The organism is Castellaniella denitrificans (assembly GCF_027214045.1).
Lineage (GTDB): Bacteria > Pseudomonadota > Gammaproteobacteria > Burkholderiales > Burkholderiaceae_B > Castellaniella > Castellaniella denitrificans_A.
Map to the genome: position 1 here is coordinate 1 of NZ_JAPWHE010000013.1, position 53,349 is coordinate 53,349.

Genomic DNA, 53,349 nt, shown 5'->3' on the forward strand with positions numbered 1-53,349 from the left:
CGTCCGAGCCCTCGCGCACTTCGCCCAGGGCGCCGCGCAGGTTGCGGGTCATGGTGGCCAGGGCGTTCAGCAACTGACCGATTTCATTGTGCGAGTCCACGCGGATGACGTGGCTGAGATCCCGGCGCGCAATGGCTTCAGCGGCCGCGACCGCGTGTCGCAGAGGCTGCGTGATGGCGCGCATGACGCGCCAGGCGAACAGCGGCCCCAGGATCAGGGCCAGGATCGCGGCCAGCGCCAGGATGCGTTCGCTCAGCACGGCCTGGTCCGTTGCTTGCCGCTGGGCCAGGTCGATCTGTTCCTGCTGGTAGGCGCGCAGCGCCTCGATGCTGGCGAGGTAGGTCTTGTTGATCGCAGGCAACTGCTCGTGCACGATATCGGTGGCGACCGTGGTCTGGCGGTTGGCCAGCGCTTTATGAATGGCGTCGAGGATGGTCAGATAGTTCGCGCGCTCTTCCATGATGCGCTGAAAGAGGCGCCGGGATTCGGGCACGGTAAACAAGGCATCGGCCTGATCCGCGTAGTTCTTGATCCTGACGGCCGCGCCGCTGATTTCTTCCTTGAAATATTCGACCAGCGCGGGGTCGGAGATCAGCGCGTAGGCCATGACCTGGTTGGCTCGGACATCGATGGCCCGGGTCCATTGGTCCATCAACTGACCGGCCTGGCGGCGCTGGCCGATTTCCGCGGCGATCGACTGGGCGGTGATGGCGTTCCAGATGCCGATCAGCGCCAGGATCAGCGCCAGGGACAGGATGAAGCCGAAAGCCGCGGCGAGCCGCGTGCTGATCTTGAGGTTTTTCATGAGGGTTCGGCGCCCTGCGCCGCGCGTGGGAAGAATGCCCTCAATCTTAGGGATAACCCTGGATTTCTGATCGGTCCAGCAGTGGGCAATAAGAGCCCCAATATTTGGCTTATCTGTGCATAACCTCTTTGTTCGTAAGGGAATTTCGTGAAAAACGGCGCTTCGTCACGGTCCGTGCGCAGGCCTGGGGCAGGAGGGTATTGCGCGGCTCAGGAGGCCGTCAGGCGGAAGACGCTGGTCTGCATGCGGGACACGCCGCGCGCGGCGAATCTGGGTTCCTGATCGAGAATGTCGCGGGTCTCCAGCCGCTCGATGTGCCATCGGTCCCCGTAGAGCGTCTGGATTTCGGGCTCCGGCACGGAAAAAGGCGGACCGTCCATTTCCGCCTGAGGATAGTCCAGGGTCAGCAGCAGCGTACGGCAGCCGGCGGGCAGCTGCCCGTAGATGTGACGCACATAGCGTCCACGCAGCACGGGCGGCAGGGCGATCAGGGCCGCGCGGTCGTAGCAGGCCGCGCAGCCCGCCAGGGTCTCGGCGTCCAGGCCGAAGATGTCGCCGCACAGGAACTCGATCGGTCCGGCGCGGTACAGGGTGCCCAGGGGAGTGGACCGGATCTCGGGCCTCAGGGCGTGTTCCTCGAAGAATTGCCCGACGGCGATCGGGGACAGCTCCACGGCCAGCACGGCGTGGCCCTGTTGCGCCAACCAAGTCACGTCCAGTGTCTTGCCGGCCAGGGGCACCAGCACCCGGCTGCCGGGTGCCAGACCGAGTCCGGACCAGTGTTTTTGCAGCAAGGGCATGACGCGGGATTGATGGAAGCCGGTCTGTCCCTGCTCCCAGCGCTGCAGCCAGAAATCCGTATCCATGTTTTGCACCCATCCAGAAACCGCAAGGCCCCAGTGTAGCGGCTCCTGGATGGCTTGCCGGCCAGCGGCTGTTCTTGCATGGTGTCTCCAGTATTGTTGTCGAGAGAGGCGGCGGCGTGTGATGCGCGATGCCCCGCGCCTGGCAAGGCGCCCCGCTAACGTAACGAAGTGTTGGCCTCATGGGCATCGCGGAACCCTGATAGTTTGGATAGGGGTTTTGCGATGAAGCCCGGTGGTCGCGGTCTGGCGGCGAGGGAGGGGAGGGAAATCCCGGTGTCATGGCGACACAGGCTCATACATCGGGAAACTTGAAACGCGCCACCTTCGTCGCGATGATGAAATGGTCGATCACACCACGCAGGAGTACAGGATGAATCAGGTGATGAAGGGTTTTTTAGCCGCGTCCGTCATCGCGTTGGGTCTGGCGGGCCCTCTGGCGCCCGTCCGGACAGTGGATGCACAGACGGCCTACGAGGCCGTGGACCGGCCGACCGACGAGCAATTGCAGCGCTACGCGGCCGCCGTGCGCAAGGTCAGTGCCGTGGCGGCGGAATACCAGCCCAGGCTGGAGGCGGCTCAGGACGCGCAGGCCAAGCAGGCGGTGCGCGTCGAGGCCGATCAGAAAATGGTGGATCAGGTCGAGGCGGGCGGCATGAGCGTCGCCGAATACAACGGCATCAGTCGCGCCGTGCGCGAGAACCCCGAATTGCGTCAGAAGGTCGAACGCCTGGTCGGCCAGTAGCGGCGATCGCGGCGGCCCGTTCGTGGGCGCCCCGGCACGGCCCGCGCGACGCGCGGGTATTGCCGCCCGAGGGCCTCAGCCCTTTTCGGACCAGAAAACGCCGCCCGTGGCCCATCGGTCCTTGCTGATTTCCGTCAGGATGATGTCCACCGAGTCCGGCGGACAGCCCAGAACCTCGCACGTGCGCTCGGTCAGTGCGCGGACGAGTTCGCGTTTCTTTTCGGGGGAGCGGCCCTCGAACAATTCAATATGCATGGTCGGCATGGCGGGATTCCTGTGAGTGTGGGCAAAGGAGCCTAGCATATCCTGCATGTTTCGCGCGGGCTCCGCCCCCGGGGTCCGGCATGATGAACCCACGTTGACGACATTGGTATTTACCCTCGATATGTTGTAAATATATTTATTGGATATTAGACTGTCTGCATCGCGCGTGTTTTCCGATCGTCGCGTATTCCAATTTCAAGGGGGAGACCATGAAAAAGATTTTCCGTACCCTGGCCGTGGCGGCCTTCACGCTGTGCGCGGCTGGCGCCGCGACGGCGGCCGATGTGACCTGGCGCGTGCCGACTTCGGTGCCCGAAGGCTCGCCCTTTTATCAGAATTTCCTGGAACGCTTCGCCTCCAACGTCAAGACCATCACATCCGGGCGGGTCGAGATCCAGCCCTTTGGCGCCGGTGTGATCGTGCCGGCCCTGAAAGTGTTCGACGCGGTGCGCGACGGCGTGGTCGAGGCCGGCCATTCCACGTCCAGCTATCTGGTCAATCAGAACCCTGAAAACGCCATTTTCTCAGGCTTTCCGGGCGGCATGGGACCCGACGCCTACAAGTCCTGGCTGTATCAGGGTGGCGGCAAGGAAAAGCTGGAAAAGCTGCGCGCCGGCCAGGGCCTGAAGACCATGATCGTCGGCATCGGGTCTTCCGAAATCATGGCGCATGCCAACAAGCCCATCCGCAGCGCGGAAGACCTGAAGGGCCTGAAGTACCGCACATCCGGTCCCTGGGCCGAAGTGATGCGCGACTATTTCGGCGCCGTGCCGACCGTGGTGCCGCCGGGCGAGATCTATACGCTGCTGCAGCGCAAGGGCGTGGACGCCGTGGAGTGGGCCCCGCCGTCGGCCAATATGCCCGAAGGCTTCCATCAGGCCGCCAAGTACATCGTCGTGCCGGGCGTGCACCAGCCGACCTTCATGTGGGAAGTGGTCGTCAAGCAGGAAACCTGGGACAAGGTGCCGGCGGACCTGAAGCCGCTGATCGAGGCCGCCGCCCAGCTGACCACCGAGCAGAGCCTGGATTATTTCTATGACGCGGACATGAAGGCAATGGAAAAATATCGCAGTGGCCGCAACGAGATCATCACGCTCAGCCCCGAATTCGTGAAGCAGCTGTCCGACGCGGGCTATGACTGGATGCACAAGACGGCCGAGGCGCAGAAGGCCGCCGGCAAGCCGGAGATGGCCGAGGTGCTCGCCGACTACGAGGCCTACCACAAGCGCTGGAAAGCCGAAAGCAACTACCTGATGCGCGACTGATCCACGATCGCACACAGCGAGGCCGAGATGCTCAAAGCCCTGACCCGATTCGCAAACGGCGTGTCCTGGTGCGCTTCCCAGCTGGCCAGCGTGGCGGCGGCCGTCCTGACCGTGTCCATGGTCTACGAGGTTTTTGCCCGCTACGTGTTCGATGCGCCGACGGTCTGGGCCTTCGACGTCGCCTACATGGCCAACGGCGCCGTCTTCCTGCTGGGCGTGGCCTACGTCCTGCGGGAGGATGCGCACATCCGCATCGACGTGCTGCGCAACCGCCTGCCCGCCCGCTTCGGCCGTGGGGTCCAGGGCGTCGCCTATCTGCTGGTCCTGGCGCCGTTCTTCGGCATGCTGTCCTGGATCGCGGCGTCGCATACCTGGCGGGCCTGGGTACGGCATGAAGTCGAGACGGTCAGCCCATGGGCGCCGCTGATGTGGCCGTTCTATCTGTGCTTCGCGATCGGGCTGACCGCCCTGACCCTGCAATTGGCGGTGGAAGGCCTGCGTGCCTTCCGCGGCCTGGATTCCGACGCCAAGAAGGACCACTGATGAATCCGACCGTCGCCGCCCTGATGTTCCCGGGGATGTTCCTGCTGGTGTTCCTGGGCATCCCCGTTTCCCTGTCCCTGATCATTCCCGCTTTGATCGGGGGCTGGTTCGCCTTTGGCGACCAGGTGTTCAATCAACTCTACGGCGGCCTGTACTCGGCGGCCACCAACTATATTCTCTCGGCCATTCCCATGTTCGTGCTGATGGGCGCGATCCTGGAGCGCTCCGGGATCGCCGCGCGCCTGTTCCGCACCATGCAGCTGTGGCTGGGGCGTCTGCCCGGCGGCCTGGCCGTGGCGACCGTCGCCATGGGCGCCACGTTCGCAGCCGCCGCCGGTGTGGTGGGCGCGGTCGAGGTCATGGTGGGCCTGATGGCCATCCCCGCCATGCAGCGCTTTCGCTACGACAATTCGCTGATCGCCGGCACCATTTGCGCGGGCGGTTCGCTGGGCACCATGATTCCGCCTTCGGTGGTGGCCGTGGTGTACGCCTCGCTGGCGCAGATCTCGGTGGGCGAGCTGTTCGCCGCCATGCTGTTCCCGGGCCTGATGATGGTGGGGCTGTTCGTCCTGTACATCGTCTTCGTCTGCGTCCTGGACCCGAAGAAAGGCCCGCGCGCAGACGATCCGGACATGCGCCTGCCGGTGATGGAAAAGCTGAAGATCACCTTCAGCGGACTGGTGCCGACCATGCTGCTGATCGTGGCCGTGCTGGGCTCGTTGATGGCCGGCATCGCCTCGCCCACCGAGGCTGCGGCCGTCGGCGCGATCGGCGCGCTGATCCTGTGCATCAGCTACGGCAAGTTCAGCGTGCCCATGATGCGGGAAGCATTGGCGATCACGGTGCGGATCTCCGCCATGATTCTGCTGATCGTGGCCGGCGGTATCATGTTCACGGGGATTTTCGCCGCCAACGGGGGTTCGCGTCTGATCCAGGGGCTGATCTCCGACATGGGCCTCGGGGTGTCGGGCACGCTGGTGCTGTTCCTGTTCATCGTGTTCCTGCTGGGCTTCGTGCTGGACTGGACCGCCAACGTGCTGATCTGCGTGCCGCTGTTCCTGCCCGTCCTGACGGCCGCGGGCGTGGATCCGATCTGGTTCGGCACGCTGATGATCATCGTCATCCAGACCAGCTACCTGACTCCGCCCATGGCGTCCTCGATTTTCTATCTCTTGTCGATCGCGCCGCCGGACATGAAATACGGTCAGGTCTGCAAGGGCGTGGTGCCCTTCATCCTGGTCCAGTTCGCGACCCTGGCGCTGGTGGCGCTGTTCCCGGCCCTGGCGACTTGGCTGCCCCAGCGCGTCGTGGGATTCTGATGTCGATTCCGGGGCTTCGCGCCCCGTCCTGGCCCGGCCGTCCGGGCCGTCTTTCTTGCTTTTAGGAATGCATATGAAAACCGAAGGAGTCCTGGTTCCCATCGTCACCCCGTTCGCGGCGGATGGCGGCGTCGATGTGGACGCATTGCGCACGCTGGTGAATCGCTTCATCGAGGCGGGCGTCGCCGGTATCGTGGCCTGCGGCACCACGGGCGAATACTATGCGCTGGAAGACGACGAGCGCGAACGGGTGTTGCGCACGGTGGCCGAAGCCACCCGGGGCCGCGTGACGGCGATCGCCGGCATCAACGCCCTGTCCACGACCCAGGCCATCCGCAACGCCCATCAGGCCGAGGCCCTGGGCTACGACGGCCTGATGCTGTCCACGCCGCCCTACAGCCTGCCGGAGCAGGCCGGGATCGCGCAGCACTTCCGTACGGTCGCGCAGGCCACCAGGCTGCCCATCATCATGTACGACTTCCCGGCACGGGTGGGCGTGCAGATCGCCGTGGACACGGTGATCGAACTGGCGCGCATCCCCAACATCGTCGGCATCAAGGAAAGCAGCGGCAGCTTCAACCGCGCCCTGGCCCTGATCCAGGCCGGCATCCCGGATTTCCAGATCATCAGCGGTTCCGACGACATGGCGGCCGATTTCCTGTTCTGGGGCGTGCGCAGCTGGATCAGCGGCGGCGCCAATGTCTTCCCGGCCGAGCAGGCCGCCATGGTCAAGGCCGCCGGCGAGGGCAGGTGGGACGATGTCCGCAGCCTGATGAGCGGCATGTATCCGGTGATCCAGGCGATGGAGTCCGGCGACTACAACCAGAAGGCCAAGCTGGGCTGCCGCCGCCACGGCGTCGAGGCCGGCCCGGTTCGCCTGCCCTTGGCCCCGTTGTCGGAACAGGACGAACGCGCTTTCCTGGCGCTGCTGAACGCCTACCAGGGCTGAGGAGACCACCATGCCACAGACCAAGGAACAGATTTTCGCCCAGGCCCGTGCAGGCAGCCTGTGGGCCGGCCACCTGATTCCCGGACATGACGTGCCGGGCGCCCGGATGGACAACACCACGCCGATCGACAACAGCGTGATCGGCGCCATCGAGTCGGGCACAGCCGCCGACATCGACTTGGCCGTGCGCGTGGCGCGCGCCAGCTTCAAGTCCGGCGAATGGTCGCAATTGGCGCCTGCGGAACGCAAGCGCATCATGCTGGCCTGGGCGGACCTGATGACGGCCCACGCCGAGGAACTGGCGGCGCTGGACTGCATCGACGCCGGCAAGCCGATCACCGAATGCCTGAACACGGACCTGCCGGCCACATTGGACACCTTCCGCTGGTACGCGGAAGCCGTCGACAAGTGCTTCGGCCGTATCGCGCCGACCGGGCCGGCCGCCACGGGGTTGATCGTCAAGGAACCCATCGGCGTGGTGGGGGCCGTGCTGCCCTGGAATTTCCCGGCCCAGATGTACGCCTGGAAGGTCGCGCCCGCGCTGGCGGCCGGCAATTCGGTCATCGTCAAGCCGGCCGAACTCACGTCGCTGAGCGCCTATCGCATGACCCAGCTGGCCCACGAAGCCGGGGTGCCGGCGGCGGCGCTGCAACTGGTGACCGGCCTGGGCGAGTCGGTCGGCGAGGCGCTCGGCCGCCACATGGACGTGGACATGGTGTCCTTCACCGGCTCCACCGAGGTCGGCCGCTATTTCCTGAAATACGCCGCCGAAAGCAACCTGAAGGAAATCGTCCTGGAATGCGGCGGCAAGAGCCCCCAGGTGATCTTCGACGACGCGGACGTGGACGGCCTGGTGGACCACGTGCTGGCCGCCGCCTTCTGGAACATGGGCGAAAATTGCAGCTGCGGCTCGCGCCTGATCGTCCAGGCCGGCGTCAAGGACGCTGTGCTGGATCGACTGCGCGCCCGCCTGTCGAACTGGAAGGTCGGCCTGCCCACGGACGAGTCCGTGCAGATCGGTCCCATGGTCGAGCGCGCGCATTTCGACAAGGTGCGCGGTTTCCTGGAAGGCGCGGCGGCCGAGGGCGCGCGTCTGGCGCACGGCGGTCGCATCCATTCGGATCTGGGCAGCGGCTGGTACGTCGAACCCACCATCTTCGACGGGGTCGCGCGTGAGTCGCGCCTGTTCCGCGAAGAGGTCTTCGGCCCCATCCTGGCCGTGACCACCTTCGAGACCGAAGCCGAGGCGATCGAACTGGCCAACGACAGCCAGTACGGGCTGGCGGCGTCCCTGTACACACGCGACGTGGGCCGCGCCCAGCGCGTGGCGCGCGCCATCCAGGCGGGCACGGTGTCGGTCAACGGGTTTTCCGAGGGCGACATCACCACCCCGTTCGGCGGCTACAAGCAGTCCGGCTTCGGCGGACGGGACAATGGCCTGGAGGCCCTGGACCAGTACCAGCAGATCAAGACGATCTGGTATGTGAACTGAGGATGAAAAAAGGCGCCGTCGGGCGCCTTTTTTCATCCCTCTATCACGGTGTGGGTGAATTCCATCAGGTAGTCCATCAGCGCGTCGGCGCCGGCGACGGCCTGATCGGGGTCGTTGGCGTGAATGCCTTCGGCCAGCATGAGGTGGCAGCGGGCGCCGCGTTCCAGGTCGCCCTCGTGCTGGTAGGCGTACCAGAAGCGCCGGCACTGGATGATCATCGGGATGATCGCCTGCACGGCATAGGGGTTGCGGCTGGCTTCGTGCGTGACGCGGTCCAGTGCCTGGTCGGCGCGCATGTAGCCCGCCAGGTCGCCCCGGCGCGCGGCTTCCGTCATGTCGTGCGCGCATTGCAGCAGGGCGGACCGCTGCCCCGCCGTGGCCCGACGGGCGGCCGATCCCGCGATCAAGCGTTCCAGCACCCGACGCGTCTCGATCAGGATCAGGTGTTCCGCGATGCGGATTTCGCTGACACGCAGCCCGCGCCGGGGCTGCTGTTCGATCAGGCCGCTGGCGATCAGGCGCATCAGGGCTTCGCGGATGGGCGTGCGGCCCAGGCCGGTCATCTGGATCAGGTCGCTTTCCACGATGGGCTGGTTGGGTTCCAGCTGCAGCGTGGCGATCATCTGTTCGATGCGATCGTAGGCCGCCTCGGTGGCGCGGATTTTGACGGTGGGGGTTGCGGAAGTCATGGCGCGGAAATTCAGGGGCGGGACTCGATGCCCCATCGGAAGGGGTCGTCGTCCTGCAGGATCAGGGTGGTTTCGCCGCTGATGTGGGCGCGCCCGCGCAGGGTCGGAATGACCTCGCCATGCTCGCCCGGCTCGTAGCTGGCCTGGAACTGGCTGCCAATGATACTGGACTGGCGCCAGATCTGTCCCGGAGCGAGCTTGCCGTCGGCGGCCAGGCAGGCCAGCTTGGCGCTGGTGCCGGTACCGCAGGGCGAACGGTCGTAGGCTTTGCCGGGGCACAGTACGAAGTTGCGGCTGTCGGCGTCCTCATCGGCGCCGAACAGTTCGATGTGATCGATGCGCGCGTCGCCGCGGCCCCGGATGCCCTGGGCTTCCAGGGCCTGGCAGATGGCCCAGGTGTATTCCGTCAGTGCGGCCCTGTCCGCCCCGGGAACGACCCGGTCGGGCGCGTCTACCAGGAAGAACCAGTTGCCACCCCAGGCGATGTCGCCGTGCACGACACCATGGCCGGGGACGTCCACGGCGACCGCCTTGCGGTGGCGATAGGCGGGCACGTTGCGCACACTGACCGAACCGTCTTCGTGCAATGTGGCGGTGACGGTGCCCACCGGGGTTTCGATGCGGTGTTCGCCCGGTTCGATGCGGCCCAGCCAGGCCAGCGAGGCCAGCAGGCCGATGGTGCCATGGCCGCACATGCCCAGGTAACCGGTGTTGTTGAAGAAGATGACGCCGGCTGTGGCGGCCGGGTCCACGGGGGCGCACAGCAAGGCGCCGACCAGCACATCGTTGCCGCGCGGTTCCAGGATGACGGTCTTGCGCCACTCATCGTGCCGTTCGGCCAGCCGTTGCCGGCGCTCGGCCATGGAGCCCGCGCCCAGGTCGGGAAACCCGTCGAGCACCAGCCGGGTCGGCTCTCCGCCCGTGTGGGAATCCAGGATGGCGATGCGATGCATGATGTGTCCTCAGAAGAAACGTTCCGGCCGGTAGGGCGCGAGATCGATGGCGGGTGTCTGGCCGCCGACCAGGTCCCGGATCAGGCGGGCGGTGGCGGCCGACTGGGTCAGGCCCAGGTGGCCGTGGCCGAAGGCGTAGAAGATGTCCGGGTGGCGACGGGCGCGGCCAATGACCGGCAGCGAATCGGGCAGGCTGGGCCGGAAGCCCATCCACTGTTCGCCTCCCTCGGTGCGCAGCGCAGGCAGGAAGGCCTTGGCCTTGTCCAGCATGGCCTGGGCCCGGCGGTAGTCGGGCGGGCGTTTCAGGCCGGCGAGTTCGACGGCGCCGCCCACGCGGATGCCGCAGGTGAGGGGCGAGATCACGAAGCCGTGATCGGAGAATGTGATCTGGCGGCGCAGATCCAGGGCGTCCGGTGGCAGCGTCGTGTTGTAACCGCGCTCGGTTTCCAGGGGGATGGGATCCCCGAGTGGGCCACTCAACTGGTGCGACCAGGCGCCGGCGGCGATCACGATCCGGCGCGCCCGCAGCGCGGTGCCATCGTCCAGCATCAGGCGCCCGCCGTCCGCGGCGGGTTCGACGGTGCGGACTTCGCGGCGGAGCAGCCGGGCGCCGAGCGCCTGCGCCCGCAGACCGATGTCCACGGCCAGGGCCTGGGGATCGTCGACGTTGCGCCAGCTGGGCACCAGCATGCCATGGGTGAAACGGGACGAAAGGCCGGGCTGGAGGTCGGCCAGTTCGGCACCTTGGACGGGCTGGCTTTCGATGCCGTAGGCCAACCGCTGACGGGCGGTTTCCCGGGCAGCGGCGAAGCGCTCGGCGCCCTCGTAGACTTCCAGCACGCCTTCTGTGTGCAAGTGGCGGTCCAGCCCCGTGCGGTCCAGCATGGCCAGCATTTCCTCCTGGGCCAGTCCGATCAGGGCGACTTGCGCCTGGATGTTGGCCTGATAATTCGAGGGCCAGCTGGCCCGCCAGAGCCGCAGCAGCCAGGGGGCGATGCGGGGCAGGTAGGCGGGAGGCAGGCTGAGTGGGCCCAGCGGGTCGAACAGCCAGCGCGCCGCCTTGCGGAGGATGCGCGGCGAGGCCAGCGGCAGGATTTCGGCGAAGGCCAGGGCGCCCGCGTTGCCCCGGCTGGCGCCGCTGGCCGGGTCGTTGCGCTCGATGATGACGACGTCGTGCCCGGCTTCGCGCAGGTACAGGGCGCAGCTCAGGCCGATGATGCCGCCGCCCACGATGGCGACGTCACAGGAGGAAGCGTTCATGGATGGATGCCGTTCAGGATCGCGGATGGATCCGATACGGGGATGATTTCACAGGCGCGGTAAATATTCAATCAATATATTTACCGAGCGGGCTTCCCCGGCCCCTTGTCTTATTCGATGCCCCAGCGGCGGGCGAGGACGGCGCGTTCGAGGGCGCCGATATATTGCTGGATGGTGATCTGGCGGTTGTCCGGCAGGTTGAAATAGCGGCAGGCGAGCTGGTGCTGGGGCTTGCCGTTGTCCTGGGTCAGGTGGGTGGAGCGCAGCACGCGCAGCGCGACATCCAGTTCGCCGGCGTCGGGCAGTTCCAGCGTGCATTCCTCGAAGATCGTGCCCACGGCGGCGTCGGTGAGCAGGTCGTCGTGGTCCACCAGTTGCAGACCGCCCGCGCTGATGTCGGCGATGCGGAAACGGGCCTTGCCCGAGGGCAGGGATTCGTGCTCGATCAGGCAATGGGCGGGGTTGCTGGCCGGGATGTCGACGCGGAAGAACTCGCGCCGCTGGATGCGCCGCAATTGGGTGGGCCAGGCCATCGAAAGCGCCGGCTTGCCCTCGTGCATCGCGGGGCGCAGCGGCCCCGAGAATTCGATCATCACGCGGTCCAGCGTGCCTTGGAGACGGACGGCGGTGGCGCGCAGCAACTGGTTGTTGATCTGGTCCTCGGAGGCGTTGTCGAGCAGCAGCGTGCCGGCCTTCGCATCGACCTCGAGCAGCGTGGAAATGATCGAGACGGCCTTGCCGGGGATGTCCAGACGCACCAGGACCCGCTGGCTGAGCAGGCCTTGCAGGATGGAGCTGATTTCGAGCGATTGCGATACCAGACAGGGATCGTCTTCCTGGAAGGCCATGGTCTTGGGCTGCGTGCCGAGATGCGACGCGTGAGTGCGACAAGGACGGATTTTAAACGATCCCGCCCGGAAACCGGTGTTTTCGGACTGGGGGAAAGCCCGCATATGCGGGCTTTCCCGGGCATGGCGGGCGGGGGCCTATTCCAGGGCTTTGACCATGTCCTCCAGGACCTTCTTGGCGTCGCCGAACACCATCATGGTCTTGTCCATGTAGAACAGCTCGTTGTCCAGTCCGGCGTAGCCCGCCGCCATCGAGCGCTTGTTGACGATCACGGTGCGAGCCTTGTAGGCCTCGAGGATCGGCATCCCGGCGATGGGCGAGTTCGGGTCGTTCTTGGCCGCCGGATTGACCACGTCGTTGGCGCCCAGCACCAGCACCACGTCGGTCTGGCCGAATTCGCCGTTGATGTCCTCCATTTCGAACACTTGGTCGTAGGGGACCTCGGCTTCGGCCAGCAGCACGTTCATGTGCCCCGGCATGCGACCGGCCACCGGGTGGATGGCGTATTTCACCGTCACGCCCTGCGCGGCCAGTTTCTCGGCCAGTTCCTTCAGCGCGTGCTGGGCGCGCGCCACGGCCAGGCCGTAGCCCGGGACGATGGTGACGGTCTCGGCGTTGCTCATGAGGAAGGCGGCGTCGTCCGGGCTGCCGGACCTGACGCTGCGCTGCGCGCCGTCGCCCGCCGCGCCCGCCGCGGACGGCTCGGCCCCGAAGCCGCCCAGGATCACGTTGAAGAACGACCGGTTCATCGCCTTGCACATGATGTAGGACAGGATCGCGCCGGAAGAGCCCACCAGCGAGCCCGCGATGATCAGCATCGGATTGTTCAGCGAGAAGCCGATTCCCGCCGCCGCCCAGCCCGAGTAGCTGTTCAGCATGGAAATCACTACTGGCATGTCGGCGCCGCCGATCGGGATGATGATCAGCACGCCCAGCAGGAAGGCGATGGACGTCATGGCGATGAAGGGCAGCCAGGACTGCGTCGCCATGAACCAGAAGCCGCAGGCCAGCATCAGCACCGCCAGAAGCAGATTCAACAGGTGCTGGCCCGGGAAGACCACCGGCGCGCCCTGGAACAGGCGGAACTTGTATTTGCCCGAGAGCTTGCCGAAGGCGATCACCGAACCGGAGAACGTAATGGCGCCCACGAACGTGCCGATGAACAGTTCCAGCCTGTTGCCCACCGGGATCGGCGCGCCGGGCATCGCGATGCCGAAGGCGTGCGGCTCGGCGACGACGGCGATGGCGATGGCGACGGCCGCCAGGCCGATCATACTGTGCATGAAGGCGATCAGCTCCGGCATCTTGGTCATCTGGACTTTGCGCGCCAGCAGGGTGCCGATACCGCCGCCGACCACCAGGCCGGCGAGCACACGCCCCAGCCCCGCGACGGTCGCGCCTTCGCGCGCCAGGCCGACGATGAGCGCCGCCGTGGTCAGGATGGCGATCGCCATGCCGATCATGCCGAAGGCATTGCCCCGGCGCGAAGTGGTGGGATGGGACAGGCCCTTGAGCGCCTGGATGAAGCAGACCGAAGCGACCAGGTAGAGCAGGATGGCGAGGTTGGCCGAGATCATGCCTGGCCTCCCTTGCGTTCCTTTTTCTTGAACATTTCCAGCATGCGCTGGGTGACCAGGAAGCCGCCGAAGACGTTCACCGCCGCCAGAGCCACGGCGAACACGCCCATGGACTGCGCCAGGCCGCCGTCGGTCAGGCCGGTCGCCAGCATGGCGCCGACGATGACGATGGCCGAGATGGCGTTGGTCACGGCCATCAGCGGGGTGTGCAGGGCCGGGGTTACGTTCCAGACCACGTGGAAGCCCACGTAGACGGCGAGCACGAAGATGATGATGTTGATCAGGGTGGGGTTGACGGCTTCCATCAGGCGCTCCTCAGGACCTGGCCGTCCTTGCAGACCAGGCAGGCGTTGACGATGTCGTCGTCGGCCGGCGGGGCGTAGCGGCCCTCGGCGTCGATGACGAGTTTCAGGAAATCGAGCACGTTGCGCGCATAGAGCGCGGAAGCGTCGGTCGCCAGCAGCGCGGGCAGGTTGGTCAGCCCCACCAGGGTGACGCCGTCGCGCTCGATGACTTCGCCCGGCACCGACAGCGGGCAGTTGCCGCCGCGCTCCACGGCCAGGTCGACGATGACCGAGCCGGGCCTCATGGCGGCGACCGTGTCCGGCTGGATCAGAGTGGGCGCGGGACGGCCGGGGATCAGGGCCGTGGTGATGACGATGTCGGCCTGTCTGCAGCGTTCGGCCACCAGGGCGGCCTGGCGCGCCATCCACGTGGCCGGCATGGGCCGGGCATAGCCGCCCACGCCTTCGGCGATCTCGCGCTCTTCGTCGGTCTCGTAGGGCACGTCGATGAACTTGCCGCCCAGTGATTCGACCTGCTCGCGCGCGGCGGGCCGCACGTCGGAGGCCTCGACCACGGCGCCCAGGCGGCGCGCGGTGGCGATGGCCTGGAGGCCGGCCACGCCGGCGCCCAGGATGACCACGCGGGCCGCCTTCAGGGTGCCGGCCGCGGTCATCATCATCGGAAACATGCGGCCGTAATACTGGGTGGCCAGCAACACGGCCTTGTAGCCGGCCAGATTGGCCTGGGACGACAGCACATCCAGGCTCTGGGCGCGGGTCGTGCGTGGCGCGGCCTCCAGGGCGAAGGCCGTCAGGCCGGCGCCGGCCAGGGCCGCGAGGCCGTCGGAATCGAAGGGATCCAGCATGCCAAGCAGCACGGCGCCCGGTTTCATGCGGGCCAGTTCGGCCGCATCCGGCCGACGGACTTTCAGGACCAGCTCGCTGTCCAGGGCGGCCTGGGCATCGGTCAGTTCGGCGCCCGCCCGCTCGTAGTCGGCGTCGGGGTATCGGGCGGCCGTGCCGGCGCCTCGTTCGACTCTCACCCGATGGCCCGCCTGGACCAGCTTCTTGACGGTTTCGGGGGTGGCGGCGACCCGGGTCTCGCCCGGCAGGGTTTCGCGGGGGATGCCTACCTGCATGGCGGCCTCCCGGCGGGGATGCGTCGGTGTTGCTGCATGGAGTTTCCTTGATGTCTTGGGGGGGCGGGCCGGGGTCAGCGGCTGGCGTCCAGCGCCTGGCGCAGATCGTCGAGGATGTCGTCGATGTGCTCGATGCCGATGGACAGGCGGATCATGTCTTCGCCGACACCGGCACGAGCGAGTTCTTCGGGGCTGAGCTGGCGGTGCGTGGTCGAGGCCGGATGGCAGGCCAGGGACTTCGCGTCGCCGATGTTCACCAGCCGCAGGATCAATTGCAGGGCATCGATGAATCGGGCGCCTGCGGCGAGACCGCCCTGGATGCCGAAGGACAGGATGCTGGCGGGCAACCCGCCCATGTATTTTTCCGCCAGGGCGTGTTCCGGATGGTCCGGCAAGCCGGCGTAGTTCACCCAGGCGACCTGGGGATGGTCCTTGAGGAAGCGGGCCACGGCCAGGGCGTTGGCGCAGTGGCGTTCCATGCGCAGGGCCAGGGTCTCGATGCCTTGCAGCACCAGGAAGGAATTGAAGGGCGAAATCGCGCCGCCGGTGTTGCGCAGGGGGACGACGCGGCAGCGGCCGATGAAGGCGGCCGGCCCGAAGGCTTCGGTGTAGACCACGCCGTGGTAGGACGGGTCCGGTTCGTTCAGCATGGGGAAACGGTCGCGGTGCTCGGCCCAGGGGAATTTGCCGCTGTCCACGATGGCCCCGGCGATGCTGGTACCGTGCCCGCCCATGTACTTGGTCAGCGCGTGCACCACGATGTCGGCCCCCCACTCGATGGGTCGGCACAGGGCGGGCGAGGCGACCGTGTTGTCCACGATCAGCGGCACGCCGTGGCGGTGAGCGGCTTCGGCCAGCGCCTGGATGTCGATGATGTTGCCCGCCGGGTTGCCGACGGACTCGCAGAACACCGCGCGGGTGCGTTCGTCGATCAGGGCCTCCAGTGCGGCCACGTCGTCGTGGGGCGCGAAGCGGACTTCCAGGCCCTGGCGCGGGAAGGTGTGGGCGAACAGGTTGTAAGTGCCGCCGTAGAGTTTGCTGGTGGAGACGATGTTGTCGCCCGCCTGCGCCAGCGTCTGGATGGCGTAGGTGATGGCCGTCATCCCGGAGGCCACGGCCAGGGCGGCCACCCCGCCTTCCAGGGCGGCGACGCGCTCTTCCAGGACGGCGGTGGTCGGGTTCATGATGCGGGTGTAGATGTTGCCCGCGACCTTCAGGTCGAACAGGTCCGCGCCGTGCTGGGTGTCGTCGAACGCGTACGAGGTGGTCTGATAGATGGGCACGGCGACCGATTTGGTGGTGGGGTCGGGGGCGTAGCCCGCGTGAATGGCCAGGGTCTCGAAACGGCGGGTCATGAAAAGTCTCCTGTGCGGCGTCTGTATGGGGCGGCTTGGCGCAATCGGTCATCGTACCGGCGGTTGCGGTCTCAATATAAGGTCTGCGCCAGATGGATGAATGCATTTCCATATCACTTTTAATAATATGGAGCTCATCGCATTCTTCTACGAAATGCAATGCGGTGCAATAGAATGCGGCCGGACGCTGCAAAAGGCCGTGCCGGGCGCGGGCATGGGTTAGCATTCCGGTTGTTGTCCGGCCGGTGGCGGACTGCCGATCGAGGGTGTGGGTTAAAAAATGAATGTCTGGTTGAAGCGGGTGCTGTTCAGCCTGGTCGTGGCGCTGCTGCTGGCGGTGGTCGGTCTGGCGATCTTCCTGCTGACTTTCAATCCGAACGCCTACAAGGCCAGGCTGGAATCCCTGGTGTTCGAACGCACCGCGCGTACGCTGACCATCGATGGCGACATCGGCCTGTCGCTGTTCCCCCGCATCGGCCTGTCCGTCAGCGACGTGGCCTTGTCCAACCGGGACGCCAAGGACACCTTCGTGTCCATCGACAGCGCCCGCTTCGCGGTGGCGATCTGGCCCTTGCTGTCCAATCGGCTGGTGGTGGATCACGTGGCCGTCACGGGCCTGAAGGCCTATGTCGTGCGGGATGCGCGGGGCCGCTTCAATTTCAGCGACCTGCTGGGGGCTGACGGGGCGTCCGCGCCGGTGGCCGCGCCCCTGGCGGCCGCCACGGCGGCGCCAGGCGCCCGGTCGGAGTTCAACATCGACATTGCCGGCCTGGAACTGAAGTCGGGCCGGGTCCAGTATGTCGACCAGCGCGATGGCCTGGCCACGACTTTCGACCAGATCGAAGCGAGCACCGGCAGGGTCACCTACGACCAGCCCTTCGATGTGTCCCTGAAGTCCGTGATCACGGGCAACGATCCAGTGCAGAACGCCCAGCTCCAGGCCCAGGCGCTGCTGCGCCTGAACCCGGGGGGGCGCGGCTATTCCGCGCAGAAGATCAACGTGCAACTGAACGGGCGCCTGGGCAACCTGGACCAGTCCCAGGCCACGTTGCGTGGCAATCTGGCCTACGACGGCCAGGCCCGGCGCTTTTCCGCCGACAATCTGGAACTGGCCCTGAGCGGCAATATCGTCGGCGCCCATCCGGTCCAGGGACTGAAGGCCAGCCTGACCGCCGCGCAATTGCGCCTGGACCAGCGCAACACCGCGCTCAAGGTCGACAAACTGGCCCTGCGCGCCGTGGGCCAGGATGGCAAGCGCGCCCTGGATCTGGCCCTGGACGCGCCCGCCCTGGCGATCTCGCCCGATTCCGCCCAGGCCGATCCCGTGACCGGCACCCTGAAATGGGCCGGCGACGACACCTTGGCCGTGTCGCTCGGTCTCGAGGGCCTGTCGGGCAACGCCGGCGAATGGCAGTTTCGCGCGGTCAGTCTGGACGGAGGGCTCACCCAGGGAGAACGCTTGTTGCGCCTCAAGCTGACCTCGCCGCTGGCCTGGAACACGACCCTGCGCAAGGGCTCCCTGGGCGCCATCAAAGGCGACATGGGGGTGCGCGACCAGGCGCTGCCATCCGGCGGTTATGAGTTCCCCATGATCGGCAGCGTGCACCTGGATCTGGTGCAGGACCTGCTGTCGGCGGATCTGAACGCCGTGATCGACGGCGGGCAGGCGGCCTTCAAGTCCCAGACGACGAAGTTGTCCACGCCCCAGCCCCGAACGCATTTCACCCTGAACGCGGAAAAGCTCGACTTGAACCGCTGGCTGCCGGCATCGCCCGCCCGCGCCGCCGGCAAGCCCGCCGGCGCGGGCCAGGCCACCGATCAGACAACCGACAAAGGCGGGAACGCGGGTCGGGACAAGGGCCGGGACACCGCGCCCGCGGCGCCCGAGCCGATCGATCTGTCGTTCTTGCGGGGTCTGGACGTCGAGGGCGACGTGCGGATCGGGGATCTGCGGGTGCGCGACGTGCAACTGACGGGCGTGAGCGTCCAGGCCCGCATCCAGAAGGATGCGCTGACCATACCCAAACTGGCGGCCGGTTTGTACGAAGGCACGCTGTCGGGCCAGTTCAGCGCGGCGTCGGACCGGACGTTCGGATTGAAGCTGAATCTCGACAAGGTCGCCGTGGCGCCTTTGATCCAGGCCTCGATGGGCCGGAATCTGTTGTCGGGTCGGGGCGCGGCGCAGATCGATTTGCGCGCCCAGGGCGACACGACGGATGCCCTGCAGCGCGCGCTGCAGGGCCGTGTGTCCGTCCAGGTGCGGGAGGGTGCCGTACAGGGCGTGGACGCCGCGCGGACCTTGACGGATGTGGCGGCCGCGTTGGGCAACGTCCTGAAAGGCCGTCTGGACGCCCTGGCTTCGCCGTTCGAGAGCCGCAGCAGCACCGCATTCAGCAGTCTGGACGCCCGCCTCGATCTCAAGGACGGCCAGGGAACCTTGTCCAGGCTGTCCGTGGTGTCCGACCTGGTGCGGCTGTCCGAAGGCAAGCCGGCGCGCATCGATGTGCCCGGGCGCAGCCTGGATCTGGTGCTGCAGGCCCAGGTGGCGTCGCGTTTGCCCAAGGGACTGGATGTCGCGCTGACGCCGTTGTTGGGTGCGACCATCCCGATCCGCATCAGCGGCGCATGGAGCCACCCGGAATACGAGGTGAACTGGTCGAGCATCCGCAATCCTTCCATCCAGCGCGCCCTCAAGTCGGGGCTGATGGAACTGCTCAAGGGCAAGGATCTGATCGACCAGGCCTTGCCGTCGCCGGAATCCGACACACCCGGCACCGCTTCGAAGAACCCCTTGTCGCCGGCATCCGGCGCCGACCCGGTGGAACGGATCGGCAAGGCCATCAAGGGCCTGCTGGGACAATGATCACGATGGAAACCACACGATGACGACCGAATCCGTTTTTCAGCCGATCGCCGGGGCGACCGCCCTGGCCGATGAGGCCGCCAGGCCCTACGACCGCCGCTGGCTGGCGGTCGACGACCGGGACCATTGGCTGGATGCGGGCCGGGCGCCCGGCCTGGCGGCGCTGGAGGTCAGCCTGCGTTTCGGCTATCTGGTGATCCGCGCGGAAGGCATGTTGCGCCTGGATGTGCCGCTGGACGTGATCGAGGACGACGACAGCGTCGAGCGCAGCGCGCGGATCGGCGGGCGTGATGTGCGGGTCGTGGACGAGGGCGAACTGGCCTCGGCCTGGTTTTCCCAATGGCTGGGCCAGCCCTGCCGGCTGGTGAAAGTGCATCCCGACGCCGGGCCCGTGAACTGGCCCGGCTAGGCGCTATTGGCCGTTTGCCGCTTCCTGCGCTTCCCGCAGGGCCTTGGCCTTGGCGTGCAGCCAGCGTTCCACGGACGGGAACACGAATTTGCTGACGTCGCCGCCCAGGATGGCGATTTCCCGCACGATGGTGCCGGAGATGAACTGGTACTGGTCCGACGGGGTCATGAACAAGGTCTCGACCTCGGGCAGCAGGTGACGGTTCATGCCGGCCATCTGGAATTCGTATTCGAAATCCGACACGGCGCGCAAGCCGCGCACGATGACGCGGGCGTCCTGCTCGCGCACGAAATCCTTCAGCAGGCCGCCGAAGCTGCGCACCCGCACGTTGGGGTAGTGCCCCAGGACCTCCTCGGCGATTTCCAGGCGTTCCTGGAGCGTGAAGAACGGCCGCTTGTTCTGGCTGTGGGCCACGCCCACGACGACCTGGTCGAACAGGCTGGCCGCCCGTCGCACGAGATCCTCGTGTCCTCGGGTGAGCGGGTCGAAAGTGCCCGGATAGACGGCGGTGATCATGCGGTCTCCGAATAGGTTGACTGGCTATTATTCATACTTTTTTGCGTTGCAGCAAACCGGATCAACCCGTAGTGGACCTGGCCGGCCCGTCCCTGGCGCAGCAGTTCCCATCCCGGCGGCAGTGCGTCCAGGGCGGCCTCCGATTCCAGGTACAGCAGGCCGCCCGGCAGCAAGGCCCGGTCCAGCAGGGGCCGCAGCCGCGGCAGCCAGCCCGCGCCAAAGGGTGGGTCGAGCATCACCAGGTCGTAGGACGGGGCCGGTTGGGCGCGCAGGAAAGCGCAGGCCTCGCCCGGGTGGATGCGGATGGCGGGCGCCTTCAGGCGCGCCTGGACGGCCCGCAGGCCGGCCAGTGCGGCCGGGGCCTGCTCGACCAACTGGGCGGTTTCGACCCCCCGGGAAGCGGCCTCGAAGCCCAGCGCCCCGGTTCCGGCGAACAGGTCCAGCACCCGACGGCCGGCGAACACGCCATCCCAGAAATGCGCCAGCCAGTTGAACAGGGTTTCCCGCACCCGGTCGGGCGTCGGGCGCAGGTGGTCGCCTTCCGGGACGGCGATGGGTGTGCGGCGGTAGGCACCGCCTACAATACGGATCTGGTGTTTTTTCATGCGCGGTCGACGGGTCGTGAATCTCACGGCACTCGGTCCGTGCCGGGCCTTGGCCGGATCGTTTTCAGTGTAAAGCCTATGTTCAGTTTCTTTAAACGCAAGAAGGCGCCCGCGCCTCAGGAATCGGTGCCCGCACAGAGCGGCATCCCCGGCGCGCCGGAGGTTCAGGACGCGCCCGAAGTGGCGCCGGTCGCGCCGACCGAGTTGCCGCCGGGCGCCACCGCGTCCGGTGCCGTCGTCCCCGATGCGGTCCCGCCCGAGATGCCGCTCCGGGCGGCGGAACCCGTATCCGAATTCACCGATGGCGCCGGACCCGCGCCGGCCGGGGTGCTCACGCAGCCCCCCGATGCCTGGTCGGACCGGCCGGACGAGACGTCGGATCCCCTGGCCAGGCTGGACCGGTCGGCCAAGGAACCGGCGTCCCCCGAGTCCGCGTCCACCGGATCCTGGCTTGGCCGGCTGCGGCGCGGCCTGTCGCGCACGGGCCAGAGCCTGGGCGGCCTGTTTTCCGGGGTCAAGGTTGACGAGACCCTGTTCGAGGAACTGGAAACCGCGCTCATCATGGCCGACGCCGGGGTCGAGGCCACGGAAAAACTGCTGGCGGAACTGCGCGCGCGCGTACGGCGTCAGCGCATCGAGCAGCCCGAGGCCGTGCGCGCCGCGCTGCGCGACATCCTGACCGAGCACCTGAAGGTTTTGGAAAAGCCCTTCGTCGTCGGCGAGGCCGCGCCCATGGTGGTCATGATCGCGGGAGTCAACGGGGCGGGCAAGACCACCTCCATCGGCAAGCTGGCCCATGCGCTGCGGGAACGCCGGGCCTCGGTGCTGCTGGCGGCCGGCGACACCTTCCGCGCGGCGGCCCGCGAGCAACTGGTGGCCTGGGGCGCGCGCAACGGCGTCACCGTCATCGCCCAGGAAGGCGGCGACCCGGCGGCCGTGGCGTTCGACGCGGTCAACGCCGGGCGCGCGCGGTCGGCGGACGTGGTCCTGGTCGATACGGCGGGCCGGCTGCCGACCCAGCTGCACCTGATGGAAGAACTCAAGAAGATCAAACGCGTCATCGGCAAGGCCGAGGCGTCGGCGCCTCACGAGGTCCTGCTGGTGGTGGATGGCAACACCGGCCAGAATGCGCTGGCGCAGATCCGCGCCTTTGACGCCGCGCTGGGCCTGACCGGCCTGGTCGTCACCAAGCTCGACGGCACGGCCAAGGGCGGGACGCTGGCGGCGGTGGCGGCCGGCAGCCAGGGGGTGCGGCCCGTGCCCGTGTACTGGATCGGCGTGGGCGAGGGCATGCAGGATCTGCAGCCTTTCGTCGCGGCGGAATTCGCCGATGCCCTGTTGGGCGGGCCGGAGGCCGCCAAGGGCTAAAATGACGGTATTCACTTCCAATTTGGCAGGCATGGCATGAACATGGCATCCGGCGCGGCTTCGATCGAGCCGTCCTTCGACATTTCCCCCGTCCAGGAGATCGTGAACGAGCTGCGGGCCGGGCGCATGGTCATCCTGGTGGACGAAGAGGACCGCGAGAACGAGGGCGACCTGGTGCTGGCGGCCGATTTCGTCACACCCGACGCGATCAATTTCATGGTGACCCATGCGCGCGGACTGGTCTGTCTGACGTTGACGCAGGAACGCTGCGAACAACTGCAGTTGCCGATGATGTCCAATCAGAACGGCACCCGCTACGGCACGAATTTCACCGTCTCCATCGAGGCCGCCGAAGGCGTGGGGACGGGCATCTCCGCCGCCGACCGCGCCCGCACCATTCAGGCGGCCGTGGCGCGCGACGCCCGGCCGGCCGACCTGGTCCAGCCCGGGCACATCTTTCCCGTGCGCGCCGTCCAGGGCGGCGTGCTGGTGCGCGCCGGCCATACCGAGGCCGGCTGCGACCTGACCGCCATGGCGGGCCTGACCCCGGCCGCCGTGATCTGCGAGATCCTCAAGCCGGACGGCACCATGGCGCGTCTGCCGGATCTGGCGGTCTTCGCCCGTGAACACGGGCTGAAGATCGGCACCATCGCCGACCTGATCCAGTACCGCAGCGAACACGAATCCATGATCGAGCGCCTGGTCGAGCGTCCGGTGGCGACGCCCTGGGGATCGTTTCATGCGGTGGCCTACCGGGACCGCGCTTCCAATGCGCCGCATCTGGCGCTGGTGCATGGCGACATCCGCCCCGACCAGGAAACCCTGGTGCGCGTGCACGAGCCCGCCAGCGTGCTGGACCTGCTCTGCGAGGGTGCCACCCGCCACAGCTGGACCATCCCCCAGGCGCTGCAGGCCATCGCGCAGGCGCCCAGCGGCGTGCTGGTGCTGTTGAACTGCCATGGCGGCGCCGATCTGCTGTTCGCGCAGTTCGACGCCTGGGCCCGCGGCGGCGACCCCCGGGCCGGGTGGCCGGCCGGCGACGGCGAACGCCACGGTCTGCGCACGTTCGGTATCGGCGCACAGATCCTGCGCGACCTCGGCGTGGGCCAGGCCCGGCTGCTGGCGCGACCGCGCAAAATGCCCAGCATGGCAGGGTTCTCCCTGACGATTACGGGTTACCATAACGAACCCGGCGTATCCGACGCCGCGATCTGATCAAGGAATCGCGACTATGAACCCCTACGTGATGACCCCCGACATGAACGGGGAAGGCCTGCATATCGGCATCGTGCGTGCTCGGTTCAACGAGGAAATCGGCACGGCCGAACTGCAGACCTGCCTGGACGAACTGGCCGCGCTGGGCGTGGACGAGCGCGACGTCATGGTGGTGTCCGTGCCCGGCGCGCTGGAGCTGGGCGTGACGCTGGCCCAGATGGCCGAGACCTTCGAATTCGACGCCCTGATCGCTCTGGGCGCGGTGATCCGCGGCGAAACCTATCACTTCGAGATCGTCAGCAACGAATCGGCGTCGGCCATCAGCCGCATCGCGCTGGAAACCGGCATCCCGGTCGCCAATGGCGTGCTGACCACCGACACCGACGAGCAGGCCCAGGCCCGCGCGGCCGACAAGGGCCGCGACTGCGCCCGCGCCGCGGTCGAAATGGCCAATCTGGTGGCGGCCCTGGAGCCGGAATCGGAAGACGACGAAGACGAGGACGAAGACTTCGACGACGAAGAGGACGTGGATGACTGAATCCAAGCCCGCGCGCGCCGGCCGCGCCAATGCCCGTAGCGCGCGCCGCCTGGCGCGCGAATTCGCTCTGCAGGGCGTGTACGCCTGGCTGCTGCGCGGCGGCACCGACCTGGCCGAACTTGGCGAGATCGATGCCCATGTGCGCGACGGCGAGGACTTCGATCAGGCTGACGCCCAGTGGTACCAGACGCTGCTGCAAGGGGCGGCCACCCAGGCCGTCGAACTGCGTGAACGGTTCGTGCCCTACATCGACCGGCCGCTGGGGGAGCTTTCCCCGATCGAACATGCCGTGCTGCTGATCGGCAGCTTCGAGCTCGTCCGGCACGTCGAGGTTCCCTATCGCGTGGCCATCAACGAAGCCGTCGAACTCGCCAAGTCCTTCGGCGGCACGGATGGCTATCGATTCGTCAACGGGGTGCTCGACAAGCTCGCGGCCGAAGTCCGCGCCCCCGAGGTCCAGGCGACGGCGCGCCGCTGATGCGGCACGGGGCGGATTTATGCAGTCGAATGGCGAATTCGACCTGATCGCGCGTTATTTCAAACGGCCGCCTCCGGATCGCATGCTGGGTGTGGGCGACGACTGCGCCCTGATGCCCCTGTCGCCGGGTTGCGAACTGGCCGTCAGCACCGACATGCTGGTCGAGGGCCGGCATTTCCTGCCCGGTACCGATCCCGGATCCCTGGGCCACAAGGCCCTGGCCGTCAATCTGTCCGATCTGGCCGCCATGGGTGCCCGGCCCCTGGCCTGCACGCTGGCCCTGTCGCTGCCCGCCGTGGACCATGCCTGGCTGGCGGCCTTCTCCGAAGGCTTCCATGCCCTGGCCCGCGAAGCCCGCTGCCCGCTGGTGGGGGGGGACACTACACGCGGCGACGCGGTGGTGCTCAGCATCACCGTGCTGGGCGAGGTCCGGCGTTCGCACGCCCTGCGCCGCGACGCGGCCCGCGTTGGCGACGACGTCTGGGTCTCCGGCACGCTGGGCGCGGCCGATCTGGCCTTGCGCCTGGTGCTCGGCCACTTGCCTCCCGATCCGGAACGCCTGCGGGCCACGCGGTCCGCGCTGGACCGTCCCGTTCCCCGTCTGAAGCTGGGCAGATACCTGGCCGGTGTGGCCCATGCCGCCATCGACGTGTCCGACGGCCTGTTGCAGGACTTCGGCCATATTCTCCAGGCCAGCCATTGCGGCGCCGAACTGTGGCTGGACGCCTTGCCGGCGCATCCGGCGCTGGCCGGCCTGGACGAGTCCCTGCGCCGCGAAGCCATGCTGTCCGGGGGGGACGCCTATGAATTGTGCTTCACTGCCCGGCCGCTGTGGCGCGAGCAGATCGAAGTGCTGGGTCGCCAGTTGGGCGTGCCGGTGGCCCGGGTGGGCACGCTGGTGCGCGGCCAGGGCGTGCGCGTGCTGGATGGCGCGGGGCGGACCGTACCGGTGGCACGCCGGGGCTTCGATCATTTCAGCGGACCGTCCGAGGATATTGCATGATGGGTACCGACCTTCCGAAAGACTCCGGCCCGGCCCGGCCCATCCTCAGGCCGTCCGCCGCCTGGGTCTTCTCACGCCCCGAGCGGATCCTGGCCTTTGGCCTGGGTTCGGGTCTGATCTATCCGGCTCCGGGCACCTGGGGTACGTTGGCCGGATGGCTGCTGTGGGCCGTTCTGCTGCGTGATCTTTCCGACGGCTGGATGATTCTGGTGCTGCTGCTGTCCTTCGGGATCGGCTGCTGGGCCGCCCAGCGCTGCGGCGATGACCTGGGCGTGCCGGATCATGGCGGGATCAACTGGGACGAGATCGTCGCCATCTGGCTGGTGCTGTGGCTGATGCCGCACGATTTCTGGTCCCAGGCCGTTTCGGTGGCGCTGTTCCGCTTCTTCGATATCGTCAAACCGCCGCCGGTGAGCCTGTTCGACCGGCGCTTCAAGAACGGCTTCGGGGTCATGATCGACGACATCGTCGCAGCCCTGTATGCCTTGCTGGCGGGGGCGCTGCTCGTCCGCCTGGGGATGTTGTCATGAACGAACGCGAAACGCGCGCCCTGGCGGGCGAGGTGGGCGCCGCGCTGCGCGCCGCCGGCTGGCTGTGCGCCACGGCTGAATCCTGCACCGGCGGGCTGCTGGCAGGCGCCATCACGTCCTGCCCTGGCTCCAGTCTGTGGTTCGAACGAGGCTTCGTCACTTATAGCAATGCCGCCAAGGTTGAACAGCTGCGGGTGTCGTCCGACACCCTGGAACGCTTCGGTGCCGTCAGCGAGGAAACCGCCATGGAAATGGCCGGCGGTGTGTTGGCAGCGGTGCCCCAGGCCCAACTGGCGCTGTCCACCACCGGTATCGCGGGGCCGGGCGGCGCCACGCCCGGCAAGCCGGTCGGCATGGTGTGTTTCGGCATTGCGCGTCGCGCCGGATCCGGAATCGTGACCCGGGCCGTCACCCAGGTTTTCGAGGGCGACCGCGATGCGGTGCGCGCCGCGGCGGTGCGCCGCGCTCTCCAGGCGGCGCTGGTGGAGCTGGGCAAGGCCTGAGAACCGGCCTGCATTTCGCCGCCGGGCGGTCCCGCGAGCGTGGGGGTGCGGCCTCAGAACGCCGGATTGATGCTCAGGGCCATCAGGGCCGACAGCTGGCACAGCGGCCGGCCCGAGTCCTCCCGCAATGTGTTGAAGGCATCCTGCACGGCCCGAAGATCGCGCTGGCTCGTGGGTTCGCGTTCGATGACGCCCCCCGCCACCAGGCGCGCGATCACGTCGCTGGTCAGCAGGAACGTGTCCTTTCCGGCCAGGCGCAGGAATCCGGCGGCGGAACGCCCGCCCAGGCGGGCACCCCGCTTGGCCAGCAGGCGCCACAGGCCGATGGTGTCGGTATCCGGCCAGTCCGCCAGGAACGCGCCGAAGCCGGCGCCCCGTTCCTGGCGGATGTCCAGGATGAACCGGGCATTTTCCGGGATGCTTTTGATCTTGGCGCGATCGCGGATGAGCCGCTCGTTTTGCATGTGCGCTTCGATCTGTTCCGGGCCGAGCCATGCCATGGCCTCGGGGTCGAACCTCTGGAAGGCTTGCTCGAACTCTGGCCATTTGGCGTCGACCATCGCGTGCTGCACGCCCGCATGGAAGATCCGCCGGGTCATGGCGGACAGATAGCGGTCGTCGCCCTGGCGCTTCAATGCATCGGACGTCAGCGGCCGGGGCAGGAAGGCCTCCAGGGCCGCATCGGATTCGAATCGTGCGCGGACCGTGTCGTGGAGGCGGCGATAGTCGAGCGTCACGCGCCGTCCCGCAAGGCTTCGCGGATGGCGTCGCGCGTGGCAAGCGCGGTCCTGGCGGCCGCCTGTTCCCAGTCCTCATCGGCGCTGGCGTACAGGATGGCGCGTGACGAGTTGATCATCATGCCCGTGCCCGCCGCCGTGCGGCCCGCCTGCGCCGTGGCCCGGATGTCGCCGCCTTGCGCGCCGATGCCGGGAATCAGCAAGGGCATGTCGCCCACCCGGCGGCGGACCTGGGTGATTTCCTCGGGGAACGTGGCGCCCACCACCAGGGCGCATTGCCCGTTGGTGTTCCAGACGCGGGCCACCTGATCGGCGACATGCAGGTACAGCGGCGTGCCGTTGGCCAGCCGCATGTCCTGAAGATCGGCACCGCCGGCGTTGGATGTGCGGCACAGGATGATGACGCCGCGTTCACCGTAATCGATGTACGGCTGTACGGAATCGCGTCCCATGTAGGGATTGACCGTGACGGCGTCGGCGCCGTAGCGTTCGAACGCCTCGCGGGCGTATTGCTCGGCGGTGCTGCCGATGTCGCCGCGCTTGGCGTCCAGCACGATGGGCAGGTCCGGATGCCGCTCGCGGATCGTCCGGCAGATGTCCTGCAACTGGTCTTCGGCCCCCAGCGCGGCGAAATACGCGATCTGAGGCTTGAAGCCGCAGGCGTAGGGCGCGGTGGCCTCGACGATGCGCAGGCAGAACTCGGTGACCGCGTCCGAGCGGCCCGCCAGTTCCCTGGGGAAACGCCGTGGATCAGGGTCCAGGCCCACCATCAGCAGGGAATCCTGGGCGACCCAGGCGCGGTTCAGCTTGTCGGTGAAGTTCATGAGCGGATCGGACGGTCTGTCCAGTTGCGTGGTTGTCGGGGTCGCGCAGCGGTGGCGGCCTGCGGGCCGGGCGTGCGCTTGTGCTCAGGAAGGCCACCAGCGCGGCGCCAGCACCGCCGCCCAGGTGGCGCCAGCCAGCAGCAGCGTCAGCAGCACGGCGGCGCTGCCGATGTCCTTGGCGCGCCCCAGCAGGGGGTGATGTTCCGTGCTGATCGCGTCGGCCAGCGTTTCGATCGCGGAATTGATCAGTTCCACCGTCATCACCAGCACCGGCGCCCCGGCCAGCAGCAGCCGTTCGATGGCGGTGTCGCCCAGCCACAGGCCCAGCGGGATCACGATCGCGGCCAGCGCGGTTTCCTGGCGGAACGCGGCCTCCTGGCGCCATGCCGCGCCCAGTCCCTGCAGCGAATAGCCGATGGCGCGCGCGATGCGCAGCAGTCCGCCGGTGCTTTTATAGGGGGAGGGCTGGGTCATGGGTCGGCAAGTCCGGATGATGTGGGCATTGTAATGGAAGGAATCAGCCCGGTGCCGCGCGCATGGAGGCGGGAACGCCATCATGAAAAATCCCCGCCACGGCAAACCGCGACGGGGATGAGGCAGGACACGAAATAGTCCTTTCGGACTATTTTGTGCCTGACGAATCCGAGCAGCATGCAGGCTGCGAGGTGGGACAGGCCCGGCCGGCGCCGGAGCGCCGGACCGGGAAGGGCAGGGGCTTAGAAGCCGCCCATGCCGCCCATGCCACCCATGCCGCCCATGTCGGGCATCGGGGCCGCAGGCTTGTCCTCGACGATTTCGGCCACGGCGGCTTCGGTGGTCAGCAGCAGGCTGGCGACCGAGGCGGCGTTCTGCAGCGCGGTACGGGTGACCTTGGTCGGGTCGATCACGCCCTGTTCGACCAGGTCGCCGTATTCGCCGGTGGCGGCGTTGTAGCCGTAGTTGCCTTCGCCCTTTTCAACGGCGTTGACGATCACGCTGGCTTCGTCGCCGGCATTGCTGACGATGGTGCGCAGCGGGGATTCGATGGCGCGCAGGACCAGCTTGATGCCGGCTTCCTGGTCGGTATTGTCGCCCTTGACCTTGGCCACGGCGGCCTTGGCGCGGATCAGAGCGACGCCGCCGCCCGGAACGATGCCTTCCTCGACGGCCGCACGCGTGGCGTGCAGGGCGTCTTCGACGCGGGCCTTCTTTTCCTTCATTTCGACTTCGGTGGCCGCACCCACGCGGATCACCGCGACGCCGCCGGCCAGCTTGGCCACGCGTTCCTGCAGTTTTTCACGGTCGTAGTCCGAGGTGGCTTCCTCGATCTGCGCGCGGATCTGCTTGACGCGGGCTTCGATGTTCTTGGCATCGCCGGCGCCGTCGATGATCGTGGTGTTTTCCTTGGCCACTTCGATGCGCTTGGCCTGGCCCAGTTCGGCCAGGGTCGCCTTTTCCAGCGACAGGCCGGTTTCCTCGGAGATCACCGTGCCGCCCGTCAGGATGGCGATGTCTTCCAGCATGGCCTTGCGACGGTCGCCGAAGCCCGGGGCCTTGACGGCGGTGGTCTTCAGGATGCCGCGGATGTTGTTCACGACCAGGGTGGCCAGGGCTTCGCCCTCGACGTCCTCGGCCACGATCAGCAGCGGACGGCTGGACTTGGCAACCTGTTCCAGCACCGGCAGCAGGTCGCGGATGTTGCTGATCTTCTTGTCGAAGATCAGGATGAACGGGTCGTCCAGGACGGCGACTTGCTTGTCGGGGTTGTTGATGAAGTAGGGCGACAGGTAGCCGCGGTCGAATTGCATGCCTTCGACGACGTCCAGCTCGTTGTCCAGCGACTTGCCGTCTTCGACGGTGATGACGCCTTCCTTGCCGACCTTGTCCATCGCGTTGGCGATGATTTCACCGACCGAGGTGTCGCTGTTGGCCGAGATCGAGCCGACCTGGGCGATGGCCTTGCTGGTGGTGCAGGGCTTGGACAGTTTGTGCAGCTCGGTCACGGCGGCGGCCACGGCTTTGTCGATGCCGCGCTTCAGGTCCATCGGGCTGATGCCGGCGGCCACGTACTTCAGGCCTTCCTCGACGATGGACTGGGCCAGCACGGTGGCGGTGGTGGTGCCGTCACCGGCGTTGTCGGAGGTCTTGGAGGCGACTTCCTTGACCAGTTGGGCGCCGATGTTCTCGAACTTGTCCTTCAGTTCGATTTCCTTGGCGACGGAGACGCCGTCCTTGGTGACGGTGGGGGCGCCGAAGGAGCGGTCCAGCACCACGTTGCGGCCCTTGGGACCCATGGTGGTCTTGACGGCGTTGGCGAGGATGTTGACGCCGCGGACGATGCGGGTGCGGGCATCGTCACCGAAATAAACTTGCTTTGCAGCCATGTTGAAATTCCTTGGGAGTGAACGGTGAGGTGGCTTACTGGATCACGGCGAGGACTTCTTCCTCGCGGATGACGAGCACTTCCTCGCCATCGACCTTGACGGACTGGCCGGCGTACTTGCCGAACAGCACTTTGTCGCCGACCTTCAGGTCGACCGGGATCACTTTGCCGTCCTCGGTCTTCTTGCCGGGGCCGACGGCCAGGACTTCGCCCTGGTCGGGCTTTTCAGCCGCGCTGTCAGGGATGACGATACCCGAGGCGGTGGTGCGCTCGTTGTCCAGACGCTTGACGATCACGCGATCGTGCAAAGGACGCAGTGCCATGGAGGAACTCCTGTACGTAGAAATTGAAGGTGCGGGGGCGAGGCGTTGTTAGCACTCAGCCCCATCGAGTGCTAATTATAAGGACGATTCTTTGGGTTTCAAGAGGCGGGTGGGTCTTGTTACAAGTCTGGTGTCGAACGCCACTGAGGGTTCAACATCCGCCGCTCGGTTCTGAGCTTCGAAACATGGCTATTCGTAGTGCTGGTGCGGGTGTCCCGCCGAAATTGGCGCTGAGGAGAGGGGCTATGGGCAGGGTGGTTTCTTGCGGCAGAATGGCCACCCAACATGGCCTACGCTACGGGCATTGTTGCAACAATGCTTGGCACAAGCCGAGCGTTGAGCAAAAAGATCGACCTTTGTGCATCGCTGCGGCCTCCACAAGCCGGGCGGGCTCCATCAGCGCGAATGCCGAGCGCATTTCGCGTGCTTCCTCGCCGGGGCTGCGGCCGAATAAGCGCTTGAATTCGCGGTTGAACTGCGAGTGGCTTTCATCGCCCACGCGCACGGTGGCGCCGGCCATTGCCTACGCGATCGCGCAACCCGATGGCGTGGACGTGAGCGAAATCATCGTCCGCCCCACGGCCAGCCCGTATCGATCCCGAAATCCATCCCTACCCAGGTTTTTCATGCCACAAGCTAACATGCCCTTATCGGTGCACGAGCCCGTCCAGTACCGTTGTTGGCTATTTCGACGCGACCACCTGCCCAAGAACAATCCGCCCTTCTTGCAGATTTCTACCCTGGTTCTGAGCCATCAATTGAAAATCCGTCCCCATCAGGACGTGGAACCCTAGGGGAGGGAAACCCTCTTTGCGAATCTTGTCGGCCAAGGCAACAAACCAAGAGCGGGCGGCGTCAGTCGTGTCGGACCAGTCAGAAATAGTGAATCCAGCTTCTTCCAGCAGGGTCCGTAACTCGCTGGGCCGAACAAGAAAACTGCTTTCAGGAGTGCGCGCCCACGGAACGGGAAACAGTACCGGTCCCGAGGGGCCGGCCAGCACATCGTAAATGGCGAGCGTCCCGCCAGGCTTGAGAACCCGGTACATCTCCTTGTACAACCGAGGTTTGTCAGGGATGTTCATGGCCACATGCTCTGTCCAGACAACATCAAATGCTCCGTCGTCGAACGGCAAGTTAGTCGCATCACCCTGCTGGTAGTCAATGAACTCGGAGAGGCCGACCTTGTCTGTGAGCAAAGTCGCGGCGCGACAATATTCCTCTGTAAGGTCTATACCCGTGACGTGGCAGCCGAATTCTTTGGCAAGACACCTGGAAGTCCCGCCCACGCCACTTCCGACATCAAGAACGCGCATGCTCGCATCAAGTCCGGCTGCGCGAGCCAATTCCAGGGTGGCGACCCGGCCGCGAATGTGAAAGTGGTCGATGGGTACCAAGTCCTCAGGCGTAAGGCGGTTCAGGTCCTTGCCCGCCTTTTCCAAGGCCCCCAATATCACACTGCCAATATCCGGACGGGAATAGTGCGTCTGGATGACTTCGTTGACTGTATCCGACATGACCACACCCCTGCGCGTGCATGCATACGCTTCGTACCACCTATACCGCTCAGTCTAGCTATTTGGGTGTTAGATGCAAAGCGGAATCGGCCCGGGTTTTCCAGGCGGCCCCGGTCTTCAACAGTGCGGATGCTCAAACCATGCCGGTGAGAGATCGCCGGCATGGCTATGACGCCGTTTCGGGTTGTAGGGCATCTCGATGCAGTCGAAGACATCAGCCATTCAAAATCGCGGGGCGGCAAGCCCGTGAGTGCGCTGGATATGATCGCTACTGATACCGCCGCGGAATGTGGTCCGTCCACGTCCTTTCCCTGACCAGCTTGCCGTCTTGCCGCAGGGTCTTGGTGAAAGTGACGTGGAAATAGGTGTCGTCCGATTCGATCCGCGACAGGGTTGAAAAGTCTACTTCCATGCCGGATATAGTGAACACGTTTCTGCGCTCGCCACGGAATCGGGCGTTGGCGGGCGCTGCGTCATTGACATCCCATCGATACAGTTCCGATGATCGGTACGTGTTGTCGTACAGGGTCCAACGGGTGTCGTTGATGGTGGTGAATGTCGAATCACCGGTTTGTTCATTGCGAACGCTCTCGAAAACAGGGCCCTTGCCTGGCGATGCTTTTCCAAAAGGGGCCTGATCGCTCGGTTCCGGCGGGGGCAGCACACAGGATGGACTGGTTTCGCTTTGCGTGGGAACCACCGGCAGCTCAATCCATGTATCGGCACCTGAAAAGAGACGGGTGAAGCCAGGTGTCGGGCTGGGCCAGACCATGGGAAACTGGGCATTCGAGACAGCCAGACGGATACGATGGCCGGGTTTGAAACGCCATGTGGTGAAGTGAATCGACGTGGACAGTGTCGTCGGTTCGCCGGGTATCAGCGCTTCAGGTTCAAGCCGCGAATGACGTTGGGCAGGGTTGATGATTGCGCCGCTGATCAGGGACACCCGGCCGTCCGGCGCCACATCCTCCAAACGCACGGTCCATTGATAGAACGGGGCGTCCGCGGCTACGCGCAAGCGCACTTGCGGCATGCCCATGATTTCCAGGGCTTCGGTCAAAGGAGCCGAGTCGTAGACCAGGCTGCGGGCGTCGTCGGCGGCCATGTCGCCTGTCTGTTCGCCCCACCATCCGCCGGCAGCCATCCCGGCGCCGGCTCGATAGCGCAGGGTTTCGACACCGCCTTGCGGGGACGGTGTGCCAACGAGTTGCCGCGCCGTTTGTGGGTATAGGCGCCGGGTGGTGCCGCCCTCTACAGGCCATTGTTTGCTGCAACGCCAGTAGCCGGGGATGGTGGCCAGGTCTGTGGCCGGCGCGTGGCCGGTGCGCATGAATGCCATTCTTCGGCTGGATTCGTCCAGTATCCCGTTGTCGATGCCTTTGAGCCAGTAGTCCCACCAGCGGACGGCCTTTTCCCGCCACTCGTAGTTGGGTCCGGGCACGCCGTACTCGGGCCATGCGTGATTCCAGGGGCCGATTTCCGCGATAGTCGGTGCCTTGGACGTTTCGCTGACTTCCATGACGAAATCGCGGTAGCCGTCGAGCAGCCCGCCGATCAGGTAGGCCGGGACTTCCAGCGGGGTCTTGAATTTCAGCGATTCTTTGCGCCAGAAATCGCCATCCTGCTGCTGGCGCAGCCAGGTGAATATCCAGGGTTCCCGGTCGAAGCGGTTCCGGAAATAGTCTTCGTCAATGCGGTACCCGGGGCTCTGCGGCATTGCGTTATCGGTATCGATTTGATGCGCATAGGAATCGATGTGCAAGGCGCCGTCAATATAGTGAACGTCGTTGTAAAACAGGTCTGTCGACCCGTGAGCCGCAATAATGGCCTTGAGTGCGGGCGGCTTTCTGTGGGCCGTCATCAGGGAGTTGAAGGCGCTCCATGAAATGCCATACATGCCCACATTGCCAGTCGACCAGCTCTTTTTGGCGAGCTGTGCAATGAGTTCTTCCGCGTCGGAAATCTCGGCTTCGGAATACTCGCTTACGGGGATATGACCCCCGCTGCCTCCGGTGCCGCGCACATCGACCCGGGCAACGACGTAGCCGCGTTTGGCGAAATAGGAACCGTACTCATAATCGCCCAACGTGAAAAAGTCATCCTTGCGGTAAGGCACCATTTCCATGATCACGGGGAATTTTTCCCCAGGCGATTTGGCGACCGGGCGGTAGTAGGTGACCGCCAGATCCACGCCGTCTTTCATTTTAAGCGCGCCGTGCTCAATGGAAAATTCGTAGTGTGCGGCCCGGCCTGACAGTGTGGGGTTGCCGTGGCAGCCCAATAAACCGGAAGTGAGGAAAAGGCAGATTGCCAGTTTCCCCAAAATTTTGTTATTCCACCGCATGGTTGTCCTTAGTATTTCGTGTCGTTTCAGCCCGTACAGTGGCGACGCATGATACCAACAGTTCCAATCTGGCAGCAAGGGCTTTGCGGGCTTGCCGATCCACGGCTTCGACGATGGCCCGGAATTCGATCCGATACAGCCGGCACTGATCTGAAAAACGCCGGGACACCACGTTCATTCACCAACTGACTGCAAGCCCGGCCCCCCAGGAATGGTCGACCTCGGCCTTATTAATCCCCTTCTTCAATCCAATATCCAGATCCAGACTCTTGGTTGGGCTGTAAGTAAGTCCAATAATGGCAAACGCGGGATTGGTATTGCTATTTGGGTCGTCATTGCGATAGCTGCCCACGTCCAGCGACAGCTTTATTCTGGACGCAACATCGACCTCGGCCGCAACGGAAGCGTTCCAGATATTTTTGCGGGTGCCGAATTTATTGTCGGCGTAGGCATAGCCAAGATTGCCCGAAATCGTCAAATATCGCATTTCATAGCTTGCCATGGCATCCATGGAATAGCCGTTTCGGCCGTTGCCAAGGCCCTTTTCATCATCGCCGGTTGGCAGCGTGATTTGCGGTTTCAGCGCCAGGCTGACCGGGCCGCTTTCATAAAAGCGCCATTTCAACTCCATCGACATGTCGCCTATGCCGTACTGCGTCGAGGCGCCATCGCTGCTCCGTTGGTAGGGAATGGTGGTGGCGATATCAAGGCGGTCCGTCAAGCCGTAGCTTAATGTGGCATTGACCTGATTTTCCCGGGAGCGCCCCCCGTCGCCGTCTATGCGGCTATAGCTGTAGTCGGTATTGATTTCAAACTGCATATTGCCACGACCCCGGGTGTCGGTGTCTTCGGTATCTTCGTCGATATGCGGGTACGCACCAAAGCAAACAGCGGGGAACAGAATTGCGCTTAGTAATATTCTTTTCATATTCCTTTTTTCAACCAAAGCGGACAGTTGGGGGCCGTACCCTCGTAAGCATATATTACAGTACGCAAATTGAATGGACGGTCTGTGACTGTAGAGACGATGGCAAAAAGAGATCCCGCAAAAACAATCTCTGAGTGCGGCCTGCGCGGGGAGCATCACAAGAACCTGACCAAAATCAAAAACCATGCCGTTCGACGGTTCATGCTGTCTCATGACTGTCGCCCTGCCACGGGTCCGGCGGCTGTTTCCATTGATCGACGCGGGACGTCCAACGACGTACATGGCCATGAAGAATTCCAAGATCCGGATACCGGAAAACTGCTGGGTCGCGGTCTGCGACGGCAAGCAGGCGTTATTGCTTCGCAACCGGGGCGATGCGCGCCATCCGGACCTGGTTGTCATCTGGTCCTTGTCCAACCCGGGGGAACTCACGCACGAACTGGGCAGCGACCGGCCGGGGCGCGTCATGCCGCGATACGGCACCGCGCGCAGCGCAGTGGAACAGCCGGATCTGCATCAGAAGGCCGAGGCCGAGCTTCTGGAGGCCATGATGCGTCAGATTGACGAGGCTATCCACCTGAAGCGGACCAGCGGCGTCATCTTTGTCGCACCGACAGACGTGCTGGGGTGGATACGGAAACACATGCCCGCAGCGGTGGGGCAGGCCGTCGTCGGCGAGCTGGGCAAGGACCTGACACACTTCTCGGTCAATGACATCCAGCAATACCTGCTCGCGGCCTGGCACGATTAAAAACGCCCAGGTGTGGCCCCAAGGTCCGGTTCCTGATGCCGACGATTCCCCAGACAGGCATGCGCCCCCTGCGCGATGGCGCGGGCCAGGCGTGCGATCGTTTCCTGCCGCCCGAGGCGGACCTCCTCCTCGGGATTGATGATGACGCCCGCTTCCACCAGGACGGCGGGCATGGACGCGTTCCGCAGCACCGCAAGGTCATCGTAGCGGTGGACACCCAGGTGGCGGTCGATGAAAGGATGATTTTCGCCCTCGACCGGTTCGGCATGGTAGCCGGAGGCCCGTTCACCGGCGGACCGCAGGCGTTCGCCAATGCGCCGGGCGCACGCCAGACTGCGTCCGGGATGGGCGTTCAGCGCCGAAACGAAGATCGAATAGCCCGCGAATTCGGATTGGCGGCCCGCTGCGAGGAACCGTGCCTGCGCCGAATCATGGTGGATCGACACGAGCAGGTCGGCGTCCGGCGCGCCCGCCGCGCGCCGGGCCGCGGGGATGTCCGCGCCGATGCCCTCGATCCGGGTGGTCAGGTCACCCAACGCCGCGAGCGCGCGGGCGAGGGCGGCGGCCAGGTCCCGGTTGTACAGGTATTCGGTGCGGCCGCTGGCCCCCGTCGCGCCCGGCTGTTCCGGCCCATGGCCTGCGTCCACCTGGACGTGCGCCGCGCGCGCGGGTCCGGCGCAGCACAGGGCCAGCAGGAAGAAGAACAGGACGCGCGCAAAGGCGGGGTGCGCCGCTGGCATGGGGATTCCTCCGGGAGGTGGGGTTCGGCGGGCGCTCGCCCGTGGGTTTGATAGTTGATAACAATCGACTCTATTTAAACAATCAATTTTACTTATCATGAGGGCTCGCCTACACTGGTCTCCGTTGCCCTCGTGGCCTTTTCACTGAACCCTGAACAAGGAGCTTTTTTCATGTCCCTGATCAATACCGTCATCAAGCCCTTCAAGGCCACCGCCTACCACAACGGCAAGTTCGTCGACGTCACCGAGCAGACCGTCGCCGGCAAGTGGTCCGTGTTCGTGTTCTACCCGGCCGACTTCACCTTCGTGTGCCCGACCGAACTCGAAGACCTGGCCGATCACTACGCCGAATTCCAGAAGCTGGGCGTGGAAGTCTATTCCGTGTCCACCGATACGCATTTTGCCCACAAGGCCTGGCACGATACGTCCGACGCCATCAAGAAGGTCAACTACCCGATGATCGGCGATCCGACCCACGCCCTGTCGCGCAACTTCGACGTGCTGATCGAAGAAGAGGGCATCGCCCTGCGCGGTACCTTCGTGGTGAACCCGGCCGGCGAAATCAAGGTTCTGGAAATCCATGATAACGGCATCGGCCGCGACGCTTCCGAACTGCTGCGCAAGGTCAAGGCCGCCCAGTACATCGCCAGCCATCCGGGCGAAGTCTGCCCGGCCAAGTGGGAAGAAGGCGCCAAGACACTGACCCCCTCGCTGGACCTGGTCGGCAAGATCTGATCCTTTCCATCACCGGATCGGCGCGCACCGGCCAGGATGCGCGCCCCGTGATGCCTCGGCGGCCCGACCGCGGGCCGCCGATTTTCTCCCCCGCGTTTTCTGATCGGGCGATACCATGCGGCTATCGTCCGGGGGGACGGTTTTTTCCAAAAAGGTGTGAATATGCTGGATGCAAGCCTCAAAGGACAATTGGGAACCTACCTCGAACGGGTGACGCTGCCCGTCGAACTGCGCGCGTCGCTGGACGATGGCGCCCCGTCGCAAGAGCTGCGTGCCTTTCTGGAAGACATCGCCAGCCTGTCCGACAAGATCACCCTGACGACCGACGCTTCCGGGGCGCGCGTGCCGTCGTTCGAAATCGCCCGCGCCGGCACCGACGTGGCCGTGCGTTTCGCCGGCATCCCCCTGGGCCATGAGTTCACTTCGCTGGTGCTGGCCCTGCTGCAGGTCGGCGGCCATCCGCCCAAGCTGGACGAGGCCGTGGCCGACCAGGTCCGCAATCTGCCGGGCGACTACACGTTCGAAACCTATTTCTCCCTGTCGTGCCAGAATTGCCCGGACGTGGTCCAGGCGCTGAACGCGATGTCCGTCCTGAATCCGCGCATCCGCCACGTGGCGATCGACGGCGCCCTGTTCCAGGACGAAGTCCAGCGGCGCGAGATCCTGTCCGTGCCCGCTGTGTTCCTGAATGGCGAGCTGTTCCATCAGGGCCGCGCCGGGGTCGAGGAATTCCTGGCCAAGCTGGACGCGGGCGACGACGCCGCCAAGGTCGAGGCCCTGAACGCCCGTGACGAGTTCGATGTACTGGTGGTGGGCGGCGGCCCGGCGGGCGCCGCGGCGGCCGTGTACGCGGCGCGCAAGGGTATCCGCACGGGCGTGGTGGCCGAACGCTTCGGCGGCCAGGTGCTGGACACGATGGCGATCGAGAACTATATCTCCGTGCTGGAAACCGAGGGGCCCAAGTTCGGCGTCGCGCTGGAGCAGCATGTCAAGGCCTACGAGGTCGACATCATGAACCTGCAGCGCGCCAGCCGCCTGGTGCCGGGCCGGTCCATCCAGGTCGAACTGGCCAGTGGCGCGGTCCTGAAGTCCAAGACCGTCATCCTGTCGACGGGCGCGCGCTGGCGCCAGATCAATGTGCCCGGCGAGGACGAATACCGCAACCGCGGCGTGGCCTACTGCCCCCACTGCGACGGTCCTTTGTTCAAGGGCAAGCGCGTGGCGGTGATCGGTGGCGGCAATTCCGGCGTCGAGGCGGCGATCGACCTGGCCGGCATCGTGGGGCATGTCACGCTGATCGAGTTCGGCGACGCGCTGCGGGCCGACGAAGTGCTGCAGCGCAAGCTGCGCAGCCTGCCCAATGTGACCATCATCACCTCGGCCCAGACGACCGAGATCCATGGCGACGGCAAGCGCGTGACCGGCCTGGGCTACAAGGACCGCGCGAGCGGAGATGCGCATCGGGTCGAACTGGAAGGCGTGTTCATCCAGATCGGCCTGGTGCCCAACACCGAGTGGCTCAAGGGGACGGTCGAGCTCAGCAAGCATGGCGAGATCGTGGTTGACGCCCGGGGCCAGACCTCGGTGCCCGGCGTGTTCGCGGCAGGCGACGCGACGACGGTTCCGTACAAGCAGATCATCATCGCCGCCGGCGAAGGCGCCAAGGCCGCCCTGGCCGCCTTCGACCATTTGATCCGCAGTTCGGTCGATGCCGGGGAAAAGGCCGTGGCCTGATTTCCGGAGCATGCGCCGGGCGCGGCGGGCCGGATTGTGCCGGCCCGCCGTTTTATTTCCGGTTCGTGCCACCCGCCCGGGCGCCGCGAATCAGCCTGGCCCGACGTCTTCTTCCATCCGGGGCCAGGGGCCGTCGATGTGCTTGCGGCACAGGTCCACCCAGGCCTGGGCCGCGTGGCTGAGCATCGGCCAGTCCGCCGACAGCAGGGCGATGTCCCAGCTCAGTGTGTCGGGCCCCAAGGGACGGGCCTCGAGCCCCGGCTCCACCGGTGTCCGGATGAAGGGCTCGGGCAGCAATGCGATGCCCATGCCCGCCTGCGCCATGGACAAGGTCCAGTCCCATTGGCCGCTGCGGGCGGCGATCAGCGGCTCGAAGCCGGCGGCCTGGAATTGCCGGTCCAGCAGGCGGGACAGCGCAAAGTCGTCTTCCAGCAGAACCAGCGGCCGTCCGCGCAGATCTCCGATGCTCGGCGCAGGCGGCAGCGGCCGCATCAGCCCGGGCTGGCCGACAGCCAGAATCCTGTGCCGGGCGACGACCCGCGGGCGCAGACCCAGTTCCGGCGCCACCGGCATCAGACTGAAACCCAGATCCAGGCGGCCTTCCGCCACCTGGCGCTCAATGGCCTGTCCTGTGTCCTCGTGCAGCGCGACCTCGATCTTCGGATAGCGCTGGCGGTATTCCTTCAGGGGCGCGGTGAACAGACGGTTGATCATCGGCGGCAGGCCGAGGTCCAGCCGGCCCAGTTCCAGCGCCTGGGTGCGGGCGATGTCGCGCAGCAAGGCACGGTGCGCCGCGAGCACGTCCTGCCCGCGCGCCAGGACCACGCGGCCCATGTCGGTGAGACGGGCCGGCCGTCGTTCCCGATCCAGCAGCGGCGCGCCGATCTCGTCTTCCAGTTGCCGGATCATTTTGCTGACGGTCGATTGCGTGACGCCCAGGGCCGCGGCGGCATGGGTGAAATTCTGCCGCCTGGCGGTTTCGATGAAGTAGCTGAGCGCGCGCATGTCCATGAAGGCGGGTGTCCTTTCTATGAATAAATAGAATTGTATAGATTTACTCCATGAATAATGGCGATGATATTCTCGGTCGTGTCATCACACGAATAGACGAGGAGACCATGATGATGGAGCGCCTGCAATGTGCCGGGCTTGAGCGCAGGATCATGACGGCGGCCCAGGCCGCCGGCCTGTTTCGCGACGGCATGACGGTCGGGATGAGCGGCTTCACCCGCGCCGGGGACTGCAAGGCCCTGCCCGCCGCGCTGGCGGAGCGGGCGCGGCATGAATCCTTGCGGCTGAACCTGGTCACGGGCGCGTCGCTGGGCAATGACAGCGATGGCCTCATGGCCGATGCCGGGCTGCTGGCGCGCCGCCTGCCGTTCCAGTCCGACGCCCGGCTGCGTCGGGCGATCAACGAAGGGCGGGTCATGTTCATCGATCAGCACTTGTCCGAAACCGTGGAACAACTGCGCGTCGGCCATCTGCCGAAGCTCGACATCGCCGTGGTCGAGGCGGTCGCCATTCTGCCGGACGGCGGCATCGTGCCTTCCATGTCCGTCGGCAATTCCGCCAGTTTCGTCGCCCAGGCCGATCAGGTGATCGTCGAGTTGAATACCAGCATGCCCATGAGCCTGATGGGCCTGCACGACATCTATCTGCCCGAGGACCGGCCCGGGCGCAAGCCCATTCCCCTGACCAGGCCGGATCAGCGTATCGGCACGACGTCGATCCCCGTCGATCCGTCGCGCATCGCGGCCATCGTCGTCACCGGCCATCCCGACAGTCCTTCCAACGTCCAGCCGCCCGATGAGGACACCCGGGCGATCGCCCGCCACATCATCGGCTTTCTGGGGGGCGAGGTGGCCGCCGGCCGCCTGCCGGACACGCTGCTGCCGCTTCAGGTCGGTATCGGTACCATCGCCAATGCGGTCGTGCACGGGCTGGTGGACGCGCCGTTCCGCGACCTGCGGATGTATTCCGAAGTCCTTCAGGACAGCGCCATCGCCCTGATCGACACGGGCCGCGTGTCCTTCGCCTCGGCTTCGTCGATCACCTTGTCGGAGCCCGTGTACCGGCGTTTCATGGAGCGCCTGGACGCATATGCCCGGCGGATCGTGCTGCGTCCCCAGGAAATCAGCAATCATTGCGAGATCGTGCGCCGCCTGGGCGTCATCGCCATCAACACGGCGCTGGAGTTCGACCTCTACGGCAACGTGAATTCCACGCATGTCGGCGGCACCCGGATGATGAACGGCATCGGCGGCTCGGGCGACTTCGCCCGCCATGCCCACCTGTCGATCTTCGTGAGCAAGTCGGTGGCCAAGGGCGGCGACATCTCCAGCGTCGTGCCGATGGTGGCCCATGTGGACCATACCGAGCACGATGTGGACATCCTGGTGACCGAGTGGGGGCTGGCCGACTTGCGCAATCTGGCGCCAAGGGAGCGTGCGCCCCGCATCATCGAGTGCTGCGCGCATCCGGACTACCGGGACGCGCTGATGGACTACTTCCGTCGCGCCTGTGCCCGGGGTGGCCATACGCCGCATCTCATCGGCGAGGCCCTGTCCTGGCACGAGCGGCACGCCGCCACCGGGTCGATGCGTGTCGCCGAACAGATGGCCTGCGCCTGATCGCAGCGGCGATAGAATATCGCCTTCTCCCCGGTAGCGAGGCCTGCCATGCTGGCGCAATATGGTGTGTTGGACGTCTGGACCTACCTTGCCGGGACGGTCTTCATCGTGCTGTTGCCGGGACCGAATTCCCTGTTCGTGCTCGCCACCGGGGCCGGGCGCGGCGTGCGCGCCGGCTACCAGGCCGCCTTCGGGGTGTTCATCGGCGATTCCATCCTGATGACCCTGACGGCGGCGGGTGCGGCGTCGGTGCTGCGGCTGCTGCCCATGGTGTTCATCGCCCTCAAGGCCGCCGGGGCGGTGTACCTGACGTACCTCGGGATCCGGCTGCTGATGTCGGCCTGGCGGCCGGCGCCGGCGCAGGTTCACGCGGTCGCCGGCGGCCCGGGCAGCCCCTTTCGCAAGGCCCTGCTGCTCAGCCTGCTCAATCCCAAGGCCATTCTCTTCCTGCTGTCTTTTTTCGTGCAGTTCGTCGATCCGGCCTATCCGCATCCCGCGCTGTCCTTCCTGATCCTGGCGACCATCCTGCAGATCTGCAGCGCCGCTTACCTGTCCGTCCTGATCTTCGGCGGTTCGCGCCTGGCGGCCGCGTTCCGGCGGCGCCAGGGGCTGGCGCGCGCCGGCAGCGGGCTGGTGGGCGTGCTGTTCCTGTGGTTCGCCGGGCGCATGGCCTTCGAGGCCTGAAAGAGCCCGTCATCGCCCCCGGCACGACGCATCATCATCATGCAATAATACCGGCCATTCATATCGAGTGATGTTCCGGTATTCTCCGTCCGCCGCCCTCTGGCGCGGCGGTGTCGGATTGCGCGCGCCCAGCCAGGCTAGGGGTTTATCCCCTTTAGGTGGCCCCGCGCATCCTGAGTAGAATTTTTCGCATCCCGGGTGTTTCACGAACGATTCGAACAGGATGCCTGCATGCCCCCGCGACTGGCCTTACGCAATATCAGCAAATCCTACCCGGCGGTCCGGGCCAACGACGCGGTCGACCTGACCGTCGAACCCGGCGAGATCCATGCCATTCTGGGCGAAAACGGCGCCGGCAAGTCCACCTTGATGAAAATCATCTACGGCGTGGTCCGGCCGGACGCAGGCACGGTCCATTGGGACGGCCAGGAAGTCCGGATCGCCAACCCGGCGGCGGCGCGGGCCCTGGGCCTGGGCATGGTGTTCCAGCATTTTTCCCTGTTCGACACCCTGACGGTGGCGGAAAACATCGCCCTGGGCCTGCCGCCGGGCACGGACATGCAGGCCCTCGAAACACGCATCACCGAAACAGCGGCGCAATATGGCCTGGACGTCGAGCCGCGTCGCCATGTCCATACCCTGTCGGTGGGCGAGCGCCAGCGTGTCGAGATCGTGCGCGCCCTGCTGGGAAAACCGCGCCTGCTGATCCTCGACGAGCCGACCTCGGTGCTCACGCCGCAGGCGGTGCTGCGCCTGTTCGAGGTCCTGCGCCAACTGGCGGCCGAAGGCTGCAGCATCCTGTACATCAGCCACAAGCTCGACGAGATCCGCGCCTTGTGCCATCGCTGTACCGTGATGCGCGCCGGCCGGGTGACCGGGGTCTGCGACCCGCGCCAGGAAACCGAGGCCAGCCTGTCGCGCCTGATGATCGGCACCGACCTGCCGGTGCACGAACACCGTGCGCACGCGGCCGGGCCGGTGCTGCTCCAGGTGCGCGGCCTGAGCCTGCCGCCCGCGCATCCTTTCGCCACGCCCCTGGCGGACATTGGCTTCGACCTGCGCGCGGGCGAAATCCTGGGCGTGGCGGGCGTGTCCGGCAACGGCCAGCAGGAACTGATGGGTGTGCTCTCGGGCGAGGACACCCGCGCGGCGCCGGACAGCATCCTGTTCGATGGCCAGCCGGTCGGCCGCCATTCGTCGGCCCGGCGGCGCATGCGCGGCATGGCCTTCGTGCCCGAGGAACGCCTGGGTCGCGGCGCGGTGCCCGAACTGTCCCTGGCGCGCAACCTGCTGCTTTCCCACCAGGGGCCGGACACAGTCCGGCATGGCTGGATCCGTGCCGGTGCCGTGCGCCGCATCACGGAAGGCATCATCGAACGTTTTCGCGTCAAGGCGCCCGGTCCACAGGCCCTGGCCGGCAGCCTCTCGGGAGGCAACCTGCAGAAATACATTGTCGGCCGCGAGGTCGTGCGCCAGCCCCGGCTGCTGATCATCGCCCAACCCACCTGGGGCGTGGATGTGGGCGCCTCGGCGCAGATCCGGGGCGAACTCCTGGCGCTGCGCGACGCGGGCTGCGCCATCCTGCTGATTTCCGAGGAACTGGACGAATTGTTCGAGCTGTCCGACCGCCTGGTCGTCCTGGCCAAGGGGCGCCTGTCGCCCCCGCTCGGCCGCGCCGAGGCCACGCGTGAACGGATCGGCCAGTGGATGAGCGGCCTGTGGCCCGGGGCCGACGCGGCCGGATCGCCCGCCGGCCACGCCGTCCCGGAGGCCGCCCATGCTTGAACTCATTCCCCGCGCCGAGCCTTCGCGCCGGATGGTGTGGCTGTCGCCTCTGATGGCGGTCGCGCTGACGGCCCTGTGCGGCGTGCTCATGTTCATGGCCGTGGGCAAGCCGCCCCTGGACGGCCTGGCCGTCTTTTTCGTCGAGCCGCTCGCCAGCTCTCATGGCTGGGCCGAGATCGGCGTCAAGATGGCGCCGCTGCTGCTGTGCGCGGTGGGCCTGGCGCTGTGCTTCCGGGCCAATATCTTCAACATCGGGGCGGAAGGCCAACTGGTCGTCGGGGCGATCGCGGCCGGCGCGTTCATCCTGCGTTTCGACGACGGGACGGGCGGCGGGGGCGGACCGCTGATGATCGCGCTGGCGTTGCTGGCCGGAGCCCTGGGCGGCGCGGCCTGGGCGGCGCTGGTGGCCTGGCTGCGCGACCGCTATCACGCCAACGAGATCCTGGTGTCGCTGATGCTGGTGTACGTGGCGCAACTGCTGCTCAGCTATCTGGTGCATGGCGTGATGCGCGACCCCGATGGTTTCGGGTTTCCCCAGTCGAGGCTGTTCGACGACGGCTTCCTGCTCCCGGTGTGGCCGGGCACGCGTCTGCACCTGGGCTTCGGCCTGGCGCTGGTCGCGGCGTTGGCGGCCTGGCTGCTGCTGTCGCGCCTGTTCGCCGGCTATCGCCTGACGGTGGGCGGCCTGGCGCCGCTCGCCGCGCGTTACGCCGGGTTCTCCTCGCGCCGCGCGCTGTGGGGCTGCATGCTGGGTTCCGGCGCCCTTGCGGGCGTGGCCGGCGCCTGTGAAATCATGGGCCCGATCGGCCAGCTCACGCCTTCGGTCTCGCCCGGTTACGGCTTCGCCGCCATCATCGTCGCCTTCGTGGGGCGGCTGCATCCCATCGGCGTGATCTTCGCCAGTTTCGTCATGGCCCTGTTCTACATCGGCGGCGAACTGTCCCAGACGCGGCTGGGCATGCCGGAAGCCATCACCGGCATCTTCCAGGGCATCCTGCTGTTCTCGCTGCTGGCCTGCGATGTCCTGATCCATCAACGCCTGCGCTGGAGACGCTGACCATGGACGTATTGGCTCCTCTGATCGCGGCCGCCATGAACGCCGGCACGCCGCTGATGCTGGCGGCCCTGGGGCTGCTCGTGAACGAGAAATCCGGTGTCATCAATCTGGGTTCCGAAGGCATGATGCTGGTGGCGGCAGCCCTGGGTTTCGCCGTGACCGTGCAGTCAGGCAGCACCGGACTGGGGTTCCTGGCCGGGGCCGCGGCCGGCGCGCTGCTGGCCGGCCTGTTCGCCTGGCTGGTGGTCTGGCTGGGGGCCAATCAGGTCGCTTGCGGCCTGGCCCTTTCCCTGTTCGGCGTCGGGCTGTCCGCCTTCATCGGCATGCCCTACGTCGGCGCCACGATCCAGGCGTTTTCCTGGTCGGTGCCGGGCTTGGCCGATCTGCCCTTCGTCGGCCCGGCCCTCTTTCAACACCATCCCCTGGTCTACGGCGCCCTGGCGCTGGCCGCCGGCCTGACCTGGTTCCTGTACCGCACGCGCGCCGGGCTGATCCTGCGCGCGGTGGGCGAATCCCCCGAATCCGCCCATGCCCTGGGCTACCCGGTGCGCCGGATCCGCCTGGCGGCGCTGCTGTTCGGCGGGGCCTGCTGCGGCCTGGCCGGCGCCTTCATGTCGCTGGTCTACACCCCGATGTGGGTCGAGAACATGGTCGCCGGGCGCGGCTGGATCGCCCTGGCGCTGACGCCGTTCGCCACCTGGCGTCCGCTGCGGGTGCTGGTCGGCGCCTATCTGTTCGGGGGCATCACCATCCTGACCTTCCACATGCAGGCGCTGGGTGTGCCGATCGCTTCCCAATTGTTGTCGATGCTGCCCTACCTGGCCACCATCCTGGTGCTGGTCCTGATCTCGCGCAACGTGAACTGGATCCGCATCAACATGCCCGCGTCCCTGGGGCGCGTGTTCAATCCCAATCACTGATCGTTGTCGTCCACGGAGACCCCCCATGAAAACTCGCCTGATTCGTCAAACCCTGGCGGCCGCCACCGCCGCGGCGTCCCTCTGGGCCGCAGGCCCCGCCGCCGCCCAAGAGCCCCTGAAGATCGGCTTCGTCTACGTCAGCCCCGTGGGAGAGGCCGGCTGGTCCTGGCAGCAGGACCTGGGCCGCAAATACATGGAGCAGCAACTGGGCGACAAGATCAAGACCCAGTTCGTCGAGGACGTGCCCGAGGGCGCCGACGCGGAGCGCGTCATCCGCGACCTGGCCCAGCAGGGCAACAAGCTGATCTTCACCACGTCCTTCGGCTACATGAACCCGACCATCAAGGTCGCCAGGCAGTTCCCGGACGTGAAGTTCGTGCACTCCACCGGCTACAAGACCGCGCCGAACGTCGCCACCACCAATGCCCGCTTCTACCAGGCGCGTTACGTGGCCGGCATCCTGGCCGGACACAAGACCCAGACCGGCGTGGTGGGCTATGTGGGCGCCTACCCGATCCCCGAGGTCCTGCAGGGCATCAACGCCTTCACGCGCGGCCTGCGCAGCGTCAAGCCCGACGCCACGGTGCGCGTCATCATGGTCAACAGCTGGTTCGACCCGGGCAAGGAACGCGACGCCGCGCTGGCCCTGCTGGACCAGGGTGCGGACATCGTCACCCACCACACCGATTCGACCGCCGCCGTCCAGGCGGCCGAGGAACGTGGCAAATGGGCCATCGCCTACCATTCCGACATGCTGAAATTCGGCCCGCACGCCCAGTTGGCCGCCGTCACCCACCATTGGGGCCCGTATTTCACCCGCGAGGCTCAGGCGGTGCTGGACGGGACCTGGAAATCCGATCAGGTCTGGGGCGGCTTCAAGGAAGGCATGGTGGCCCTCGAAGGCTTCGGTCCGGCCGTGGACGACGCCCTGAAGGCCGACCTCAAGGCCAAGGAAGACGCCATCGCCAACGGCTCCCTGAACGTTTTTGCCGCGCCGATCAAGACCAATGAGGGCAAGGTGGTACTGGCCGATGGCGCGCTGGACGACAAGGGCCTGAACGCCATGGACTACTACGTCGAGGGCGTGGTCGGGAAACTGACGAAGAATTAATTTTTCCGGGGGACCGACCAGGTGCTGACCACCTGGGCCACCGGTTCTCCGCCGCCTTCGGGCAGCAGCAGCGCCTCGCCGGCCGTCATGCGGCCGGTTTTCAATATCCGGGCCTGGGCCACGATGCCGCCGGCCGGCGCGCCCCGCAGGAAATTGATCGTCAGGCTGGCGGTGACGGCTTCCGCGACTCCGGTGGCGCCGACCACGGCCGCGTACAGGGCCAGGTCGGCCAGGCCCATCAGCATCGGTCCGGCCACGATGCCGCCCAGCCGCTGGTTGGCCGGGTTGGGTGGCAGGCGCAAGGTCGCCTGTCCGTGCCGGATGTCCAGGATCTCGATGCCCAGCACGCCGGCGAAAGGATGCAGTTGGTCCAGCAACTCGCGGAATGCCTCGAGGCTGATGCGGGCCTCGGGGAGTCCGGCGTCGTGCACTCCGGGAGAAGCGGCGATTTCGGATGGCTTGGACATGGCGCAAGGGCGAGTCGAAAAGCCCATAGTACACTTGCCCGGTCGGGGAGCGGATGCCTCCCGGCCGTTCCAGCCGGCGTTCCGGCCAGTTCCGCCGCAGGGCCGTCTGAACGGCCCGCGGGCAATATCATCGGGTAGTGAAATGAAGAAAATCTTGACGCGCACACTGGGAATTTCGGCCGGCCTGCTGCTGGCGGCCTCGGCCTGGGGGCATGGGCACGATACGCCGGCGGCCGCGTCCGCCAAGACGTCCGCCAATGTGAAGGCGTCCGATTGCTGGATCCGCTTGATTCCGTCGCCCGCGCCTTCGGGCGGGTTCTTCGTGGCGCATAACGCGGGCGCCACGGATGCCGTGTTGACGGGTGCCCATTCGCCCGACTATGGCATGGTCATGCTGCATGAAACCACGGAATCCGACGGCATGAGCAAGATGTCCATGGTCCATCAGGTCGCCATTCCGGCGGGCAAGGACCTGGCGTTCAAGCCGGGCAGCTATCACCTGATGCTGGAAAAGCCCCGCGCCGGTCTGAAGGTCGGGGATTCCGTGCGGCTGGATTTCACGCTGGCCAACGGCGAGGGGTTCTCCGCGACCTGCGAGGTCAAGTCGCCCAAGGCCATGCAGGGCATGGGCGGGCATACGAAACACTGACGTCGTGCGGTGCGCTCAGGCGCCCGCCAAGAATGTCAGGACCGTGCGGTTGAAGGACCGCGGGTTGGCCAGATTCATGCCGTGGGCGGCCAGGGCGATACGCTCGCGCCGGGCCTGCGGCAGCAGCCGCTGCAGCCGATCCTGGCGGGTGCCGTACTTGGCGGGGCTTTGCGCGCCCCCAATCAGCAGCACCGGACAGGACAGGGCGGCGGCGTGCCGGGGGTCCACCGGCAGGTTGGCCTCCAGAATCTGCGACAGCAGTGTCGTGGCATTGTCCCGCACCATGTCCTTGAACCAGCCAACCATCTTGCGCCAGGTGTCGACGCCGTTCACCGTGTCGATGAACTGTTCAATCGCTCCTTCCGTATCGCCGTCCCGCAGTCTCCGGACTGCGTCGGCATAGAAGACGGGCGTTTCCGGCTCGTCCGCGAAGCGGAAGCCGGGATCGGCCAGTGTCAGCGACCGGCACAGCTCCGGTGCCTGGACCGCCAGGGCCAGGGCCACCTGTGCGCCTCGGGAATGGCCGACTATGTGTGCGCCGCCGTGCTCGTCCAGCGCGCGCAGCAGATGCGCCAGATCGCCGGCATGGCGGTCGACGGCGTACTCCGCGCGGGGATGGGACCGCGCGTCGGGCCAGCAGCCGCGCAGGCTGGGCGCGATGACGCGATGCGTCTCGGCGAAGGCGGGGATCTGCCAGCGCCAGTAGCGGTAGTCGCACAGCGAGCCATGGATCAGCAGGATCGGCGCACCCGCTCCCGTGCCCGCCTGGGTGTAGTGCAGGTCGCCGTCGGGGCAGGGCAGGATGTGGTGCGGCGGTTCGATGCCCGGGGCTGGCATTACAGCAATTTCAGACGGCTCTTGGCCGTCTCGGCGGAAGCGCTGCCGGGGTAGTCCTTGATGATGCGCTGCAGGCTGGCCTTGGCGCCCTTCATGTCGTTGAGTTCGATCTGGTCTGCGGCCACGACCAGCAAGGCGTCAGGCGCCCGGGGATCCTCGGGGCGATTCTTCACCAGCGACTGCATCGTCTGGATGGAGTTCTTGAAGTCCTTGGATGCGTACTGGCTGCTGCCCAGGTAGAACATCGCGTCGCCGGCCATATTGCTGTTCGGGTAGGACTGGAGGAAGGTCGAGAAGCTGGATGCGGCTTCCTTGTAGCGGCCGTTCCGGTACTGATCGGCGGCGGCCTCGTAGGCGGCTTGCTCCTGCGGATCGCCGGTCTGCGGGGCCTTGGGTGCGTTGCCGCCGTTGCCGCCGGCCGGGGACGCTCGCTGGCCCAGTTCCTCGATGCGCCCTCGAAGCGAGGCGATTTCCTGGTGCAGCAGGTCCATCTGGTCGGCCAGTTGCAGCCGGGCCTGCTGGTTCTGGTCGTTCATCTGCTTGATCTGGGTGCGCAGTTCCAGGATGGCGCGGCGCGCCTCGTCGTCGGAAAAGGCCTGCGCGGCGGGTGCCACCAGCGTCAAGGCCAGCAGGGCGGCGGAGAGAGCGTGCAGGCGAGGGGTCGATGAGGTCATGAGTCTACTGTTCCGTCCAAATGAGAAAACCGCCGTGAGAAAAGAAAAAACGCCGTAGCGGGGGCCGCTACGGCGCTGTCACGGCCTGGCTGACGATCAACGTTGGTAGTCGATGTCGGCGCGGCGGTTCTCGGCGTAATCGGCGTCGGTGTTGCCCAGGGCCTTGGGCCGTTCCTTGCCGAAGCTGATCGCTTCGATCTGGTTGGCATTGACGCCCAGCAGGGTCATCATGCGCGCCACGGCGTCCGAACGGCGCTGGCCCAGGGCCAGATTATATTCGGTGCTGCCGCGAGCGTCGGTGTTGCCTTCCACGCGGACCTTCTGGCCTTGGTGGCTGGTCAGGTAGTTGGCATGCATCTCGACGACGCTGCGGTACTGTTCGGGTACCGTGTAGCTGTCGAAGTCGAAGTAGACCGAGCGTTGTTGCGCGAGCGGGCTTTGCGGATTGAAGGGATCCATGATTTGCCCGGCGGACGCCGAATCGGAGCCGTTGCCTGCGCCGTTCTGGTCCAGCGGCACGGAGCTGCAGGCGGCCAGCGAGGCGGCGATGGCGGCGATGGTCAGGGTCCTGGTGATGCGCGAGCTCATTTAATGTCCTTTAGAAGAAAGAAGAGTCACACGAAAAAATCAGTCTGTGAAAGGGCCCCAGGCCGGCTCGCGGACCTTGCCGTTGAGCACCGACAGAGTCTGGCGCACGCGCCCGTCGATCGAGGTCACCGCCAGTACGCTGCGACCGTTCTGGATGGCGCTGTAAAGCACCTGCATTCCATTGGGCGCATAGCTGGGGGATTGATCGTCCGGGCCATCCGTCAGCATCTGTTCGGAACCCGAGTTCAAGGCGAGGCTTGCAATCCTGAAGGCACCGTTTCTGCGAGTAACGTACACCAGTTGCTGTCCATCCGGCGATACCCTAGGTGAAATATTGTAACTACCCGAGAAGGTCAGGCGTTGGGCGTCGCCGCCGCCTGCCGGCACCTTGTAGATTTGCGGACTGCCGCCCCGGTCGCTGGTGAACACCAGGGACTGGCCATCGGGCGTGAAGCGCGGCTCGGTGTCGATCAACGGCGAGCGCATGACCCGCCGCAGGTCGGATCCATCCGTGTTGATGGTGTAGATCTGGGAAATGCCGTCTCTTGATAGCACGATGGCCATGCGGCGGCCGTCCGGCGACCAGGCGGGCGCGCTGTTGTTGCCCTTGTAATTGGCGACTGGCTGGCGCTGGCCGGTCGCCAATGTCTGGATGTAGATCACGGATTTGCCCGATTCGAAGCTGACGTAGGCCAACCGCGAGCCGTCCGGCGACCAGGCGGGCGAGATGATCGACTGCTTGGATCGCAGCATCACCTGCGGATTCTGACCATCGGCATCAGCAATTTGTAACTCATACCCGTTGCTCGTCTGCAACACGTAGGCGATCCGGGTCGAGAACACGCCACGCACGCCGGTGATCTTTTCGTAGATCCGGTCGGCGATCCGGTGGGAGATGCGGCGCATTTCCGCTTCTGTGCCGCTGTAGGACGCCTGATCCAGTTCGATCTTGCGCACGTTGTCCACCAGGCGGTAGCTGATTGTGTATTGACCGCCGTTCTGCGCGACTGTGCCGTAGGCCAGGTAGTCGGCGCCGCGCGCCTGCCAGGTGCCATGGTCGATCTTGCTCTGGACGTCCAGTCCGGCGCCCGAGGCGCTGATCAGCCGGAACTGGCCGGAGCGTGTCAGGTCGGCGCGGATGACCTCGGGGGCGGAGGTGGCGCTGGCCGCGCCCGCGAAATCGGCGATGGCGATCGGGTACTGGGTGGCGCCGACCCCTGAAATGTCGACGCGCAATTGCGCGTGTGCCGCCGTGGCGCCCGCGGCGGCCAGCGCGAGGCCCAGGCCTGCCGAAGCGGCTCGCCGCCAGAGGCGGCCGATGAAGCCGGAGGCTGTGAATACGGTCATGATGACGATCTCCTTAGTCGTACATGCGGTAGTCCACGTCAATATACGACGGATACTTGCCGCCAGGCGGTTTCGGGAAGGGCGAGCAGGCCACGATCCCCTTCTGGACGGCGTCGTCGAAACGGGGATTGCCCGAGGATCGGGTCAGGTCGACGCCCTGGACTTGTCCGTTGGCCCCCAGCCGGGTACGGAAGCTGGCCGTGGGGTTGGCCGAGCCGTTGCGCGGGGGCACGTTGTAGACCACGCCGGGCTGGACGCAGGCGCGTACTTTGGCCGCGTAGCCGTCGCTGCCGCCGCCTCCACGCTGGTTGCGGTCGGCATTGCCGTTGGGGATGCCGGCGGCTTCCAGGGCGTCGCCGCGCATGGCGGCCCGCAGGGCCTGGCGCTTGGCCTCGGCTTCCTTGGCGGCTTTTTCCTTTGCGGCCTTTTCCCTGGCCGCTTTTTCGGCAGCCGCTTTTTCAGCGGCGGCTTTTTCAGCGGCGGCCTTCGCGGCCGCGGCTTTTGCGGCTTTTTCCTTCGCGGCTTCCTTGGCGGCCTGTTCGGCGGCGGCCTTTTCAGCAGCCGCCTTTTCGGCTGCGGCTTTTTCCGCCTTTTCTTTTTCAGCCTTCTCTTTGGCCGCCTTGTCCCGGGCCGCCTGTTCGGCGGCGGCTTTATCGGCCTTCTCTTTGGCGGCCTGCTCAGCCAGCCGGCGTTCCATCTCTTCGCGCGCTTTGCGTTCCTTGGCGAGGGCGATTTCAGCGTCGGCCTTCGCCTGGGCGGCCTCGGCGGCGCGCGCCTGTGCCTCGGCCAGTTGCGCCTGCCGGGCGGCCTCGGCCTGGGCGGCCTGTTCCGCAGCCTGTCGCGCGCTGTCTTCGGGTTGGGGCGTCGGCTCCGGCTCCGGTTTGGGTTCGGGTTTCGGCTGGGGCTCGGGCTGTTGTTGCTCGGGCTGCTCTTGGGGCGCGGCGGCGTCGGCCACCGTGCCCTGGGCCCAGAGTTCGACCTGGACGGGGCCGGGGTTGTCCGGCGCGGTTGAAAAGCCCACCACCATCAGCAGGACCAGCAGTCCGTGCGCGGCCAGGGAGAGGATCAGGCCGCGTCGGTCGTCGCGCCCGCCGGTGGGCGTGCCGTCGTCGGCATCGGTGCGGAAGAAGCGGTCGAACAGATTCATGGAGTGGGTGTCAGCGCGCGGCCGGGGCGTTCTGATTGACCAGCAGCCCCAGCTTGCCGATCCCGCCGTTGCGCAGCAGGTC

56 protein-coding genes and 1 pseudogene (1 of these 57 only partly in view) are annotated in these 53,349 nt (G+C 66.1%); 26 read left to right on the forward strand and 31 right to left on the reverse strand.

Going from position 1 to position 53,349, the window contains the following annotated elements; all coding sequences use genetic code 11:
* Positions 1-805 (reverse strand): MCP four helix bundle domain-containing protein (locus O4H32_RS13535; RefSeq protein WP_269360024.1); only part of this gene is annotated, 805 nt, incomplete at its 3' end.
* Positions 806-1,014: 209 nt separating this feature from the next.
* Positions 1,015-1,671 carry a thiopurine S-methyltransferase gene (locus O4H32_RS13540; RefSeq protein WP_269360026.1) on the reverse strand — a complete coding sequence of 219 codons (657 nt, stop codon included), beginning with the start codon at positions 1,669-1,671 and terminating at the stop codon, positions 1,015-1,017.
* A gap of 370 nt (positions 1,672-2,041) precedes the next feature.
* On the opposite strand from O4H32_RS13540, the gene O4H32_RS13545 reads away from it, so the two are divergent.
* Entirely contained in the window at positions 2,042-2,413 is a 372-nt protein-coding gene (locus tag O4H32_RS13545) for a DUF4168 domain-containing protein (protein ID WP_269360027.1), read from the forward strand.
* Positions 2,414-2,488: 75 nt separating this feature from the next.
* Here O4H32_RS13545 and O4H32_RS13550 read toward each other — a convergent pair whose 3' ends face one another.
* Positions 2,489-2,716 (reverse strand): 4-oxalocrotonate tautomerase, encoded by a 228-nt coding sequence (locus O4H32_RS13550; RefSeq protein WP_269360141.1) that lies wholly within the window; start codon positions 2,714-2,716, stop codon positions 2,489-2,491.
* A 170-nt stretch (positions 2,717-2,886) separates the two neighbouring features.
* On the opposite strand from O4H32_RS13550, the gene dctP reads away from it, so the two are divergent.
* The 5 genes from dctP to O4H32_RS13575 all read left to right on the forward strand — a co-directional run bounded on the left by dctP (position 2,887) and on the right by O4H32_RS13575 (position 8,245).
* The gene (gene dctP / locus O4H32_RS13555; protein ID WP_269360029.1) at positions 2,887-3,942 is read left to right on the forward strand and encodes a TRAP transporter substrate-binding protein DctP; all 1,056 of its coding nucleotides are present in this window, start codon (positions 2,887-2,889) and stop codon (positions 3,940-3,942) included.
* A 27-nt stretch (positions 3,943-3,969) separates the two neighbouring features.
* Positions 3,970-4,485 (forward strand): TRAP transporter small permease subunit, encoded by a 516-nt coding sequence (locus O4H32_RS13560; RefSeq protein WP_269360031.1) that lies wholly within the window; start codon positions 3,970-3,972, stop codon positions 4,483-4,485.
* Complete coding sequence (locus tag O4H32_RS13565; protein ID WP_269360032.1) at positions 4,485-5,804, forward strand: TRAP transporter large permease; 1,320 nt, start codon at positions 4,485-4,487, stop codon at positions 5,802-5,804. The genes O4H32_RS13560 and O4H32_RS13565 overlap by 1 nt, the downstream gene beginning before the upstream one ends.
* A gap of 73 nt (positions 5,805-5,877) precedes the next feature.
* Positions 5,878-6,753 (forward strand): 4-hydroxy-tetrahydrodipicolinate synthase, encoded by an 876-nt coding sequence (dapA, locus tag O4H32_RS13570; RefSeq protein ID WP_269360033.1) that lies wholly within the window; start codon positions 5,878-5,880, stop codon positions 6,751-6,753.
* Positions 6,754-6,763: 10 nt separating this feature from the next.
* Positions 6,764-8,245, forward strand: a complete 1,482-nt coding sequence (locus tag O4H32_RS13575) for an aldehyde dehydrogenase (protein WP_269360034.1) — start codon at positions 6,764-6,766, stop codon at positions 8,243-8,245.
* 32 nt (positions 8,246-8,277) lie between these two features.
* Here the strand turns inward: O4H32_RS13575 and O4H32_RS13580 are convergent, their stop codons facing one another.
* The 8 genes from O4H32_RS13580 to O4H32_RS13615 all read right to left on the reverse strand — a co-directional run bounded on the left by O4H32_RS13580 (position 8,278) and on the right by O4H32_RS13615 (position 16,351).
* Positions 8,278-8,934, reverse strand: coding sequence for a GntR family transcriptional regulator (locus O4H32_RS13580; protein ID WP_269360036.1), 657 nt, complete (start codon positions 8,932-8,934; stop codon positions 8,278-8,280).
* 11 nt (positions 8,935-8,945) lie between these two features.
* The gene (locus O4H32_RS13585) at positions 8,946-9,887 is read right to left on the reverse strand and encodes a 4-hydroxyproline epimerase (protein WP_269360038.1); all 942 of its coding nucleotides are present in this window, start codon (positions 9,885-9,887) and stop codon (positions 8,946-8,948) included.
* A gap of 9 nt (positions 9,888-9,896) precedes the next feature.
* A complete protein-coding gene (locus tag O4H32_RS13590; protein WP_269360039.1) occupies positions 9,897-11,147 on the reverse strand; it encodes an NAD(P)/FAD-dependent oxidoreductase in 1,251 nt (416 codons plus the stop codon).
* A gap of 110 nt (positions 11,148-11,257) precedes the next feature.
* Positions 11,258-11,995 carry a flagellar brake protein gene (locus O4H32_RS13595; RefSeq protein WP_269360041.1) on the reverse strand — a complete coding sequence of 246 codons (738 nt, stop codon included), beginning with the start codon at positions 11,993-11,995 and terminating at the stop codon, positions 11,258-11,260.
* Positions 11,996-12,133: 138 nt separating this feature from the next.
* On the reverse strand, positions 12,134-13,573 hold the full coding sequence (locus O4H32_RS13600) for an NAD(P)(+) transhydrogenase (Re/Si-specific) subunit beta (RefSeq protein ID WP_269360042.1): 1,440 nt from the start codon (positions 13,571-13,573) through the stop codon (positions 12,134-12,136).
* Positions 13,570-13,878, reverse strand: coding sequence for an NAD(P) transhydrogenase subunit alpha part 2 (locus tag O4H32_RS13605; RefSeq protein ID WP_043684843.1), 309 nt, complete (start codon positions 13,876-13,878; stop codon positions 13,570-13,572). The genes O4H32_RS13600 and O4H32_RS13605 overlap by 4 nt, the downstream gene beginning before the upstream one ends.
* On the reverse strand, positions 13,878-14,996 hold the full coding sequence (locus O4H32_RS13610) for a Re/Si-specific NAD(P)(+) transhydrogenase subunit alpha (protein ID WP_269360044.1): 1,119 nt from the start codon (positions 14,994-14,996) through the stop codon (positions 13,878-13,880). Before O4H32_RS13610 ends, O4H32_RS13605 begins: the two co-directional genes overlap by 1 nt.
* Before the next feature lie 74 nt (positions 14,997-15,070).
* Positions 15,071-16,351, reverse strand: coding sequence for a bifunctional O-acetylhomoserine aminocarboxypropyltransferase/cysteine synthase (locus tag O4H32_RS13615; protein WP_269360046.1), 1,281 nt, complete (start codon positions 16,349-16,351; stop codon positions 15,071-15,073).
* A gap of 280 nt (positions 16,352-16,631) precedes the next feature.
* Between O4H32_RS13615 and O4H32_RS13620 the strand changes: the two genes are divergently transcribed.
* Together O4H32_RS13620 and O4H32_RS13625 are read left to right on the forward strand one after the other, a co-directional pair.
* Positions 16,632-19,214 carry an AsmA family protein gene (locus O4H32_RS13620; protein ID WP_269360048.1) on the forward strand — a complete coding sequence of 861 codons (2,583 nt, stop codon included), beginning with the start codon at positions 16,632-16,634 and terminating at the stop codon, positions 19,212-19,214.
* A 19-nt stretch (positions 19,215-19,233) separates the two neighbouring features.
* Positions 19,234-19,623, forward strand: coding sequence for an MOSC N-terminal beta barrel domain-containing protein (locus O4H32_RS13625; protein WP_269360050.1), 390 nt, complete (start codon positions 19,234-19,236; stop codon positions 19,621-19,623).
* A gap of 3 nt (positions 19,624-19,626) precedes the next feature.
* Here O4H32_RS13625 and coaD read toward each other — a convergent pair whose 3' ends face one another.
* Both coaD and O4H32_RS13635 read right to left on the reverse strand, forming a co-directional pair.
* Positions 19,627-20,139: a pantetheine-phosphate adenylyltransferase gene (gene coaD, locus O4H32_RS13630; protein ID WP_269360052.1), complete on the reverse strand. Its 513-nt coding sequence runs from the start codon at positions 20,137-20,139 to the stop codon at positions 19,627-19,629.
* Entirely contained in the window at positions 20,136-20,744 is a 609-nt protein-coding gene (locus O4H32_RS13635) for an RsmD family RNA methyltransferase (protein WP_269360054.1), read from the reverse strand. The genes coaD and O4H32_RS13635 overlap by 4 nt, the downstream gene beginning before the upstream one ends.
* Positions 20,745-20,822: 78 nt before the next feature.
* Between O4H32_RS13635 and ftsY the strand changes: the two genes are divergently transcribed.
* From ftsY to O4H32_RS13670, 7 genes are read left to right on the forward strand one after another with little or no spacing between them, the layout of a single operon-like run.
* Positions 20,823-22,112 (forward strand): signal recognition particle-docking protein FtsY, encoded by a 1,290-nt coding sequence (ftsY, locus tag O4H32_RS13640; protein WP_269360056.1) that lies wholly within the window; start codon positions 20,823-20,825, stop codon positions 22,110-22,112.
* Positions 22,113-22,154: 42 nt separating this feature from the next.
* The gene (ribBA, locus tag O4H32_RS13645; protein WP_269360143.1) at positions 22,155-23,327 is read left to right on the forward strand and encodes a bifunctional 3,4-dihydroxy-2-butanone-4-phosphate synthase/GTP cyclohydrolase II; all 1,173 of its coding nucleotides are present in this window, start codon (positions 22,155-22,157) and stop codon (positions 23,325-23,327) included.
* Between the two features lie 16 nt (positions 23,328-23,343).
* Complete coding sequence (ribH, locus tag O4H32_RS13650) at positions 23,344-23,865, forward strand: 6,7-dimethyl-8-ribityllumazine synthase (protein WP_269360058.1); 522 nt, start codon at positions 23,344-23,346, stop codon at positions 23,863-23,865.
* Positions 23,858-24,343: a transcription antitermination factor NusB gene (gene nusB, locus O4H32_RS13655; protein WP_269360060.1), complete on the forward strand. Its 486-nt coding sequence runs from the start codon at positions 23,858-23,860 to the stop codon at positions 24,341-24,343. Before ribH ends, nusB begins: the two co-directional genes overlap by 8 nt.
* A 19-nt stretch (positions 24,344-24,362) precedes the next feature.
* A complete protein-coding gene (gene thiL / locus O4H32_RS13660) occupies positions 24,363-25,346 on the forward strand; it encodes a thiamine-phosphate kinase (protein WP_269360062.1) in 984 nt (327 codons plus the stop codon).
* On the forward strand, positions 25,343-25,876 hold the full coding sequence (locus O4H32_RS13665) for a phosphatidylglycerophosphatase A family protein (RefSeq protein WP_407932660.1): 534 nt from the start codon (positions 25,343-25,345) through the stop codon (positions 25,874-25,876). The genes thiL and O4H32_RS13665 overlap by 4 nt, the downstream gene beginning before the upstream one ends.
* Positions 25,873-26,379: a CinA family protein gene (locus O4H32_RS13670; protein WP_269360063.1), complete on the forward strand. Its 507-nt coding sequence runs from the start codon at positions 25,873-25,875 to the stop codon at positions 26,377-26,379. The genes O4H32_RS13665 and O4H32_RS13670 overlap by 4 nt, the downstream gene beginning before the upstream one ends.
* Positions 26,380-26,432: 53 nt before the next feature.
* Here the strand turns inward: O4H32_RS13670 and O4H32_RS13675 are convergent, their stop codons facing one another.
* From O4H32_RS13675 to O4H32_RS15025, 6 genes are all read right to left on the reverse strand, one after another.
* On the reverse strand, positions 26,433-27,116 hold the full coding sequence (locus O4H32_RS13675) for a DNA-3-methyladenine glycosylase I (RefSeq protein WP_269360065.1): 684 nt from the start codon (positions 27,114-27,116) through the stop codon (positions 26,433-26,435).
* On the reverse strand, positions 27,113-27,940 hold the full coding sequence (pyrF, locus tag O4H32_RS13680) for an orotidine-5'-phosphate decarboxylase (RefSeq protein WP_269360067.1): 828 nt from the start codon (positions 27,938-27,940) through the stop codon (positions 27,113-27,115). The genes O4H32_RS13675 and pyrF overlap by 4 nt, the downstream gene beginning before the upstream one ends.
* Positions 27,941-28,024: 84 nt before the next feature.
* Positions 28,025-28,414: a diacylglycerol kinase gene (locus O4H32_RS13685; protein WP_269360069.1), complete on the reverse strand. Its 390-nt coding sequence runs from the start codon at positions 28,412-28,414 to the stop codon at positions 28,025-28,027.
* A 242-nt stretch (positions 28,415-28,656) separates the two neighbouring features.
* On the reverse strand, positions 28,657-30,303 hold the full coding sequence (gene groL, locus O4H32_RS13690) for a chaperonin GroEL (protein ID WP_269360070.1): 1,647 nt from the start codon (positions 30,301-30,303) through the stop codon (positions 28,657-28,659).
* Between the two features lie 34 nt (positions 30,304-30,337).
* Positions 30,338-30,625, reverse strand: a complete 288-nt coding sequence (locus O4H32_RS13695) for a co-chaperone GroES (RefSeq protein WP_269360072.1) — start codon at positions 30,623-30,625, stop codon at positions 30,338-30,340.
* A gap of 295 nt (positions 30,626-30,920) precedes the next feature.
* On the reverse strand, positions 30,921-31,145 hold the full coding sequence (locus tag O4H32_RS15025) for a helix-turn-helix transcriptional regulator (protein ID WP_407932662.1): 225 nt from the start codon (positions 31,143-31,145) through the stop codon (positions 30,921-30,923).
* Between O4H32_RS15025 and O4H32_RS13705 the strand changes: the two are divergent.
* A pseudogene (locus O4H32_RS13705) lies at positions 31,132-31,218 on the forward strand (oxidoreductase); the annotation flags it as partial. The gene O4H32_RS15025 and the pseudogene O4H32_RS13705 sit on opposite strands and share 14 nt — an antisense overlap.
* A 90-nt stretch (positions 31,219-31,308) precedes the next feature.
* Here O4H32_RS13705 and O4H32_RS13710 read toward each other — a convergent pair.
* The 3 genes from O4H32_RS13710 to O4H32_RS13720 all read right to left on the reverse strand — a co-directional run bounded on the left by O4H32_RS13710 (position 31,309) and on the right by O4H32_RS13720 (position 35,699).
* The gene (locus tag O4H32_RS13710; protein WP_269360074.1) at positions 31,309-32,139 is read right to left on the reverse strand and encodes a class I SAM-dependent methyltransferase; all 831 of its coding nucleotides are present in this window, start codon (positions 32,137-32,139) and stop codon (positions 31,309-31,311) included.
* 268 nt (positions 32,140-32,407) lie between these two features.
* The gene (locus O4H32_RS13715; RefSeq protein ID WP_269360076.1) at positions 32,408-34,483 is read right to left on the reverse strand and encodes a CocE/NonD family hydrolase; all 2,076 of its coding nucleotides are present in this window, start codon (positions 34,481-34,483) and stop codon (positions 32,408-32,410) included.
* 178 nt (positions 34,484-34,661) lie between these two features.
* Complete coding sequence (locus tag O4H32_RS13720) at positions 34,662-35,699, reverse strand: transporter (protein ID WP_269360078.1); 1,038 nt, start codon at positions 35,697-35,699, stop codon at positions 34,662-34,664.
* Between O4H32_RS13720 and O4H32_RS13725 the strand changes: the two genes are divergently transcribed.
* Positions 35,698-36,162, forward strand: coding sequence for a host attachment family protein (locus O4H32_RS13725; protein WP_269360080.1), 465 nt, complete (start codon positions 35,698-35,700; stop codon positions 36,160-36,162). The genes O4H32_RS13720 and O4H32_RS13725 overlap by 2 nt on opposite strands.
* Here O4H32_RS13725 and O4H32_RS13730 read toward each other — a convergent pair.
* On the reverse strand, positions 36,159-36,902 hold the full coding sequence (locus O4H32_RS13730; protein WP_269360082.1) for an N-acetylmuramoyl-L-alanine amidase: 744 nt from the start codon (positions 36,900-36,902) through the stop codon (positions 36,159-36,161). The two genes, O4H32_RS13725 and O4H32_RS13730, sit on opposite strands and share 4 nt — an antisense overlap.
* Before the next feature lie 171 nt (positions 36,903-37,073).
* On the opposite strand from O4H32_RS13730, the gene ahpC reads away from it, so the two are divergent.
* Positions 37,074-37,637, forward strand: coding sequence for an alkyl hydroperoxide reductase subunit C (gene ahpC / locus O4H32_RS13735; protein ID WP_269360084.1), 564 nt, complete (start codon positions 37,074-37,076; stop codon positions 37,635-37,637).
* A 162-nt stretch (positions 37,638-37,799) separates the two neighbouring features.
* A complete protein-coding gene (gene ahpF / locus O4H32_RS13740; RefSeq protein WP_269360086.1) occupies positions 37,800-39,371 on the forward strand; it encodes an alkyl hydroperoxide reductase subunit F in 1,572 nt (523 codons plus the stop codon).
* 90 nt (positions 39,372-39,461) lie between these two features.
* Here ahpF and O4H32_RS13745 read toward each other — a convergent pair whose 3' ends face one another.
* Positions 39,462-40,382, reverse strand: coding sequence for a LysR family transcriptional regulator (locus O4H32_RS13745; protein ID WP_269360088.1), 921 nt, complete (start codon positions 40,380-40,382; stop codon positions 39,462-39,464).
* A 107-nt stretch (positions 40,383-40,489) separates the two neighbouring features.
* Here O4H32_RS13745 and O4H32_RS13750 point away from each other — a divergent pair, with 107 nt between their 5' ends.
* The 6 genes from O4H32_RS13750 to O4H32_RS13775 all read left to right on the forward strand — a co-directional run bounded on the left by O4H32_RS13750 (position 40,490) and on the right by O4H32_RS13775 (position 47,558).
* Positions 40,490-42,001 (forward strand): acetyl-CoA hydrolase/transferase family protein, encoded by a 1,512-nt coding sequence (locus tag O4H32_RS13750; RefSeq protein WP_269360147.1) that lies wholly within the window; start codon positions 40,490-40,492, stop codon positions 41,999-42,001.
* Between the two features lie 48 nt (positions 42,002-42,049).
* Positions 42,050-42,685: a leucine efflux protein LeuE gene (gene leuE, locus O4H32_RS13755; protein ID WP_269360090.1), complete on the forward strand. Its 636-nt coding sequence runs from the start codon at positions 42,050-42,052 to the stop codon at positions 42,683-42,685.
* 231 nt (positions 42,686-42,916) lie between these two features.
* A complete protein-coding gene (locus O4H32_RS13760) occupies positions 42,917-44,470 on the forward strand; it encodes an ABC transporter ATP-binding protein (protein WP_269360092.1) in 1,554 nt (517 codons plus the stop codon).
* Positions 44,463-45,527, forward strand: a complete 1,065-nt coding sequence (locus O4H32_RS13765; RefSeq protein ID WP_269360094.1) for an ABC transporter permease — start codon at positions 44,463-44,465, stop codon at positions 45,525-45,527. The genes O4H32_RS13760 and O4H32_RS13765 overlap by 8 nt, the downstream gene beginning before the upstream one ends.
* A 2-nt stretch (positions 45,528-45,529) precedes the next feature.
* A complete protein-coding gene (locus tag O4H32_RS13770; protein ID WP_269360096.1) occupies positions 45,530-46,447 on the forward strand; it encodes an ABC transporter permease in 918 nt (305 codons plus the stop codon).
* A 25-nt stretch (positions 46,448-46,472) separates the two neighbouring features.
* On the forward strand, positions 46,473-47,558 hold the full coding sequence (locus O4H32_RS13775) for a BMP family ABC transporter substrate-binding protein (RefSeq protein WP_269360098.1): 1,086 nt from the start codon (positions 46,473-46,475) through the stop codon (positions 47,556-47,558).
* Here the strand turns inward: O4H32_RS13775 and O4H32_RS13780 are convergent.
* On the reverse strand, positions 47,555-48,025 hold the full coding sequence (locus O4H32_RS13780) for a PaaI family thioesterase (RefSeq protein WP_269360099.1): 471 nt from the start codon (positions 48,023-48,025) through the stop codon (positions 47,555-47,557). The genes O4H32_RS13775 and O4H32_RS13780 overlap by 4 nt on opposite strands.
* Positions 48,026-48,167: 142 nt before the next feature.
* Here O4H32_RS13780 and O4H32_RS13785 point away from each other — a divergent pair, with 142 nt between their 5' ends.
* On the forward strand, positions 48,168-48,674 hold the full coding sequence (locus O4H32_RS13785) for a copper chaperone PCu(A)C (protein ID WP_269360101.1): 507 nt from the start codon (positions 48,168-48,170) through the stop codon (positions 48,672-48,674).
* A gap of 15 nt (positions 48,675-48,689) precedes the next feature.
* Here O4H32_RS13785 and O4H32_RS13790 read toward each other — a convergent pair whose 3' ends face one another.
* The 6 genes from O4H32_RS13790 to O4H32_RS13815 form a co-directional block, all read right to left on the reverse strand.
* Positions 48,690-49,511, reverse strand: coding sequence for an alpha/beta fold hydrolase (locus tag O4H32_RS13790; RefSeq protein ID WP_269360103.1), 822 nt, complete (start codon positions 49,509-49,511; stop codon positions 48,690-48,692).
* The gene (gene ybgF / locus O4H32_RS13795) at positions 49,511-50,185 is read right to left on the reverse strand and encodes a tol-pal system protein YbgF (RefSeq protein ID WP_269360105.1); all 675 of its coding nucleotides are present in this window, start codon (positions 50,183-50,185) and stop codon (positions 49,511-49,513) included. Before ybgF ends, O4H32_RS13790 begins: the two co-directional genes overlap by 1 nt.
* A gap of 96 nt (positions 50,186-50,281) precedes the next feature.
* Complete coding sequence (gene pal / locus O4H32_RS13800) at positions 50,282-50,773, reverse strand: peptidoglycan-associated lipoprotein Pal (protein WP_269360106.1); 492 nt, start codon at positions 50,771-50,773, stop codon at positions 50,282-50,284.
* Positions 50,774-50,812: 39 nt separating this feature from the next.
* Positions 50,813-52,120, reverse strand: a complete 1,308-nt coding sequence (tolB, locus tag O4H32_RS13805) for a Tol-Pal system beta propeller repeat protein TolB (protein WP_269360108.1) — start codon at positions 52,118-52,120, stop codon at positions 50,813-50,815.
* 13 nt (positions 52,121-52,133) lie between these two features.
* Positions 52,134-53,267 carry a cell envelope integrity protein TolA gene (gene tolA / locus O4H32_RS13810; RefSeq protein ID WP_269360109.1) on the reverse strand — a complete coding sequence of 378 codons (1,134 nt, stop codon included), beginning with the start codon at positions 53,265-53,267 and terminating at the stop codon, positions 52,134-52,136.
* A gap of 10 nt (positions 53,268-53,277) precedes the next feature.
* On the reverse strand, positions 53,278-53,349 hold the end of the coding sequence (locus O4H32_RS13815) for an ExbD/TolR family protein (protein WP_269360111.1). It continues 360 nt past the right edge of the window; the window shows 72 of its 432 coding nt (coding positions 361-432); its start codon lies off the right edge, out of view; its stop codon occupies positions 53,278-53,280.

What these genes read in the sequence shown, in the direction of transcription:
- O4H32_RS13540 (WP_269360026.1), bottom strand. Translation starts at nt 1,671, where the DNA reads ATGGATACGGATTTCTGGCTGCAGCGCTGGGAGCAGGGACAGACCGGC.
- O4H32_RS13545 (WP_269360027.1), top strand. Translation starts at nt 2,042, where the DNA reads ATGAATCAGGTGATGAAGGGTTTTTTAGCCGCGTCCGTCATCGCGTTG.
- O4H32_RS13550 (WP_269360141.1), bottom strand. Translation starts at nt 2,716, where the DNA reads ATGCTAGGCTCCTTTGCCCACACTCACAGGAATCCCGCCATGCCGACC.
- dctP (WP_269360029.1), top strand. Translation starts at nt 2,887, where the DNA reads ATGAAAAAGATTTTCCGTACCCTGGCCGTGGCGGCCTTCACGCTGTGC.
- O4H32_RS13560 (WP_269360031.1), top strand. Translation starts at nt 3,970, where the DNA reads ATGCTCAAAGCCCTGACCCGATTCGCAAACGGCGTGTCCTGGTGCGCT.
- O4H32_RS13565 (WP_269360032.1), top strand. Translation starts at nt 4,485, where the DNA reads ATGAATCCGACCGTCGCCGCCCTGATGTTCCCGGGGATGTTCCTGCTG.
- dapA (WP_269360033.1), top strand. Translation starts at nt 5,878, where the DNA reads ATGAAAACCGAAGGAGTCCTGGTTCCCATCGTCACCCCGTTCGCGGCG.
- O4H32_RS13575 (WP_269360034.1), top strand. Translation starts at nt 6,764, where the DNA reads ATGCCACAGACCAAGGAACAGATTTTCGCCCAGGCCCGTGCAGGCAGC.
- O4H32_RS13580 (WP_269360036.1), bottom strand. Translation starts at nt 8,934, where the DNA reads ATGACTTCCGCAACCCCCACCGTCAAAATCCGCGCCACCGAGGCGGCC.
- O4H32_RS13585 (WP_269360038.1), bottom strand. Translation starts at nt 9,887, where the DNA reads ATGCATCGCATCGCCATCCTGGATTCCCACACGGGCGGAGAGCCGACC.
- O4H32_RS13590 (WP_269360039.1), bottom strand. Translation starts at nt 11,147, where the DNA reads ATGAACGCTTCCTCCTGTGACGTCGCCATCGTGGGCGGCGGCATCATC.
- O4H32_RS13595 (WP_269360041.1), bottom strand. Translation starts at nt 11,995, where the DNA reads ATGGCCTTCCAGGAAGACGATCCCTGTCTGGTATCGCAATCGCTCGAA.
- O4H32_RS13600 (WP_269360042.1), bottom strand. Translation starts at nt 13,573, where the DNA reads ATGATCTCGGCCAACCTCGCCATCCTGCTCTACCTGGTCGCTTCGGTC.
- O4H32_RS13605 (WP_043684843.1), bottom strand. Translation starts at nt 13,878, where the DNA reads ATGGAAGCCGTCAACCCCACCCTGATCAACATCATCATCTTCGTGCTC.
- O4H32_RS13610 (WP_269360044.1), bottom strand. Translation starts at nt 14,996, where the DNA reads ATGCAGGTAGGCATCCCCCGCGAAACCCTGCCGGGCGAGACCCGGGTC.
- O4H32_RS13615 (WP_269360046.1), bottom strand. Translation starts at nt 16,351, where the DNA reads ATGACCCGCCGTTTCGAGACCCTGGCCATTCACGCGGGCTACGCCCCC.
- O4H32_RS13620 (WP_269360048.1), top strand. Translation starts at nt 16,632, where the DNA reads ATGAATGTCTGGTTGAAGCGGGTGCTGTTCAGCCTGGTCGTGGCGCTG.
- O4H32_RS13625 (WP_269360050.1), top strand. Translation starts at nt 19,234, where the DNA reads ATGACGACCGAATCCGTTTTTCAGCCGATCGCCGGGGCGACCGCCCTG.
- coaD (WP_269360052.1), bottom strand. Translation starts at nt 20,139, where the DNA reads ATGATCACCGCCGTCTATCCGGGCACTTTCGACCCGCTCACCCGAGGA.
- O4H32_RS13635 (WP_269360054.1), bottom strand. Translation starts at nt 20,744, where the DNA reads ATGAAAAAACACCAGATCCGTATTGTAGGCGGTGCCTACCGCCGCACA.
- ftsY (WP_269360056.1), top strand. Translation starts at nt 20,823, where the DNA reads ATGTTCAGTTTCTTTAAACGCAAGAAGGCGCCCGCGCCTCAGGAATCG.
- ribBA (WP_269360143.1), top strand. Translation starts at nt 22,155, where the DNA reads ATGGCATCCGGCGCGGCTTCGATCGAGCCGTCCTTCGACATTTCCCCC.
- ribH (WP_269360058.1), top strand. Translation starts at nt 23,344, where the DNA reads ATGAACCCCTACGTGATGACCCCCGACATGAACGGGGAAGGCCTGCAT.
- nusB (WP_269360060.1), top strand. Translation starts at nt 23,858, where the DNA reads ATGACTGAATCCAAGCCCGCGCGCGCCGGCCGCGCCAATGCCCGTAGC.
- thiL (WP_269360062.1), top strand. Translation starts at nt 24,363, where the DNA reads ATGCAGTCGAATGGCGAATTCGACCTGATCGCGCGTTATTTCAAACGG.
- O4H32_RS13665 (WP_407932660.1), top strand. Translation starts at nt 25,343, where the DNA reads ATGATGGGTACCGACCTTCCGAAAGACTCCGGCCCGGCCCGGCCCATC.
- O4H32_RS13670 (WP_269360063.1), top strand. Translation starts at nt 25,873, where the DNA reads ATGAACGAACGCGAAACGCGCGCCCTGGCGGGCGAGGTGGGCGCCGCG.
- pyrF (WP_269360067.1), bottom strand. Translation starts at nt 27,940, where the DNA reads ATGAACTTCACCGACAAGCTGAACCGCGCCTGGGTCGCCCAGGATTCC.
- O4H32_RS13685 (WP_269360069.1), bottom strand. Translation starts at nt 28,414, where the DNA reads ATGACCCAGCCCTCCCCCTATAAAAGCACCGGCGGACTGCTGCGCATC.
- groL (WP_269360070.1), bottom strand. Translation starts at nt 30,303, where the DNA reads ATGGCTGCAAAGCAAGTTTATTTCGGTGACGATGCCCGCACCCGCATC.
- O4H32_RS13695 (WP_269360072.1), bottom strand. Translation starts at nt 30,625, where the DNA reads ATGGCACTGCGTCCTTTGCACGATCGCGTGATCGTCAAGCGTCTGGAC.
- O4H32_RS15025 (WP_407932662.1), bottom strand. Translation starts at nt 31,145, where the DNA reads ATGGCCGGCGCCACCGTGCGCGTGGGCGATGAAAGCCACTCGCAGTTC.
- O4H32_RS13710 (WP_269360074.1), bottom strand. Translation starts at nt 32,139, where the DNA reads ATGTCGGATACAGTCAACGAAGTCATCCAGACGCACTATTCCCGTCCG.
- O4H32_RS13715 (WP_269360076.1), bottom strand. Translation starts at nt 34,483, where the DNA reads ATGCGGTGGAATAACAAAATTTTGGGGAAACTGGCAATCTGCCTTTTC.
- O4H32_RS13725 (WP_269360080.1), top strand. Translation starts at nt 35,698, where the DNA reads ATGAAGAATTCCAAGATCCGGATACCGGAAAACTGCTGGGTCGCGGTC.
- O4H32_RS13720 (WP_269360078.1), bottom strand. Translation starts at nt 35,699, where the DNA reads ATGGCCATGTACGTCGTTGGACGTCCCGCGTCGATCAATGGAAACAGC.
- O4H32_RS13730 (WP_269360082.1), bottom strand. Translation starts at nt 36,902, where the DNA reads ATGCCAGCGGCGCACCCCGCCTTTGCGCGCGTCCTGTTCTTCTTCCTG.
- ahpC (WP_269360084.1), top strand. Translation starts at nt 37,074, where the DNA reads ATGTCCCTGATCAATACCGTCATCAAGCCCTTCAAGGCCACCGCCTAC.
- ahpF (WP_269360086.1), top strand. Translation starts at nt 37,800, where the DNA reads ATGCTGGATGCAAGCCTCAAAGGACAATTGGGAACCTACCTCGAACGG.
- O4H32_RS13745 (WP_269360088.1), bottom strand. Translation starts at nt 40,382, where the DNA reads ATGGACATGCGCGCGCTCAGCTACTTCATCGAAACCGCCAGGCGGCAG.
- O4H32_RS13750 (WP_269360147.1), top strand. Translation starts at nt 40,490, where the DNA reads ATGATGATGGAGCGCCTGCAATGTGCCGGGCTTGAGCGCAGGATCATG.
- leuE (WP_269360090.1), top strand. Translation starts at nt 42,050, where the DNA reads ATGCTGGCGCAATATGGTGTGTTGGACGTCTGGACCTACCTTGCCGGG.
- O4H32_RS13760 (WP_269360092.1), top strand. Translation starts at nt 42,917, where the DNA reads ATGCCCCCGCGACTGGCCTTACGCAATATCAGCAAATCCTACCCGGCG.
- O4H32_RS13765 (WP_269360094.1), top strand. Translation starts at nt 44,463, where the DNA reads ATGCTTGAACTCATTCCCCGCGCCGAGCCTTCGCGCCGGATGGTGTGG.
- O4H32_RS13770 (WP_269360096.1), top strand. Translation starts at nt 45,530, where the DNA reads ATGGACGTATTGGCTCCTCTGATCGCGGCCGCCATGAACGCCGGCACG.
- O4H32_RS13775 (WP_269360098.1), top strand. Translation starts at nt 46,473, where the DNA reads ATGAAAACTCGCCTGATTCGTCAAACCCTGGCGGCCGCCACCGCCGCG.
- O4H32_RS13780 (WP_269360099.1), bottom strand. Translation starts at nt 48,025, where the DNA reads ATGTCCAAGCCATCCGAAATCGCCGCTTCTCCCGGAGTGCACGACGCC.
- O4H32_RS13785 (WP_269360101.1), top strand. Translation starts at nt 48,168, where the DNA reads ATGAAGAAAATCTTGACGCGCACACTGGGAATTTCGGCCGGCCTGCTG.
- O4H32_RS13790 (WP_269360103.1), bottom strand. Translation starts at nt 49,511, where the DNA reads ATGCCAGCCCCGGGCATCGAACCGCCGCACCACATCCTGCCCTGCCCC.
- ybgF (WP_269360105.1), bottom strand. Translation starts at nt 50,185, where the DNA reads ATGACCTCATCGACCCCTCGCCTGCACGCTCTCTCCGCCGCCCTGCTG.
- pal (WP_269360106.1), bottom strand. Translation starts at nt 50,773, where the DNA reads ATGAGCTCGCGCATCACCAGGACCCTGACCATCGCCGCCATCGCCGCC.
- tolB (WP_269360108.1), bottom strand. Translation starts at nt 52,120, where the DNA reads ATGACCGTATTCACAGCCTCCGGCTTCATCGGCCGCCTCTGGCGGCGA.
- tolA (WP_269360109.1), bottom strand. Translation starts at nt 53,267, where the DNA reads ATGAATCTGTTCGACCGCTTCTTCCGCACCGATGCCGACGACGGCACG.